The 57,671-nt window shown below is 57.5% G+C and carries 53 protein-coding genes and 1 riboswitch (1 of these 54 running past the window's edge); of the genes, 29 read left to right on the forward strand and 24 right to left on the reverse strand.

Annotation, left to right across the window (positions count from 1 at the left end; all coding sequences use genetic code 11):
- Together CWM58_RS29075 and CWM58_RS23135 are read right to left on the reverse strand one after the other, a co-directional pair.
- Positions 1–256 (reverse strand): hypothetical protein (locus CWM58_RS29075; RefSeq protein WP_133122436.1); only part of this gene is annotated, 256 nt, incomplete at its 3' end.
- 189 nt (positions 257–445) lie between these two features.
- Positions 446–901: an acetyltransferase gene (locus CWM58_RS23135; RefSeq protein ID WP_100681884.1), complete on the reverse strand. Its 456-nt coding sequence runs from the start codon at positions 899–901 to the stop codon at positions 446–448.
- A 156-nt stretch (positions 902–1,057) separates the two neighbouring features.
- Here CWM58_RS23135 and metA point away from each other — a divergent pair, with 156 nt between their 5' ends.
- From metA to aceK, 4 genes are all read left to right on the forward strand, one after another.
- Positions 1,058–1,987, forward strand: a complete 930-nt coding sequence (gene metA / locus CWM58_RS23140) for a homoserine O-acetyltransferase MetA (protein WP_074387372.1) — start codon at positions 1,058–1,060, stop codon at positions 1,985–1,987.
- A gap of 260 nt (positions 1,988–2,247) precedes the next feature.
- The gene (gene aceB / locus CWM58_RS23145) at positions 2,248–3,849 is read left to right on the forward strand and encodes a malate synthase A (RefSeq protein ID WP_100681885.1); all 1,602 of its coding nucleotides are present in this window, start codon (positions 2,248–2,250) and stop codon (positions 3,847–3,849) included.
- 79 nt (positions 3,850–3,928) lie between these two features.
- Entirely contained in the window at positions 3,929–5,233 is a 1,305-nt protein-coding gene (gene aceA / locus CWM58_RS23150) for an isocitrate lyase (RefSeq protein ID WP_032701149.1), read from the forward strand.
- Positions 5,234–5,335: 102 nt separating this feature from the next.
- The gene (aceK, locus tag CWM58_RS23155) at positions 5,336–7,060 is read left to right on the forward strand and encodes a bifunctional isocitrate dehydrogenase kinase/phosphatase (RefSeq protein WP_100681886.1); all 1,725 of its coding nucleotides are present in this window, start codon (positions 5,336–5,338) and stop codon (positions 7,058–7,060) included.
- Between the two features lie 87 nt (positions 7,061–7,147).
- Here aceK and iclR read toward each other — a convergent pair whose 3' ends face one another.
- Positions 7,148–7,978 (reverse strand): glyoxylate bypass operon transcriptional repressor IclR, encoded by an 831-nt coding sequence (gene iclR / locus CWM58_RS23160; protein ID WP_061156434.1) that lies wholly within the window; start codon positions 7,976–7,978, stop codon positions 7,148–7,150.
- Between the two features lie 194 nt (positions 7,979–8,172).
- Here iclR and metH point away from each other — a divergent pair, with 194 nt between their 5' ends.
- Positions 8,173–11,856: a methionine synthase gene (gene metH / locus CWM58_RS23165; protein ID WP_100681887.1), complete on the forward strand. Its 3,684-nt coding sequence runs from the start codon at positions 8,173–8,175 to the stop codon at positions 11,854–11,856.
- Between the two features lie 130 nt (positions 11,857–11,986).
- The gene (locus CWM58_RS23170) at positions 11,987–13,618 is read left to right on the forward strand and encodes a Na/Pi cotransporter family protein (protein ID WP_100681888.1); all 1,632 of its coding nucleotides are present in this window, start codon (positions 11,987–11,989) and stop codon (positions 13,616–13,618) included.
- Between the two features lie 87 nt (positions 13,619–13,705).
- Here CWM58_RS23170 and CWM58_RS23175 read toward each other — a convergent pair whose 3' ends face one another.
- The 8 genes from CWM58_RS23175 to CWM58_RS23210 all read right to left on the reverse strand — a co-directional run bounded on the left by CWM58_RS23175 (position 13,706) and on the right by CWM58_RS23210 (position 20,245).
- Positions 13,706–14,515 (reverse strand): shikimate 5-dehydrogenase, encoded by an 810-nt coding sequence (locus CWM58_RS23175; RefSeq protein WP_061156139.1) that lies wholly within the window; start codon positions 14,513–14,515, stop codon positions 13,706–13,708.
- Positions 14,508–15,740, reverse strand: coding sequence for an L-sorbose 1-phosphate reductase (gene sorE, locus CWM58_RS23180; RefSeq protein ID WP_008807323.1), 1,233 nt, complete (start codon positions 15,738–15,740; stop codon positions 14,508–14,510). Before sorE ends, CWM58_RS23175 begins: the two co-directional genes overlap by 8 nt.
- 72 nt (positions 15,741–15,812) lie before the next feature.
- Entirely contained in the window at positions 15,813–16,637 is an 825-nt protein-coding gene (locus CWM58_RS23185; protein ID WP_002884590.1) for a PTS system mannose/fructose/sorbose family transporter subunit IID, read from the reverse strand.
- A gap of 11 nt (positions 16,638–16,648) precedes the next feature.
- Positions 16,649–17,449: a PTS mannose/fructose/sorbose transporter subunit IIC gene (locus CWM58_RS23190; protein ID WP_025713361.1), complete on the reverse strand. Its 801-nt coding sequence runs from the start codon at positions 17,447–17,449 to the stop codon at positions 16,649–16,651.
- Positions 17,450–17,514: 65 nt separating this feature from the next.
- On the reverse strand, positions 17,515–18,009 hold the full coding sequence (locus CWM58_RS23195; protein ID WP_100681889.1) for a mannose/fructose/sorbose PTS transporter subunit IIB: 495 nt from the start codon (positions 18,007–18,009) through the stop codon (positions 17,515–17,517).
- Positions 18,009–18,416: a mannose/fructose/sorbose PTS transporter subunit IIA gene (locus CWM58_RS23200; protein ID WP_100681890.1), complete on the reverse strand. Its 408-nt coding sequence runs from the start codon at positions 18,414–18,416 to the stop codon at positions 18,009–18,011. Before CWM58_RS23200 ends, CWM58_RS23195 begins: the two co-directional genes overlap by 1 nt.
- A gap of 9 nt (positions 18,417–18,425) precedes the next feature.
- Positions 18,426–19,229: an SDR family oxidoreductase gene (locus CWM58_RS23205; RefSeq protein WP_100681891.1), complete on the reverse strand. Its 804-nt coding sequence runs from the start codon at positions 19,227–19,229 to the stop codon at positions 18,426–18,428.
- Between the two features lie 68 nt (positions 19,230–19,297).
- Positions 19,298–20,245, reverse strand: a complete 948-nt coding sequence (locus CWM58_RS23210) for a sugar-binding transcriptional regulator (protein WP_002884616.1) — start codon at positions 20,243–20,245, stop codon at positions 19,298–19,300.
- A 349-nt stretch (positions 20,246–20,594) separates the two neighbouring features.
- On the opposite strand from CWM58_RS23210, the gene rluF reads away from it, so the two are divergent.
- Positions 20,595–21,470 carry a 23S rRNA pseudouridine(2604) synthase RluF gene (gene rluF / locus CWM58_RS23215; protein ID WP_074387367.1) on the forward strand — a complete coding sequence of 292 codons (876 nt, stop codon included), beginning with the start codon at positions 20,595–20,597 and terminating at the stop codon, positions 21,468–21,470.
- On the opposite strand, the gene CWM58_RS23220 is transcribed toward rluF, so the two are convergent.
- From CWM58_RS23220 to lysC, 3 genes are all read right to left on the reverse strand, one after another.
- A complete protein-coding gene (locus CWM58_RS23220; protein ID WP_012969166.1) occupies positions 21,467–21,739 on the reverse strand; it encodes a DUF3811 domain-containing protein in 273 nt (90 codons plus the stop codon). The genes rluF and CWM58_RS23220 overlap by 4 nt on opposite strands.
- A gap of 116 nt (positions 21,740–21,855) precedes the next feature.
- Complete coding sequence (panS, locus tag CWM58_RS23225) at positions 21,856–22,785, reverse strand: ketopantoate/pantoate/pantothenate transporter PanS (protein ID WP_100676111.1); 930 nt, start codon at positions 22,783–22,785, stop codon at positions 21,856–21,858.
- Positions 22,786–22,924: 139 nt separating this feature from the next.
- Positions 22,925–24,274 (reverse strand): lysine-sensitive aspartokinase 3, encoded by a 1,350-nt coding sequence (gene lysC / locus CWM58_RS23230; RefSeq protein ID WP_061156132.1) that lies wholly within the window; start codon positions 24,272–24,274, stop codon positions 22,925–22,927.
- A gap of 179 nt (positions 24,275–24,453) precedes the next feature.
- Positions 24,454–24,689, reverse strand: a riboswitch (Lysine riboswitch).
- 349 nt (positions 24,690–25,038) lie between these two features.
- Here lysC and pgi point away from each other — a divergent pair.
- Positions 25,039–26,688 (forward strand): glucose-6-phosphate isomerase, encoded by a 1,650-nt coding sequence (gene pgi, locus CWM58_RS23240; protein WP_100681892.1) that lies wholly within the window; start codon positions 25,039–25,041, stop codon positions 26,686–26,688.
- A gap of 46 nt (positions 26,689–26,734) precedes the next feature.
- On the opposite strand, the gene CWM58_RS23245 is transcribed toward pgi, so the two are convergent.
- Both CWM58_RS23245 and CWM58_RS23250 read right to left on the reverse strand, forming a co-directional pair.
- Positions 26,735–27,190: an acyltransferase gene (locus CWM58_RS23245; protein ID WP_100681893.1), complete on the reverse strand. Its 456-nt coding sequence runs from the start codon at positions 27,188–27,190 to the stop codon at positions 26,735–26,737.
- Positions 27,191–27,198: 8 nt separating this feature from the next.
- Entirely contained in the window at positions 27,199–27,708 is a 510-nt protein-coding gene (locus CWM58_RS23250; RefSeq protein WP_100681894.1) for a GNAT family N-acetyltransferase, read from the reverse strand.
- A 144-nt stretch (positions 27,709–27,852) separates the two neighbouring features.
- Between CWM58_RS23250 and psiE the strand changes: the two genes are divergently transcribed.
- Positions 27,853–28,263 (forward strand): phosphate-starvation-inducible protein PsiE, encoded by a 411-nt coding sequence (gene psiE, locus CWM58_RS23255; RefSeq protein ID WP_004206282.1) that lies wholly within the window; start codon positions 27,853–27,855, stop codon positions 28,261–28,263.
- A 192-nt stretch (positions 28,264–28,455) separates the two neighbouring features.
- Here psiE and malG read toward each other — a convergent pair whose 3' ends face one another.
- From malG to malE, 3 genes are all read right to left on the reverse strand, one after another.
- Entirely contained in the window at positions 28,456–29,346 is an 891-nt protein-coding gene (gene malG / locus CWM58_RS23260; RefSeq protein ID WP_002884725.1) for a maltose ABC transporter permease MalG, read from the reverse strand.
- Positions 29,347–29,360: 14 nt separating this feature from the next.
- Entirely contained in the window at positions 29,361–30,905 is a 1,545-nt protein-coding gene (malF, locus tag CWM58_RS23265; protein WP_100681895.1) for a maltose ABC transporter permease MalF, read from the reverse strand.
- A 117-nt stretch (positions 30,906–31,022) separates the two neighbouring features.
- Entirely contained in the window at positions 31,023–32,213 is a 1,191-nt protein-coding gene (malE, locus tag CWM58_RS23270; RefSeq protein ID WP_061156128.1) for a maltose/maltodextrin ABC transporter substrate-binding protein MalE, read from the reverse strand.
- 370 nt (positions 32,214–32,583) lie between these two features.
- On the opposite strand from malE, the gene malK reads away from it, so the two are divergent.
- From malK to ubiA, 5 genes are all read left to right on the forward strand, one after another.
- Positions 32,584–33,693, forward strand: coding sequence for a maltose/maltodextrin ABC transporter ATP-binding protein MalK (gene malK / locus CWM58_RS23280; protein ID WP_061156127.1), 1,110 nt, complete (start codon positions 32,584–32,586; stop codon positions 33,691–33,693).
- Between the two features lie 85 nt (positions 33,694–33,778).
- Positions 33,779–35,068, forward strand: coding sequence for a maltoporin (locus CWM58_RS23285; protein WP_100681897.1), 1,290 nt, complete (start codon positions 33,779–33,781; stop codon positions 35,066–35,068).
- A gap of 114 nt (positions 35,069–35,182) precedes the next feature.
- On the forward strand, positions 35,183–36,112 hold the full coding sequence (gene malM / locus CWM58_RS23290; protein ID WP_008807310.1) for a maltose operon protein MalM: 930 nt from the start codon (positions 35,183–35,185) through the stop codon (positions 36,110–36,112).
- Between the two features lie 187 nt (positions 36,113–36,299).
- Positions 36,300–36,797, forward strand: a complete 498-nt coding sequence (ubiC, locus tag CWM58_RS23295) for a chorismate lyase (RefSeq protein ID WP_008807309.1) — start codon at positions 36,300–36,302, stop codon at positions 36,795–36,797.
- Positions 36,798–36,809: 12 nt separating this feature from the next.
- A complete protein-coding gene (gene ubiA, locus CWM58_RS23300; RefSeq protein WP_002884808.1) occupies positions 36,810–37,676 on the forward strand; it encodes a 4-hydroxybenzoate octaprenyltransferase in 867 nt (288 codons plus the stop codon).
- A 56-nt stretch (positions 37,677–37,732) separates the two neighbouring features.
- Here ubiA and plsB read toward each other — a convergent pair whose 3' ends face one another.
- Positions 37,733–40,156 (reverse strand): glycerol-3-phosphate 1-O-acyltransferase PlsB, encoded by a 2,424-nt coding sequence (gene plsB, locus CWM58_RS23305; RefSeq protein WP_074387358.1) that lies wholly within the window; start codon positions 40,154–40,156, stop codon positions 37,733–37,735.
- Positions 40,157–40,284: 128 nt separating this feature from the next.
- Between plsB and CWM58_RS23310 the strand changes: the two genes are divergently transcribed.
- The 4 genes from CWM58_RS23310 (at position 40,285) to CWM58_RS23325 (ending at position 43,210) form a co-directional block, all read left to right on the forward strand.
- Positions 40,285–40,653, forward strand: coding sequence for a diacylglycerol kinase (locus CWM58_RS23310; protein WP_004206290.1), 369 nt, complete (start codon positions 40,285–40,287; stop codon positions 40,651–40,653).
- 122 nt (positions 40,654–40,775) lie between these two features.
- Positions 40,776–41,384, forward strand: a complete 609-nt coding sequence (gene lexA / locus CWM58_RS23315) for a transcriptional repressor LexA (protein WP_016160103.1) — start codon at positions 40,776–40,778, stop codon at positions 41,382–41,384.
- 69 nt (positions 41,385–41,453) lie between these two features.
- Complete coding sequence (dinF, locus tag CWM58_RS23320; RefSeq protein WP_100681898.1) at positions 41,454–42,770, forward strand: MATE family efflux transporter DinF; 1,317 nt, start codon at positions 41,454–41,456, stop codon at positions 42,768–42,770.
- A 230-nt stretch (positions 42,771–43,000) separates the two neighbouring features.
- On the forward strand, positions 43,001–43,210 hold the full coding sequence (locus CWM58_RS23325) for a CsbD family protein (protein ID WP_004206293.1): 210 nt from the start codon (positions 43,001–43,003) through the stop codon (positions 43,208–43,210).
- A 95-nt stretch (positions 43,211–43,305) separates the two neighbouring features.
- On the opposite strand, the gene zur is transcribed toward CWM58_RS23325, so the two are convergent.
- Positions 43,306–43,821: a zinc uptake transcriptional repressor Zur gene (gene zur, locus CWM58_RS23330; protein ID WP_061156124.1), complete on the reverse strand. Its 516-nt coding sequence runs from the start codon at positions 43,819–43,821 to the stop codon at positions 43,306–43,308.
- Between the two features lie 249 nt (positions 43,822–44,070).
- Between zur and CWM58_RS23335 the strand changes: the two genes are divergently transcribed.
- The 3 genes from CWM58_RS23335 to pspG all read left to right on the forward strand — a co-directional run bounded on the left by CWM58_RS23335 (position 44,071) and on the right by pspG (position 46,040).
- On the forward strand, positions 44,071–44,559 hold the full coding sequence (locus CWM58_RS23335; RefSeq protein ID WP_061156123.1) for a cupin domain-containing protein: 489 nt from the start codon (positions 44,071–44,073) through the stop codon (positions 44,557–44,559).
- A 100-nt stretch (positions 44,560–44,659) separates the two neighbouring features.
- Positions 44,660–45,658, forward strand: coding sequence for a tRNA dihydrouridine(20/20a) synthase DusA (dusA, locus tag CWM58_RS23340; RefSeq protein ID WP_100681899.1), 999 nt, complete (start codon positions 44,660–44,662; stop codon positions 45,656–45,658).
- 139 nt (positions 45,659–45,797) lie between these two features.
- Positions 45,798–46,040 carry an envelope stress response protein PspG gene (pspG, locus tag CWM58_RS23345; protein ID WP_012543188.1) on the forward strand — a complete coding sequence of 81 codons (243 nt, stop codon included), beginning with the start codon at positions 45,798–45,800 and terminating at the stop codon, positions 46,038–46,040.
- Between the two features lie 181 nt (positions 46,041–46,221).
- On the opposite strand, the gene CWM58_RS23350 is transcribed toward pspG, so the two are convergent.
- Positions 46,222–47,205 carry a quinone oxidoreductase gene (locus CWM58_RS23350; protein ID WP_061156122.1) on the reverse strand — a complete coding sequence of 328 codons (984 nt, stop codon included), beginning with the start codon at positions 47,203–47,205 and terminating at the stop codon, positions 46,222–46,224.
- Between the two features lie 141 nt (positions 47,206–47,346).
- Here CWM58_RS23350 and CWM58_RS28865 point away from each other — a divergent pair, with 141 nt between their 5' ends.
- The 7 genes from CWM58_RS28865 to CWM58_RS23380 all read left to right on the forward strand — a co-directional run bounded on the left by CWM58_RS28865 (position 47,347) and on the right by CWM58_RS23380 (position 53,332).
- Complete coding sequence (locus tag CWM58_RS28865; protein ID WP_162678168.1) at positions 47,347–47,523, forward strand: hypothetical protein; 177 nt, start codon at positions 47,347–47,349, stop codon at positions 47,521–47,523.
- Between the two features lie 97 nt (positions 47,524–47,620).
- Positions 47,621–49,036, forward strand: a complete 1,416-nt coding sequence (gene dnaB, locus CWM58_RS23355) for a replicative DNA helicase (protein ID WP_008807299.1) — start codon at positions 47,621–47,623, stop codon at positions 49,034–49,036.
- A gap of 31 nt (positions 49,037–49,067) precedes the next feature.
- The gene (gene alr / locus CWM58_RS23360) at positions 49,068–50,147 is read left to right on the forward strand and encodes an alanine racemase (RefSeq protein ID WP_008807298.1); all 1,080 of its coding nucleotides are present in this window, start codon (positions 49,068–49,070) and stop codon (positions 50,145–50,147) included.
- A gap of 177 nt (positions 50,148–50,324) precedes the next feature.
- Positions 50,325–51,518 (forward strand): aromatic amino acid transaminase, encoded by a 1,194-nt coding sequence (tyrB, locus tag CWM58_RS23365; protein ID WP_061156120.1) that lies wholly within the window; start codon positions 50,325–50,327, stop codon positions 51,516–51,518.
- Between the two features lie 193 nt (positions 51,519–51,711).
- Positions 51,712–52,425 (forward strand): acid phosphatase AphA, encoded by a 714-nt coding sequence (gene aphA / locus CWM58_RS23370; RefSeq protein WP_100681900.1) that lies wholly within the window; start codon positions 51,712–51,714, stop codon positions 52,423–52,425.
- A gap of 130 nt (positions 52,426–52,555) precedes the next feature.
- A complete protein-coding gene (locus CWM58_RS23375; RefSeq protein ID WP_008807295.1) occupies positions 52,556–52,972 on the forward strand; it encodes a secondary thiamine-phosphate synthase enzyme YjbQ in 417 nt (138 codons plus the stop codon).
- A 3-nt stretch (positions 52,973–52,975) separates the two neighbouring features.
- Positions 52,976–53,332 carry an MmcQ/YjbR family DNA-binding protein gene (locus CWM58_RS23380; RefSeq protein ID WP_061156119.1) on the forward strand — a complete coding sequence of 119 codons (357 nt, stop codon included), beginning with the start codon at positions 52,976–52,978 and terminating at the stop codon, positions 53,330–53,332.
- Here CWM58_RS23380 and uvrA read toward each other — a convergent pair whose 3' ends face one another.
- A complete protein-coding gene (gene uvrA, locus CWM58_RS23385; protein ID WP_100681901.1) occupies positions 53,333–56,158 on the reverse strand; it encodes an excinuclease ABC subunit UvrA in 2,826 nt (941 codons plus the stop codon).
- Between the two features lie 251 nt (positions 56,159–56,409).
- Here uvrA and ssb1 point away from each other — a divergent pair, with 251 nt between their 5' ends.
- Positions 56,410–56,937: a single-stranded DNA-binding protein SSB1 gene (ssb1, locus tag CWM58_RS23395; RefSeq protein ID WP_008807292.1), complete on the forward strand. Its 528-nt coding sequence runs from the start codon at positions 56,410–56,412 to the stop codon at positions 56,935–56,937.
- A 145-nt stretch (positions 56,938–57,082) separates the two neighbouring features.
- Here the strand turns inward: ssb1 and CWM58_RS23400 are convergent, their stop codons facing one another.
- A protein-coding gene (locus CWM58_RS23400; protein ID WP_100681902.1) for a lytic transglycosylase F crosses the window boundary here: on the reverse strand, positions 57,083–57,671 show its 3' portion. Its footprint extends 989 nt past the window's final position; the window shows 589 of its 1,578 coding nt (coding positions 990–1,578); its start codon lies beyond the right edge, outside the window — the gene reads right to left on this strand; it ends in the stop codon at positions 57,083–57,085.

The raw sequence follows: 57,671 nt of genomic DNA on the forward strand, positions 1-57,671 counted from the left end.
TGCCGAACTCAGAAGTGAAACGCCGTAGCGCCGATGGTAGTGTGGGGTCTCCCCATGTGAGAGTAGGGAACTGCCAGGCATCAAACAAAGCAGAAAGCTCAGTCGAAAGACTGAGCTTTTTGTTTTGTCTGTTGTCTGTCGGTGAGCGCTCTCCTGAGGAGGACAAATCCGCCGGGAGCGGATTTGAACGTTGCGCAGAAACGGCCCGGAGGGTGGCGGGCAGGACGCCCGCCATAAACTGCCAGGCATCAAACAAGTGAAGAGCCCATCCTGACGGATGGGCTTTTTGCGTTTCAGTGGACCGGGCAGCATGCCGGCATATCTCCCCCGGTGGCGCTGCGCTGACCGGGGCTACAAACCGGGGCTGACTGGTAGCCCGGACAAGGTGCGCAGCACCGCCTCCGGGGGGGCCCCTGTCTAAGAGTCAGCAGTTGCGACGTCAATCTTAGTCTGCTTCAGCCTGCGGCTCATGTATCAAATTCAATAACGGATACGGTTGCCCCAGATCGTCCGTCTCAGAACGCCCTGTCACGTTAAAACCCATCCTCTGATAAAACCCGACCGCTTGTTCATTCTGCTCATTCACATTCGTCGTCAGCTTTGGCGTTAACGACAGCGCATGCTCAATCAGCAATTTCCCCACGCCACAGCCGCGGACATCCGGATCGACGAACAGCGCGTCCATATGCTCTCCGGTAAGCAGCATAAAGGCGATCGGCTCGTCCTGGGCGTTAACCGCCACCCACAGCGGGGCCTCCGGTAAAAATGCGCGTACCATCTCCTCCAGCTCCTTTCGATACGCTTTTGACAAAAAATCGTGCGTAGCGTCGACCGACCGACACCATATCGCAATCAGTTTATCCCCTTCATCAGGCCGGGAACGGCGGATGCTAATAACCATATTTTCTCCTTTTCTTCATTCTTATATTCTAACTCAACGCGCGCCGTGAAATTTTCTCACCGTGAACATGCAGACTCGACATTCACCCGATTCCTGGTTATCTTCAGCTATCTGGATGTCTAAACGTTTATACGTATGCTATGAGGTAATACAGTTATGCCAATTCGGGTGCAGGACGAGCTACCAGCCGTCAATTTCTTGCGCAATGAAAATGTCTTTGTGATGACGGCAACGCGTGCAACGACTCAGGAAATTCGCCCCCTGAAGGTGTTAATCCTCAACCTGATGCCGAAGAAAATCGAGACGGAAAATCAGTTCCTGCGTCTGCTGTCGAACTCTCCGCTGCAGGTGGACATCCAGTTGTTGCGTATTGATGCGCGTGAGTCGCGTAATACGCCGACGGAGCATCTGAATAACTTTTACTGCAATTTCGATGAGATCTGCGATCAGAACTTTGATGGCCTGATTGTCACTGGAGCCCCCTTAGGCCTGGTTGAGTTTAACGATGTTGCTTACTGGCCACAGATCAAACAGGTGCTGGAGTGGGCGAAGGATCACGTCACCTCCACGCTGTTCGTCTGTTGGGCGGTTCAGGCCGCGCTGAATATTCTGTACGGCATTCCCAAGCAGACCCGCGCCGAAAAGATTTCCGGCGTCTATGAACACCATATTCTGCATCCACACGCCTTACTGACCCGCGGCTTCGACGACTCTTTCCTGGCCCCGCACTCACGCTATGCTGATTTTCCGGCGGGGCTTATCCGCGACTACACCGATCTCGAGATCCTCGCGGAGACGGAAGAGGGCGATGCGTATTTGTTTGCCAGCAAAGATAAGCGTATAGCCTTTGTCACCGGCCATCCGGAGTACGATGCCAATACCCTGGCAAGCGAATATTTCCGCGACGTGGAAGCCGGTTTGGATCCAGAGGTGCCTTACAACTATTTTCCGCAAAACGACCCGCAGAACAAACCGCGCGCCACCTGGCGGAGCCACGGCAATCTGCTGTTCGCTAACTGGCTTAACTATTATGTCTACCAGATTACACCATACGATCTGCGACATATGAATCCTACGTTAGAGTAATACTCTACACGAAACGATCCTAAAGCGTTTCAGCACTTTGCCTCTGGCACCTTCGGGTGCCTTTTTTATTTCCGAAATTCACTTCACGGCCAATGATAACTTTAATTCCATTGTTATCAATATGTTAATGTTATTTTAAAATTAAAATGGAAATTGTTTTTGATTTTGAAAATTAATTGAGTAGTCTTAATTGTGCTGAGCGAAAACTACACAACGATCTTTCGCTCGCTTCCAGCGGATCAACCAAGAGGAACAGCACAATGACGCAGCAGGCGACAATCACCGATGAACTGGCCTTTAGTCAGCCCTATGGCGAGCAGGAGAAGCAGATCTTAACGCCTGAGGCGGTAGAATTTCTGACGGAACTGGTGAGCCGCTTTGCGCCGGCGCGTAATAAGCTGCTGGCCGCGCGTCAGCAGCAGCAGCAGGCCATTGATGAAGGTGTACTTCCGGATTTTATTTCGGAAACCGATTCCATTAGAAATGGAAGCTGGACTATTCGCGGTATCCCGGCGGATTTGCAGGATCGCCGCGTTGAAATCACCGGCCCCGTCGAACGCAAAATGGTCATTAACGCGATGAATGCCAACGTCAAAGTCTTTATGGCGGACTTTGAGGATTCGCTGGCGCCTGACTGGCGTAAAGTCATTGATGGCCAAATTAACCTGCGTGATGCCGTGAACGGGACCATCAGCTACACCAACGAGGCCGGCAAAATCTACCAGCTGCAGCCCAATCCCGCCGTGCTGGTATGCCGTGTGCGCGGCCTGCACCTGCCGGAAAAACACGTCACCTGGCGTAATGAGGCTATCCCCGGCAGTCTGTTCGATTTTGCGCTCTATTTCTTTCATAACTACCAGGCGCTGCTGGCGAAAGGAAGCGGTCCCTACTTCTATCTGCCAAAAACCCAGGCCTGGCAGGAGGCGGCATGGTGGAACGATGTCTTCAGCTTTACGGAAGATCGCTTTGACCTGCCGCGCGGCACCATCAAGGCCACGCTGCTGATTGAGACGCTGCCAGCGGTGTTCCAGATGGATGAGATCCTGCATGCGCTGCGCGACCATATTGTTGGCCTGAACTGCGGCCGTTGGGACTACATCTTCAGCTATATCAAAACGCTGAAAAACCATCCGGACCGCGTGTTGCCTGACCGTCAGGTGGTGACGATGGATAAACCCTTCCTCAGCGCCTACTCACGTTTGTTGATTAAGACCTGCCACAAACGCGGTGCGTTTGCGATGGGCGGCATGGCGGCGTTTATTCCGAGCAAAGATGCCGAACGTAACCGCCAGGTGCTGAATAAAGTCACCGCCGATAAAGAGCTGGAGGCGAACAACGGTCACGATGGGACCTGGATCGCTCATCCGGGGCTGGCGGATACCGCTATGGCGGTGTTTAACCGCGTGCTGGGCGATAAGCCGAATCAGCTCTCGGTGACGCGTAACGAGGATGCGCCAATTACCGCCGAACAGCTGCTGGCCCCCTGCGAGGGCGAGCGCACAGAAGCCGGGATGCGCGCCAACATTCGCGTGGCGGTGCAGTACATCGAAGCCTGGATCTCTGGCAACGGTTGCGTCCCGATTTATGGCCTGATGGAAGACGCCGCGACGGCCGAGATCTCGCGCACCTCTATCTGGCAGTGGATCCATCATCAGAAAACCCTGAACGATGGTACCCCGGTTACTAAGGCGCTGTTCCGCCAGTGGCTGGCGGAAGAGCTGATGGTGATTCAGGAGGAGCTGGGAGAGCACCGTTTCAGCCACGGTCGCTTTGACGATGCGGCGCGGCTGATGGAGCAGATCACCACCTCCGACGAGCTAATTGATTTTCTGACATTACCGGGCTACCGCCTGTTGGCCTAACCGCCAGAAGGTGTTGTTCGCCATTTAGTCCTTCACCAATGAGCCTGGGGAGCCAGGAAATTATATGGAGCATCTGCACATGAAAACCCGTACCCAACAAATCGAAGAATTAAACAAAGAGTGGACGAACCCGCGCTGGGAAGGCATTACCCGCCCGTACAGCGCGGAAGAGGTGGTGAAGTTACGCGGCTCGGTGAATCCGGAATGCACGCTGGCGCAGCTTGGCGCGGCGAAAATGTGGCGTCTGCTGCACGGTGAGGCGAAAAAAGGGTACGTCAACAGTCTCGGCGCGCTGACCGGCGGCCAGGCCTTGCAGCAGGCGAAGGCGGGTATCGAAGCCATTTATCTCTCCGGCTGGCAGGTGGCGGCGGATGCTAACCTGGCGTCCAGCATGTATCCGGATCAATCGCTGTATCCGGCCAACTCGGTACCGGCGGTGGTGGATCGGATCAACAACACTTTCCGCCGCGCCGATCAGATCCAGTGGTCGGTCGGGATTGAACCGAACGATCCGCGTTATATCGACTACTTCCTGCCGATCGTGGCGGATGCGGAGGCCGGTTTTGGCGGCGTCCTTAACGCCTTTGAGCTGATGAAATCGATGATTGAAGCCGGTGCAGCGGCGGTTCACTTCGAAGATCAGCTGGCGTCAGTGAAGAAGTGCGGTCATATGGGCGGTAAAGTGCTGGTCCCGACTCAGGAGGCGATTCAGAAGCTGGTTGCGGCACGTCTGGCAGCCGACGTGATGGGGGTCCCGACGCTGGTGATTGCCCGTACCGATGCCGACGCTGCGGATTTAATTACCTCAGACTGCGATCCGTACGATCGTGAGTTTATTACCGGGGATCGCACCAGCGAAGGGTTCTTCCGCACCCACGCCGGGATCGAGCAGGCGATCAGTCGCGGGCTGGCTTATGCGCCGTATGCGGATCTGGTGTGGTGCGAAACGTCGAAACCGGATCTTGAGCAGGCGCGCCGCTTTGCCGAGGCTATTCATGCACGTTTCCCAGGCAAACTGCTGGCCTATAACTGCTCGCCGTCGTTTAACTGGAAGAAAAATCTCGACGATAAAACCATCGCCAGCTTCCAGCAGCAGCTGTCGGACATGGGATACAAATACCAGTTTATTACCCTCGCCGGGATCCACAGCATGTGGTTCAACATGTTCGACCTCGCCCATGCCTACGCTCAGGGTGAGGGGATGCGCCACTATGTTGAGAAAGTGCAGCAGCCGGAATTCGCTGCCGCGCCGGAAGGCTATAGCTTCGTCTCGCACCAGCAGGAGGTGGGCACTGGCTACTTCGACAAAGTCACTACCATTATCCAGGGCGGCGCCTCATCGGTGACGGCGCTGACCGGCTCGACCGAAGAAGATCAGTTTTGAGCCATGCCCGGTGGCGCGACGCTGACCGGGCCTGGGAAGGGATGCAGGCCGGATAAGCGAGCGCGCCATCCGGCATGACGTGGTGCCGGATGGGGGAAAGCGATGACGCGTGGCCTGGAACTACTGATTGCCCAAACCATTTTACAGGGATTCGACGCCCAGTACGGGCGTTTCCTGGAGGTGACCTCCGGCGCGCAGCAGCGCTTTGAACAGGCTGACTGGCACGCCGTACAGCAGGCGATGAAGCAGCGTATCCATCTCTACGATCACCACGTTGGCCTGGTGGTAGAGCAGCTGCGCTGCATTACCGAAGGGAAAAGTACCGACGTCGATTTTCTTTTGCGGGTGAAACAGCAGTACACCCAACTGTTGCCGGATTACCCTCGCTTTGAAATTGCCGAGAGCTTTTTCAATTCGGTCTACTGCCGACTGTTTGACCACCGCTCGCTGACCCCCGAGCGGCTCTTTATTTTCAGTTCGCAGCCCGAGCGTCCCTTTCGCACCCTCCCGCGACCGCTGGCGAAAGATTTTTTTCCGGAACGCGGCTGGTCGCACCTGCTGGGCAAAGTACTGTCCGATTTGCCGCTGCGGTTGCCGTGGCAGAACAAAGCGCGGGATATCGGCTATATCATTGCCAGTCTGCAGGAGGCGCTGGGGGAGGAACTGCTCGCCACCTGTCATCTGCAGGTCGCCAACGAGCTGTTCTATCGAAATAAAGCCGCCTGGCTGGTGGGCAAACTGGTGATGCCGATGGCGACGCTGCCTTTTTTGCTACCGATCCACCGCAGCGATGAGGGCGAGCTGTTTGTCGATACCTGCCTGACAACCCATGCCGAAGCGAGCATCGTTTTTGGCTTCGCGCGTTCCTATTTTATGGTTTATGCGCCGTTGCCCGGCGCTCTGGTGGAATGGCTGCGTGAGATCCTGCCGGGTAAAACGACGGCCGAGCTGTACATGGCGATTGGCTGTCAGAAGCACGCCAAAACCGAAAGCTATCGCGAATATCTGCACTACATTACGCGCTGCGATGAGCAGTTTATTGAAGCGCCGGGCATTCGCGGGATGGTGATGCTGGTGTTTACCTTGCCGGGGTTTGACCGGGTGTTTAAGGTGATCAAAGACCGCTTCGCGCCGCAGAAAGAGATGACCGCCGCCCACGTGCGCGCCTGCTATCAGTTGGTAAAGGAGCATGACCGCGTCGGGCGGATGGCGGATACCCAGGAGTTTGAAAATTTCGTGCTGGATAAACGGCAAATCGCGCCGGCGCTGATGGCGCTGTTGCAGGCGGAAGCGGGGAACAAACTCACCGATCTCGGCGACCGCATCGTCATCAGCCATCTCTATATTGAGCGGCGAATGGTGCCGCTCAACCTGTGGCTGGAGCAGGTTAATGGCCAGGCATTGCGTGATGCGGTAGAAGAGTATGGCAATGCTATCCGCCAGCTGGCTGCCGCCAACATCTTTCCCGGCGATATGCTGTTTAAAAACTTCGGCGTCACCCGCCACGGCCGGGTGGTGTTCTACGACTATGATGAAATCTGCTATATGACGGAGGTGAATTTCCGCCAGATCCCGCCGCCGCGCTATCCGGAGGATGAGCTGGCCAGCGAGCCGTGGTATAGCGTCTCGCCGGGGGATGTGTTTCCGGAGGAGTTCCGCCACTGGCTGTGCGCCGACCCGCGCATTGGGCCGCTGTTTGAGGAGATGCATGCCGACCTGCTGCGCGCGGACTACTGGCGCGAACTGCAGACGCGGATTAAAAACGGCCATGTGGAAGATGTCTACGCCTACCGGCGTAAGCAGCGTTTTAGCGTGCGCTATGGCTGATGTAGCCCGGCCGAGCGAAGCGACGCCGGGGTTTTGTGCCGTGCTTCCCCGGCGTCGCTTCGCTCGGCCGGGCTACTTAATCTTTCTTTATTTAACCCCGCCGTATGCCAGCGTGACCTCTTTCGCGGCCTTAATGACCAGCGCGCCAAGCTCGGTTACCCGATCATCGGTCATACGCGAGATGGGGCCGGAGATAGAAATCGCCGCGAACGGTTCGCGATGTTCATCGTAAATGCAGGCGGCGACGCAGCGCAGGCCGAGCGCGTGCTCCTCGTCATCGAAAGAGTAACCCCGCTTGCGGATCTGGGCTAAATCTTCCTTCAGATGTAGCGGGGAGACCAGCGTGGCATGCGTATAGGCATGAAGCCCTTTACGGTGCAGCAGGCTGGTGACCTGCTCTTCGCTCAATTGCGAGAGAAACGCCTTCCCGGCGCCAGAGGCGTGCATCGGCAGCTTACCGCCGATCGGCGCCGACATACGCATCAGCTGGGTGCACTGCACCTGATCGATAATGATCGCCTGGTGGTCGCTCTGGTCGAGCACCGCCAGGTTCACCGTTTCACCGGAATCTTCCATCAGCTGGCGCAGGATCGGGTGGACAATGGCCAGCAGATTACGGCTTTGCAGAAAGCTGCTGCCGACCACGAAGGCATGCGCCCCGACGGCCCAGTGTCCCAGCTCACCGACCTGGCGGACGAAGCCCAGCTGCTGCATGGTGGTCAGCAGACGGTGTGTGGTGGAGTTGGGCAGACCCGCCTGTTGCGCCAGCTCGGTCAGCGCGACGCTGCTGTGGGACTCAGCAATCCATTCGAGTAATTTCAGGCCGCGGGTCAGCGACTGAACCTGACCGCCAGCCTGCTGGGCGGTGGCAGCCGCGGGTTTTCTGCCGCGTTTCGCGGGAACGGGGGTAGTGGCCATCGCGGACTCCTTTTTCTGTATCGTGGAAATGATTTTCGTTTTATTTGGCGATAATGCAATCACAACCGGACTCATCGGATGAGTGAAGCTGAACATGTCTCATATTGCCTGTTGTTGTCTTTTCCGCTCCGGTGGTTTATGCCAGTATGGTTTGTTGGCTATTTGGCCTGAGTTGAGCGTTGTCGGGAGCAAGTGTGAGCAGCAAAGTTGAGCAACTGCATCAGCAGTTAAAAGAACGTATTCTGGTTCTGGATGGGGGCATGGGCACCATGATCCAGGGCTATCGTCTGAGTGAGCAGGACTTTCGCGGTGAGCGCTTTGCTGACTGGCCGTGCGACCTGAAAGGCAACAACGACCTGCTGGTGCTCAGCAAGCCCGAGGTGATCCGCGAGATCCACGACGCCTACTTCGAGGCTGGCGCGGATATCATTGAGACCAACACCTTTAACTCGACGACCATCGCGATGGCGGATTACCAGATGGAATCCCTGTCGGCAGAGATCAACTTTGCCGCGGCGAAGCTGGCTCGCGCCAGCGCCGACGCCTGGACGGCCCGCACGCCGGAAAAACCGCGCTACGTCGCGGGCGTGCTTGGCCCGACCAACCGTACCGCCTCTATTTCACCTGATGTGAACGATCCGGCGTTCCGTAATATTACCTTTGACCAGCTGGTGGCCGCTTATCGCGAATCCACCCGGGCGCTGGTGGAAGGTGGTGTGGATCTGATCCTGATTGAAACGGTATTTGATACTCTGAACGCCAAAGCGGCCATCTATGCGGTGAAAGAGGAGCTGGAGGCGCTGGGTGTTGACCTGCCGCTGATGATTTCCGGCACCATCACCGATGCTTCCGGCCGCACGCTTTCCGGGCAGACCACCGAAGCCTTTTATAACTCGCTGCGCCACGCCGAAGCCTTATCGTTTGGTCTGAACTGCGCCCTCGGGCCGGACGAACTGCGGCAGTATGTCCAGGAGCTGTCGCGCATCGCCGAATGCTACGTCACCGCGCACCCGAACGCCGGTCTGCCCAACGCCTTCGGTGAATACGATCTGGATGCCGACACCATGGCGACGCAAATTCGCGAATGGGCGGAAGCCGGTTTCCTCAATATCGTCGGCGGTTGCTGCGGTACGACTCCGGAGCATATTGCCGCCATGAGCCGGGCGGTGGCCGGTTTACCGCCGCGCCAATTGCCGGAACTGCCGGTGGCCTGCCGCCTCGCCGGTCTGGAGCCGCTGAACATCGGCGATAACAGCCTGTTTGTTAACGTCGGCGAACGTACCAACGTCACCGGTTCTGCTAAATTTAAGCGCTTGATCAAAGAAGAGAAGTACAGCGAAGCGCTGGACGTTGCCCGTCAGCAGGTCGAAAGCGGCGCGCAGATTATTGATATCAACATGGATGAGGGGATGCTCGACGCGGAAGCGGCGATGGTGCGCTTCCTCAACCTGATTGCCGGCGAGCCGGATATTGCCCGCGTGCCGATCATGATCGACTCCTCCAAGTGGGAAGTCATTGAAAAGGGTCTGAAATGCATTCAGGGCAAAGGCATTGTTAACTCGATTTCGATGAAAGAGGGTGTCGAACCCTTTATCCACCATGCGAAGCTGGTTCGCCGCTATGGCGCCGCGGTAGTGGTGATGGCCTTTGACGAAGTCGGCCAGGCCGACACTCGCGAACGCAAAATTGAGATTTGTCGTCGCGCTTACAAAATCCTCACCGAAGAGGTCGGCTTCCCACCAGAAGATATCATTTTTGACCCCAATATCTTCGCGGTTGCGACCGGTATCGAAGAGCATAACAACTATGCGCAGGACTTTATCGGCGCCTGTGAAGACATTAAGCGCGAGCTGCCGCATGCGCTGATCTCCGGCGGCGTCTCCAACGTGTCGTTCTCCTTCCGCGGTAATGACCCGGTACGTGAGGCGATCCACGCCGTATTCCTCTACTACGCGATCCGTAACGGCATGGATATGGGGATCGTTAACGCTGGCCAGCTGGCGATTTACGACGATCTGCCGGGCGAGCTGCGCGACGCGGTCGAAGACGTGATCCTCAACCGCCGCGATGACAGCACCGAAAGACTGCTTGAACTGGCGGAAAAATATCGCGGCAGCAAAGCGGACGATGGCGCGAATGCCCAGCAGGCGGAATGGCGCAGCTGGGACGTGAAAAAGCGTCTCGAATACTCGCTGGTAAAAGGGATCACCGAGTTTATCGAGCAGGATACTGAAGAGGCGCGCCAGCTGGCCGCCCGCCCAATCGAGGTGATTGAAGGGCCGCTGATGGACGGCATGAACGTGGTCGGCGACCTGTTCGGCGAAGGCAAAATGTTCCTGCCGCAGGTGGTGAAATCCGCACGCGTGATGAAACAAGCTGTGGCCTACCTCGAACCTTATATCGAAGCCAGTAAAGAAAAAGGCTCCAGCAACGGTAAGATGGTGATCGCCACCGTGAAGGGCGATGTGCACGACATCGGCAAAAACATCGTCGGCGTGGTGCTGCAGTGCAACAACTATGAAATTATCGATCTGGGCGTGATGGTACCAGCGGACAAAATCCTTAAAACCGCCAAAGAGGTGAATGCGGATCTGATCGGCCTTTCCGGGCTGATTACCCCATCGCTGGACGAGATGGTTAACGTGGCGAAAGAGATGGAGCGCCAGGGCTTCACCATCCCGCTGCTGATCGGGGGGGCGACCACCTCGAAAGCGCACACGGCGGTGAAAATCGAGCAGAACTACAGCGGCCCGACGGTCTACGTGCAGAACGCTTCGCGCACCGTCGGCGTGGTGGCCTCGCTGCTCTCCGATACGCAGCGCGATGATTTTGTCGCCCGCACGCGCAAAGAGTATGAAACCGTGCGTATCCAGCACGGGCGTAAAAAACCGCGTACGCCGCCAGTGACCCTGGCCGCCGCGCGAGAGAACGATCTGGCCTTTGACTGGGAGAACTATACCCCGCCGGTGGCCCATCGGCTGGGCATCCACGAGGTCGAAGCGAGCATCGAGACGCTGCGCAACTACATCGACTGGACGCCGTTCTTCATGACCTGGTCACTGGCGGGCAAATACCCGCGGATTCTGGAAGATGAAGTGGTGGGGGAAGAGGCGCAGCGCCTGTTCAAAGACGCCAACGAGCTGCTGGATAAACTCAGCGCGGAGAAAACCCTGAACCCGCGCGGCGTGGTGGGGCTGTTCCCGGCCAACCGCGTCGGCGACGACGTGGAAATCTATCGTGATGAAACCCGCACCCACGTGCTGACGGTGAGCCATCATCTGCGTCAGCAGACGGAAAAAGTCGGCTTCGCCAACTACTGTCTCGCCGACTTTGTTGCGCCGAAGCTGAGCGGCAAGGCGGACTACATCGGCGCCTTTGCCGTGACCGGCGGCCTGGAAGAGGATGCGCTGGCGGACGCCTATGAAGCGCAGCATGACGACTACAACAAGATCATGATCAAGGCCATCGCCGATCGTCTGGCGGAAGCCTTCGCCGAGTATCTGCACGAGAAAGTGCGCAAGGTGTACTGGGGGTATGCAGCCAATGAAAACCTCAGCAATGAGGAGCTTATCCGCGAGAACTACCAGGGGATCCGTCCGGCGCCGGGGTATCCGGCCTGTCCGGAGCACACCGAAAAAGGCACCATCTGGCAGCTGCTGGACGTCGAAGCCCATACCGGTATGAAGCTCACCGAATCGTTCGCCATGTGGCCGGGCGCCTCGGTTTCCGGCTGGTATTTCAGCCATCCGGACAGCAAGTACTTCGCCGTGGCGCAGATCCAGCGCGACCAGGTCGAAGACTACGCGCTGCGTAAAGGGATGACGCCGGCGGAAGTCGAACGCTGGTTAGCGCCTAATCTGGGCTATGATGCTGACTAAGCCGTCATCTTTCCTTACAACAAACAAGGCGCTCTGTGAGCGCCTTGTCTCTTTATTGAGGTTAACCCCTTATACTGAGAGAAGTTCCAGAACGTCGGAACACCTGTAACGATAAGGAGAAGCTGATTCCGTGTTAACTCTGCTACACCTGTTGTCCGCGGTTGCTCTGCTGGTGTGGGGCACGCATATTGTGCGTACCGGGGTGATGCGCGTCTATGGCGCTCGCCTGCGTACCGTTCTCAGTAGCAGCGTAGAGAAAAAGCCGCTCGCCTTCTGCGCGGGTCTTGGCGTCACTGCGCTGGTACAAAGCAGCAATGCCACTACCATGCTGGTGACCTCGTTTGTCGCCCAGGATTTGGTGGGCCTGACGCCAGCGCTGGTGATGGTGCTGGGGGCCGATGTCGGGACGGCGCTGATGGCGAGGGTGCTGACCTTCGACCTGTCGTGGTTGTCGCCGCTACTCATTTTTATCGGGGTGATCTTCTTCCTTGGCCGCAAGCAAACCCGCGCCGGGCAGCTGGGGCGGGTGGGGATTGGTCTGGGGCTGATCCTGCTGGCCCTGGAGCTGATTGTGCAGGCCGTGAACCCCATCACCCAGGCCAACGGCGTGCAGGTGATTTTCGCCTCGCTGACCGGCGATATCATGCTGGATGCCTTAATTGGCGCGGTATTCGCGATCATCAGCTACTCCAGCCTGGCGGCGGTGCTGCTGACGGCGACGCTGACCGCGGCGGGAGCGATCTCCTTCCCGGTGGCCCTGTGCCTGGTGATTGGCGCCAACCTGGGATCCGGGCTGTTGGCGATGCTTAACAACAGCGCGGCAAACGCGGCGGCGCGCCGGGTAGCGCTGGGTAGCCTGCTGTTTAAGCTGGTGGGTAGCCTGATTATTCTGCCGTTCGTGCATCCGCTGGCTGCGGCGATGCACAAGCTGCCATTGGCGGAGTCCGAGCTGGTTATCTACTTTCACGTCTTTTACAACCTGCTGCGCTGCGTCGCGATGGTCCCCTTTGCCGGACCGATGGCAAAGCTGTGCCAGCGTATGATCCGCGATGAGCCCGAGCTGGATAACCAGCTGAAACCCAAGCATCTCGACCCGTCGGCGCTGGATACGCCGGCGCTGGCGCTGGCCAATGCTGCGCGCGAGACCCTGCGCATTGGTGATGCGATGGAGCAGATGCTGGAGAGCCTGCGCAAGGTAATGCATGGCGAACCGCGTCAGGAAAAAGAACTACGTCGTATGGCGGACGATATCAACGTGCTGTACACCGCCATTAAGCTCTATCTGGCGCGAATGCCAAAGGATGAGCTGGCGGAGGAGGAGTCCCGGCGTTGGGCGGAAATTATTGAGATGTCGTTAAACCTCGAACAGGCCTCCGATATCGTCGAGCGGATGGGCAGCGAAATTGCTGATAAATCGCTGGCGGCGCGGCGCGCCTTCTCGGTGGAAGGATTAAAGGAGCTGGATGCGCTGTACGATCTGCTGCTCAGCAATCTGCAGCTGGCGATGTCGGTCTTCTTCTCCAGCGATGTACCCAGCGCCCGCCGTCTGCGGCGCAGCAAACACCGGTTCCGCATTCTTAACCGCCGTTACTCGCATGCGCACGTTGACCGTCTGCATCAGCAGAACGTACAGAGTATCGAAACCAGTACGTTGCATCTGGCGCTGCTGGGGGATATGAAGCGCCTGAACAGCCTGTTCTGCTCGGTGGCCTACAGCGTGATGGAGCAGCCGGATGAAGACGACGAACGGGATGACTACTGAGACGGATTATTTTCCGTTTATGTCGCCTCTTTTCTGGCGAGATAGCCCTCCCGGGACGTGGCTGACGCCTTTCCCGGGAGGGGCATCCTAGCTTCTGGCAAACGCCGAGGCCTCTGCCACCAGCGCGCTATCCGGCCGTACGCCGGTATAAAGGACGAACTGCTCGACGGCTTGCAGGGCAATGACTTCCGCGCCGCTGATGGTTTGCTTACCCCGTTGCTGCGCCAGGCGGATCAGCGGGGTTTCCGCCGGCAACGCGACCACGTCAAACACGACGCTGGCCTGGGCCACCATGGCCTCGCTGAACGCCAGCGTGGTGCTTTCCGCTCCCCCCGCCATGCCCAGCGGTGTGACATTGACCAGAATCTCGGCTGCGATCCCTTCCGGTAGGGGCTGCCACTGAAAGCCATACTGTTTTGCCAGCGCCAGGCCGCGCTGGCGATTGCGGGCCGCAATGATCACGTCGCGGAAACCGGCATCACGGAAGGCGGCAATGACGGCTTTCCCCATGCCGCCGCTACCCTGAATCATCACTCTGGCGTTGGTATCGAGCCGATGGCTGGCGATCAGGCTTTTGACCGCGATGTAATCGGTGTTTAGCCCGGTTAACTTCCCGTCGTCATTGACGATGGTGTTGACGGAGTCGATGACTTTTGCTGACGGATCGATAGCGTCAAGAAACGGTATGCAGCTCTCTTTAAACGGCATGGAGACCGCACAGCCGCGGATACCCAATGCGCGAACCCCTTTTACCGCCGCCTCAATATCCTTAGTCGTAAAGGCTTTGTAGAGGTAGTTCAATCCCAGCTTGTCATACAGATAGTTATGAAAGCGGGTGCCGAAGTTGCCGGGGCGACCCGCCAGGGAGATGCACAGCAGCGTATCGCGGTTAATCATGCGTAATATCCTCCGCGTGGGCCAGCAGATACGCTTCAGCCTCCTGGGACCAGATCCCATGGTGACGTGCCACAATCGCTGCCAGTTCGGGATCGGCGATCTCGCCCAGCGGCGTGAGCGGGAAGGCTTTTCCGGTATACACCAGCTTTTTTCCCCCGCCGACGGCAGGCAGATCGAGGGTGGTTTCGCCCGCGGCGTTCAGGCCGAGAATATGGGTGACCACTTTCGCCGTCTGGACCTTTTTCGCCTGCATCAGCGCCACCGCGGCGCGCATATCGTCAGTATTACCGCCGGAGGTGCCGACGTAGTGGGTGAAGGCGTAGTGCACGTCGTAGAAGTTGATCGGGGCGCTGAATTGCTTATCCTGGGGGCCAGCAAAGAAATTCAGGCAGCCGTCCGGGGCCAGCAACGAGGAGGCCAGGGTGATCAGCTGTTCGTTTGGCACAAACACGAAGATATCGTCGAAGCCATGGCCGCCGCTGAGCGCCAGCAGCGTATCGCGACTGGCCTCATGGCCGTCGAGGTAGTGGATCAGCGTCTGCGGCTCAGAGGGGTAATGACGGCGGGCGTAGCTGAGCTTCGGCTTATTGGTATCGGTCACTACCAGTAGTGAAGGATTGATGGGGCCGTGCAGCGCATAGTCGATGGCCAGCAGCCCCATCGGCCCCGTCCCGCCCAGGATCAGGGTGCGTCCCTGAGGACGGATCCCCATCACGTGGTTGTAACTCCCCTCCTGCAGATGATAGTTGGCGTTGAAGGCGCCAATGACGCAGGAGAGCGGCTCCACCAGCGATCCTTCAAACCAGGTATCCCCCTCCCAGGTGAGCAGGCAATCCTGCGCCATCACCTCATTGGGGATCACCACATGGGTGGCTTCGCCACCGATCCATGGGAATGAGTAGCCGGGGCAGTCGGGTCGGTCGGGCAACTGCAGGTTGGCCTGGATCACGTAGCGCTGCCCCGGCTGAAACTTATGCTGCCACTTTTTACCGACGGCGAGGATTTCGCCGCAGAATTCATGACCGATAATAATGGGCCTGGTGGCCACATCATCTGGCACCTTTTTATGATCGGCACCCTGATTGGCCTCTTTCCATGAGGAAAGACACAGGCTGTCCGTGACCACCCGGGCGAGGATCTCATCGTCCTGCATCGCCGGGAGGGTAAAGGTTTCCAGGCGCAGGTCTCGTTTGCCATACAGGCGCAGGGCCGTTGTTGTTTGCATAAACCACCTCATCCCCTTCATCTTTCGGGGCTATGTTGTTGACGTCACCCCGGCATCGCCGGGGCGGAATAATCAGGACAGAAAGCCGAGGGCGTTGCCGATAATGCCTAAGCCGAAAAGGGCGAAAATCAGCCAGACCGGATTCACTTTCTTGTTCAGCAGACGCACCATCAGTAGCGTCAGGCCCAGCGCCAGCAGGCCGGGGCAGAGCTGATCGAGAATGTTCTGGACGGTCATCGTGACGGTGGCGCCGTCTGCACCGGGCGTTTGGGACACCACCAGCGGCACATTGATGGTGGTCCATTTGGTCACCAGCACCCCCATGACAAACAGGCCGAGAATGGAGGCGCCTTCGGTCAGCTTCTGCAGCAGGTTACCGCCCATATCGCTGACGATATTGACCCCTTTACGGAAGCCCAGTTGCAGGCCATACCACTTCATTGCCAGCCGCACTGCATTGAAAATAAAGAAAAATAACAAAGGTCCCAGAATATTGCCGGAGAGGGCCAGCGAGGCGCCAAGGGCCGCGGTAATCGGCCGCAGCGTGCCCCAGACCAGCGGGTCGCCGACGCCGGCCAGCGGGCCCATCAGACCCACTTTGATGCCGTTGATAGCGCCATCGTCAATGGCCGCGCCGTTGGCCCGGGCCTCTTCCATGGCGGCGGTGACGCCGATCACCGGGCCGCATACCGCCGGCGTGGTATTAAAGAACACCAGATGACGCTTCAGCGCCGCGACCTGATCGGCTTTGAGCGGATACAGGCGTTTGATCGCCGGGATCATGTCGTAGCAAAATCCCAGGCCATGAATACGTTCGAAGTTAAAGGAGGCCTGCTGGAGGTTGGAGCGGAGAAACATGCTCACCAGGTCGCCTTGCGTGATTTTTTTCTGTTCCATTTTCGGCTCCGTTAGTCGTCAAGCTGGTCAAGGGCGGGTGCAGAGGGGGCGGTGGAGGCGGCGGGTTCAGCCTTACGCCACTGTGGATTGAGCTGGAGGTAGATCAGCGCGATGATGACGCCCACGCCGCCGAAAGCCAGCAGGCTGAGGTCGAGATAACCGCCAGCGAGAAAACCGAGGAAAAAGAAGGGCATCAGGTACTTCACGCCCATCATTCGCAGCACCATCGCGTAGCCCACGACGACAATGAAACCACCGGCAATCTGCAGGCCGCGGGTGACGAATTCCGGGATCGCGCTGAGCATACTGCTGACCATGTCCGCACTAACGAACAGTGAGACCACCAGCGCCGGGATTGCCACGCGCAGTGCCTGCACCCCCAGCGCGGAGACATGCAGCAGGTCGATGGTGCGAAAGCGCGCCTCCTCGGCCGCTTTGTCCGCGGCGTGCTGGAACACCACGGTAATGGTACGGGCGAAAACGGTCAGCACCTGCCCGGCAGCGGCCACCGGCAGGGCAATGGCAATGCCGGTGGCAATGCTCTGGTGGCCCACAATCACCAGAATGGCGGAGATAATGCTGGCCAGCGCCGAATCTGGTGACTGTGCTGCCCCCACGTTCATCCAGCCGAGGGCGATCAGCTCCAGCGTACCGCCGAGCATAACCCCGGTTTTTAAATCACCCAGGATGAGGCCAATCACGGTACAGGCGATAAGGGGCCGATGGGTCTGAAATTCATCCAGCACGCTGCCCATTCCGGCAATACAGGAAAAAATAAATATGGCTATTATCTGTAGGGTACTAATTTCCATAATTTATGACCTTTAAGGTGTGAGTCATCCTGCCTGCTACGGCATATCACAACAGGCGCTATTTTTTATTCGCAGAAAGCTGTTTCGTTAATTTTGTCGAGAATATTGACTGACGGATCTGATGCGACCACGCGTAAATCGAGTTTTACGCCCAGTTTATCGAGTTCACGGAATGCCTGAATATCCTGCGGATCCAAAGAAACGGCTTTGGTTAGCTGTTTTTTTCCGGGGCGCCAGGCCATGCCACCAATATTTAACGTGGCGATCTTCACCCCCTGGCGCACCATCGTTAAAACATCATGTGGATTGGTAAATAAATAAAAGACGGTCTCATCCTGATATTGCGGGTTATGATAGACCGCAACCGCTTTTTCCAGACTGACAACGTTTACCTTCATGCCTGGCGGGGCCGCCTGACGCAACAGGGTCCGGCGAACCTCATCGTTAGATACATCGTCATTGCAGATAATTATCCGCTGGGCGTTGGCGACTTTTGACCACACGGTGGTGACCTGGCCATGAATCAGTCGGTCATCAATACGGGCGAGGGTAATTTGCATCAGAACTCCTCCTCAACGGTTTCTGGCTGCTGCCAGACCACACAGCACTGACTGGCGATGGCCTGCAGATGCTGGCATAAGTCATCGGCGCTCAGGGTATGCTGGTTATCCACCAGCTCGAGCGCCAGCGGCAACGACAGGCCGCTAATCACCCGGATCTGCGGGTGACGCATTGCCAGCCCGGCTGCGGCATTCCATGGGCTTCCGCACTGCAAATCTACCGCGATTACCCACTCCTCATCGGTGTGGGCGCTTACTAACTTTTCCAGGTTAATGGCGATATCCGCCGCGTTTTCACCGGGAACAAACGCGACGGCGCTGACGTAAACCTCGCCGTAGACCATGCGTACCGAATCAAGCATGGCCCCGGCCAGCTGGCCGTGGGCGCAGAAGATAGCGTGAACCATACTTCCTCCTTAACCGCGCGTTTTTCCGCCGGCAATGTTAGTGGTGACTCCGGTGATGTAGCTGGCGCGCGCTGACAAGAGATAGCAAACAAAATCAGCGACTTCCGAGAGCTTTCCTGCCCGCCCGATGGGAATGGCGTTTTTGGTATATCCCTCGCGAAGTTGCTCGACGGTGATATTGCGCGTCCAGGCCAGCGCCTCTTCATATTCCGGCGTCCGCAGGCCGGTTTTTTCGAGGATCCCCGGCGCAACGCCGACTACACGGATCCCATATTTACCCAATTCTTTGGACCAGGAGCGGGTAAAGCTGTTGAGCGCGGCCTTGGTCGCGGCGTAGCAGCTTTGACCTTCAGAGCCTTCCAGGCCGCTCTCCGAAGAGACATTGACAATCACACCGGCGCGCTGTTTGACCATTTGACGCGCCACCGCCTGCGACATGAAAAACACCCCTTTCTGGTTGATATTGACCATTTTTTCAAAAGCGGCTTCGTTTAATTCATAGCGGCCGGCCGGTGCTTTTTCATCGACTAATAAACGCGGGAAATTCACGCCGGCGTTATTGACCAGGCCATCAATACGCGACCAGCGCTGAATAATGGCATCGATAGTCTGTTGCACCTCTGTTGCGCTGGAAATATCCGTCGGCCAGAAGTGATAATTATCGTCATTGTGATGGCGATCGCCGCCATGAATATCAATCATCTGGACATGAGCACCTTGTGATAATAATTCATCGACAATGGCCAGCCCAATTCCCGAGGCGCCGCCGGTCACGATAATGACGTTATCTTTTAAATTTAACCATGTATTCATTATTCACTCCCATTTCTTTAGATAAAGGGATCCCCCGCAGCGCGTGCTGCGTGAAATCATATCCTGTGTTATTTAAGTAATAATTCAGCCGTTTCTCTGTTTGTCACCAGACAGTTAATATAGCGTCCGTGCAATGCGCCAAGAATGCCAGAGTATTTCTCTTCCCCCATGGCGATGCCGATGGAATAGCGAGCCTGGCGCAGCTTCGCCATTTCGATCGACAGGGTTTTTTCGCTCATATTGGTATCGACTAACCCACCGTTAATATCGTAGAAACGCGAACAGATATCCCCGGCGACGTGGCGGGCGTTCAGATCGTCGCTCTCTTCGCTGCCGTAGAAGGCGTGCCAGTTTGCGCCGTCGCGAATGGCCGGTGAACCAATACCCACCAGCGCCACATCCAGGCTGTCCCAGTAGGATGAGATGGTTTTAAAGTGCTGGGACTGCATGATGCCGTTGCGGATCAGCGGGTTATCCAGCAGGGCTGGAAAATCGGCAAGGTGGGATTCCGCTTTCAGTCTGGCTGCCGCGCCGTAGGTTAGCGTATTCACATGGTAGCGGCTCTCCAGTTTACCGGAAGGCCCGCCGATGATGGGGACGCAGATCACCTGGCGTGACTGGCTGGCCTGCGGCAGGTTCTCCACCAGCGAACGCACGGCGCGGCCCCATGAAAAACCGATGATATCGCCTGGCTCCAGCAACCGGTCGACAAGCAGGGCGCCATGCTGGCCCATCGCACTCAGCTGTTCTTCTTCCAGCAGCCCATCGCTGCTGGCAACCACCGCCTCTTTCAGACCAAATTTTTGCTTGAGCTGTTGCTCGAGCCACAGGTTCTCGTTGTAGTCATAGTTGATGGCGATGGTGACAATGCCCTGCTCGCGGCCGCGCTTCAGCAGGCGACTGATGGTGGTGCGATAGATCCCCAGCTCACGAGCGATTTGCGCCTGAGTCATATCCTGCTCGTAATAGAGCTGGGCGATTTTGACAATCAGCCGGATATCGTCACTGTTTTCCATGGTCATCTGCAGGCTCCTGCACATTTGTGCAAATCGCGGGTTTGTGCTGTTGATCTGATATAACCCTATTAGAGCCACCGTTTAAAGCGATTTTCTTTTATTTCATCACCCTAATCTGGCGAATAATCTTGCACATTTGCGTTATCAATAGCGGGTTGTTGGCACCTTTGTGCATTGCACGCTAAATCGCTGATTCTGTGATATTTCATCATGCAAAGTTGCCAGGCGTTGAGCGGGACACTTTTGTGAAAAAAGGCGTAGTCGATCACACCTTGCGCCGGAGGGCGCAAAGGCACATCTTTTTTCTCGCCCACAAGGTAGGGTATATTTCGCTTTTACAGGAGAATCTATGCTGCCCGACTCATCAACCCGATTAAATAAATACATCAGCGAAAGCGGCATCTGCTCGCGTCGCGAAGCGGACCGCTTTATTGAACAAGGCAACGTCTTTATCAATGGCAAGCGCGCCACCATTGGCGATCAGGTGAAGCCTGGCGATTTAGTCAAAGTGAACGGACAGTTGATTGAGCCGCGTGAAGCGGATGATCTGGTGCTGATTGCGCTGAATAAGCCGGTCGGCATTGTGAGCACCACGGAAGACGGCGAGCGCGACAACATTGTCGATTTCGTCAACCACAGCAAGCGAATCTTCCCTATCGGCCGTCTGGATAAAGACTCTCAGGGGCTGATCTTCCTCACCAACCACGGCGATCTGGTGAACAAGATCCTGCGCGCCGGCAACGACCATGAAAAAGAGTATCTGGTGACGGTCGATAAGCCGGTGACCGATGAGTTCATTCGCGGCATGGGCGCGGGTGTACCGATTCTCGGGACTGTGACGAAAAAATGTAAGGTAAAGAAAGAAGCGCCGTTCGTTTTCCGCATCACTCTGGTGCAGGGGCTGAATCGCCAGATCCGTCGTATGTGCGAGCACTTTGGCTATGAAGTGACGAAGCTTGAGCGTACGCGGATTATGAACGTGAGCCTGACGGGGATCCCCTTGGGTGAATGGCGTGATCTAACCGATGACGAGTTGATCGACCTGTTCAAGCTGATTGAAAACTCCTCTTCCGAAGCGAAGCCGAAAGCCAGGCCGAAGGCCAAAGCGGCGACCCCCGGGATCAAGCGCCCGGTGGTGAAGATGGAAAATAGCAACGATAAAGGCCGCCCGGCTGCTAACGGGAAACGTTTCACCCAGCCGGGACGTAAAAAGAAAGGTCGTTAACGCCTGCCGCGGGTCGGCGTATTCGCCGACCAGGAAAAGGTCGCTTCTTTATCCGTTTTATAAGCCTGCTGTTTTTTCACCTGGCGGGCTTTCTTCGCATCCGCTTCACGCTGCGCCATCAGCTTATCGATATATTCCTTTTTCACGCTGTTCGTTTCCGCATTGCTCAGCGGGCGGCCATGCGCAATGCGCGCGCGGTCAAGCAGCGTTTTCAATTCGCGCTGTTCGCGCTCGGTCATCTCTTTTTGTGTAATACGGGGGAGTGCCATGGTGGTGCCCTCAGTCAGACCAGAGCACCCAGTGTACGGCAATGAATATTTTACTGATAGCCTGTATGGCAACTAAAGCAGGCACACGCCCGGGCCTGCGCCCGGACGTATCACGCTCAGCGCTTGTCGGCTTTTTTGGCGATGGGCTTTCCTGACCAGTACCCGGCCAGCAGCGAACCGGACAGGTTATGCCAGACGGAGAACAGCGCGCCTGGCAGCGCCGCCAGCGGGCCGAAGTAAATTTTACCCAGCGCGGCCGCCAGGCCGGAGTTCTGCATCCCCACCTCGATCGCCAGCGTACGGCAGGTGGATTCATCAAAACCAAACAGACGTCCGCCCCAGTAGCCGCCAAGCAGGCCAATGGTGTTATGCAGGATCACCGCGATAATCACCACCAGGCCGACGGAGGCGATATGGGCGGCGGAACCCGCCACCACCGCGCTGATGATCGCCAGAATGCACACCATCGAGAAGGCAGGTAAGAACGGCTCTACCGCTTTCACCACCTTCGGCAGCAGATGATGGACAATCAACCCCAGCGTGATGGGAATGACCACGATCTGCAGAATGCTGAGCAACATCCCCATGATGTCGACCTGAATGTGCGCGTCGACGTACAGACGGGTGAGCAGCGGTGTCGCCACGACGCCGACGAGAGTGGAGACCGAGGAGATGGTTACCGACAGTGCAACATCCCCCTTGGCAAGAAAGATCATCACGTTGGAGGCGGTTCCGCTGGCGACGCTACCGACCAGTACCATCCCGGCGGAGAGCTCGGGCGGCATATGAAACAGCAGCGCCAGCAGCCAGGCGGCGAGCGGCATCACCAGATAATGGAGAAAGATCCCCGCAGCGACCGGCGCCGGGCGCGACAGGACGCGCTTAAAATCTTCCAGCTTCAGATGCACGCCCATACCGAACATGATCAGCATCAGCAGAGTGGTGACCCACGGGCCAATCGGGGTGAAGGTGGTGGGAGTGTAATAGGCCAGAACGGAGAGCAGCAGTGCCCATAACGGGAACAGCCGCGTCAGAGTTGCGAGCATGTTGTGTTCCTTGCGATACGCGAACCGGGCCGCGCCATCCCGATGGGGCAGCGAGCAGGTCAGCTGGTTGTGTTGATGTTGTTATAAAAAAGCCGGGTTCGAGCCCGGCTATAGGTATTGTTTATCGTGCTAAGGAGTTTTATTCAAACAAATTATGATGCAGCTTCTGCACCACCTTCTCCGCATCGGGGCCAGGCACCAGGAAGCAGAGGTTATGACTGGAGGCGCCATAGCAAATCATGCGGATGTTAAACGGCTCGAGGACGCCAAAGACCTCTTTGCCGACGCCGCAGGCTTTCGACAGCTCATTGCCAATCAGGGCCACCAGCGCAAGGTCTTCCTCCACTTCCACGCGGCACAGCGAGGAGAGTTCAGTCAGCAGCGCCTGGGTCAGCAGGGTATCGCCTGCAGAGGTTGAGCCGGTGGTATCCATGGTCAGGGCCACACTCACTTCGGAGGTGGTGATCAAATCGACGGAGATGTTATGGCGCGCCAGAATGCCGAACACTTCGGCGAGGAAGCCGCGGGAGTGCAGCATATTCAGGCTATGCAGTGTCAGCAGCGTCTGACGGCGACGCAGGGCCAGGGCGCGGAACAGCGGTGGGTTCTCGGTGGTTTTACACACCAGCGTACCGCCCGCTTTAGGCTCTTTACTCGAGCCGACAAACACCGGAATATCGCTGCGCACGGCAGGCAGCAGGGTCGCCGGGTGCAGCACTTTGGCGCCAAAGGTGGCCATTTCTGCCGCCTCTTCAAAGGCGATGACGTCGATGCGTTTCGCCGCCGGCGCCACGCGAGGATCGGTAGTATAAATCCCCGGGACATCGGTCCAGATATCGACGCGGGTGGCATTCAGCGCTTCGCCGAGCAGAGCGGCGGTATAATCGCTGCCGCCGCGGCCGAGGGTGGTGGTGCGGCCTTTCGCTTCGCTGCCGATAAAGCCCTGGGTCACCACCAGGCCTTCCGCCAGACGCGGCGCCAGCTGCAGCTGTGTCAGTTCGGCGACAGCGGCGATGTCCGGTTCGGCGCGGCCAAAGCGATCGTTAGTGCGCAGCACTTTACGGGCGTCAAACCACTGCGCCTGAATGCCGCGCTCACGCAGGATTTCCACAAACAGCAGGGTGGACATCAGTTCGCCATGGCTGACCAGTTCGTCGGTCAGGGCGGTCGAGGAGGCGAGCGCGGCGGCTTCCGCCAGCGTCGTGATGTTTTCCAGCAGGCGCTCAATCTCTTCGCGGATCACATTGGGATAGCGCAAACGCTCCAGAATATTGGACTGGATCTGGCGCAGAGCGTCCAACTGGGTAAAACGTTCGGTGGGTTCCAGCCCTCCCGCTAAGGCCACCAGAATGTTGGTCACGCCAGCAGAGGCGGAGAGCACAACAATACGGGTGTTAGCATCGAGCAACGCCACATCGATGCTGCGGTTCATGGCGTCAAAATCGGCAACGCTGGTGCCGCCAAATTTGGCGACGACTAGATCTGTCATAACAACCTCGTGTCAGGGGGCCTGACTTATTAAAACGATTCCTGAACACCGATCGTGGCAGGGGCTGGACGCCGCCGGATCGCAACAAAATGTCTTAATAAGCCAGGCCAAATTATTCAGCCATGGCACAAGGGAAGAGCGATAAACAGGGTGGCGCAGAGTGATAAACAACTACGATGTCACCCAGAAGTGCTCCACCTTGTAGACCCGACTCACCGCTCTGGGCGCTGAGGTGTTCGGGTATGAAACGCCCGACTGCGAACGTTTCTGGTGACAACCCAGGGGATTCAGCCCCTGTGGCCGGTGAGGAGCGTGACCAGACGCTCTTTCACCTCGGCGTTGCTCCCCCTCACGTATTTTCCCCGGACTGGTTCCTCCAATACGGTTACCTGGGCAACGCACCTCTTCTGGCAATTACCGACGTCTTTCACCAGGCCGGGGGATTTGAGACATTATATCCCCCGCGAATACCCTTTCGCTGTAGCGTGAAATGCGCGAGCAATAGATACCTACCAATACGTAAGCACTGCGGATATATAAAGGCTTAACACTAGCTATGTCAACGCTGCGGTTATGCGGATTTTTCATGCCCCTGCGGCTAACAGAAAAAAGCCTTATGATAGCTATACTAATGGGGCTTTTTACTCCGTTTTGACCCGATTCCTGACCGGCGTCAGGGACAAGTCACAAAAATCATCACAATTTTCCGTCACCGGCGCTACAATCGACCGAAGTCACAATCTCAAATCAGAAGAGTATTGCTAATGAAAAACATCAACCCAACGCAGACCTCTGCCTGGCAGGCATTACAGAAACACTTCGACGAAATGAAAGATGTCACTATCAGCGAGCTGTTCGCCAAAGATAGCGACCGTTTTTCTAAGTTTTCCGCGACGTTCGACGATCTGATGCTGGTGGACTTCTCCAAAAACCGTATCACCGAAGAGACGCTGGCTAAACTGCAGGATCTGGCGAAAGAGACCGATCTGGCAGGCGCCATTAAGTCGATGTTCTCCGGCGAAAAGATCAACCGTACCGAAGACCGCGCGGTTCTGCACGTCGCGCTGCGCAACCGCAGCAATACGCCGATTGTGGTTGATGGCAAAGATGTGATGCCGGAAGTAAACGCCGTGCTGGAGAAGATGAAAACCTTCTCCGAAGCGATTATCTTCGGTAGCTGGAAAGGCTATACCGGCAAACCGATCACCGACGTGGTGAATATCGGTATCGGCGGCTCCGACCTCGGTCCGTTCATGGTGACCGAAGCGCTGCGTCCGTACAAAAACCACCTCAACATGCACTTTGTCTCCAACGTCGATGGCACCCACATTGCTGAAGTGCTGAAGAACGTCAATCCGGAAACGACCCTGTTCCTGGTGGCGTCCAAGACCTTCACCACTCAGGAAACCATGACCAACGCCCATAGCGCGCGCGACTGGTTCCTGGCGACCGCGGGCGACGACAAGCACGTGGCCAAACACTTCGCCGCGCTCTCTACCAATGGTAAAGCGGTTGGCGAATTTGGTATCGACACCGCTAACATGTTCGAATTCTGGGATTGGGTTGGCGGCCGTTACTCTCTGTGGTCAGCGATTGGCCTGTCCATCATTCTCTCCGTGGGCTTCGACAACTTCGTTGAGCTGCTGTCCGGCGCGCATGCGATGGATAAGCACTTCTCCACCACCCCGGCGGAGAAAAACCTGCCAGTGCTGCTGGCGCTGATCGGTATCTGGTACAACAACTTCTTCGGTGCAGAAACCGAAGCGATTCTGCCGTACGACCAGTATATGCACCGTTTTGCCGCTTACTTCCAGCAGGGCAACATGGAGTCCAACGGTAAGTATGTTGACCGTAACGGCCACGCGGTAGACTACCAGACTGGCCCGATCATCTGGGGTGAGCCGGGCACTAACGGTCAGCATGCGTTCTACCAGCTGATCCACCAGGGCACCAAAATGGTACCGTGCGATTTCATCGCCCCGGCTATCACTCACAACCCGCTGTCCGACCATCATCCGAAGCTGCTGTCCAACTTCTTCGCCCAGACCGAGGCCCTGGCCTTCGGTAAATCCCGTGAAGTGGTCGAGCAGGAATATCGCGATCAGGGTAAAGATCCGGCAACTCTGGAGCACGTGGTGCCGTTCAAAGTGTTTGAAGGCAACCGCCCGACGAACTCCATCCTGCTGCGTGAAATCACCCCGTTCAGCCTTGGGGCGCTGATTGCCCTGTACGAGCACAAAATCTTCACCCAGGGCGCGATCCTCAACATCTTCACCTTCGACCAGTGGGGCGTTGAACTGGGCAAACAGCTGGCTAACCGCATCCTGCCGGAGCTGAAAGACGGCAGCGAAGTTAGCAGCCACGACAGCTCAACTAACGGCCTGATTAACCGTTATAAAGCCTGGCGCGCATAATCTTGCGCAGCTAAGACGCAATGCCGACCCTTAGGTCGGCATTTTTTTACAGCCGCCGCAGCAGGCGGGCTGGATTTCCCGCCCACACTCCTTTCTCGGTAATGGACTTCGTCACCACGCTGCCCGCGCCAATTACCACGCCGTCGCAGATGCTGACGGCCAGAATTGTGGCGCCGCTGCCGATCGACACGTCATCGCCAATCTCAATCCGCCCCCAGCTGGTGCGGTCGGCATTCGGTTTGCCGTCGCGAAACAGGTCGTTGGCAAACATCACGCCGTGACCGATAAAGCAGCGCTGGCCAATGGTGACGTACTCGCAGATAAAAGTATGGGACTGAATTTTACTGTTCGCGCCAATGCGGGTATTGCCCTGGATCTCAACGAACGGCCCGACGAAGACGTTATCGCCAAGGACACAGTCGTACAGGTTGGCGGGCTGGTAGATCACCACGTTCTCACCGCTGGTGACGTTGCGGATCGCCGTTTCCCGAAGGGTATGCATAGTGCCTCTCAGATCGGTTTGGCCAGAATATGTAAGGTGCTTTGCTGGCTGGCGGAATGAAATGCGACATCTTTCACGTGCTGCATCCCCTGACGTTCGTAAAAACGGCGCGCAGCGGGGTTATCGGCGAGCACTTCCAGCCACAGCCAGCTTTCACCGGCCGCTTTTGCTCTCGCCTCGACGGCGCGAAATATCTGCTCACCGTAGCGGTGGCCCGTTGTGTCAGGCAGCAGATAGAGCTTATGCAACAGCGTACCGGACGGACCTTCAGGACTTATCGCCTGACGACAGGCGTATTTCGCAAAGCCGACAGGGTGGGGGGCTTCAGCAATCAACCAACAGCACCGGGAATCGGTCAGGCTGCGTTGCAGCGAGGCCAGGGAATACTCTTGTTGCAGGTAGCACGCCAGCTCGTCGGCGTTATGCCAGAGGTGAGCAAAGTGATGGCGATAGCTGGCATTGCCCATTTCATTGAGTAAAGCCGCATCCTCTGCGCGTGCGGTACGAATCTTTAGCATGGTTGTTTCCTTTTTAACCCGTCCGTCTGGGCTGTGATTGTTACATCTTCGCCGGTGGTGGCAAAAAGTTAGCGAATAATGTCGATCTGGATCACATTTTTGCGTTATACAGGTCTCAAAGAAGCATAATGATGAGGTGTATTTATGTCGTCGGTTTATCGTCCGCTGGTGAATTTTATCGCCACCGCGATGCAAACGGTTTTGAATCTTGGGCTGCTGTGCCTGGGGATTATTTTGATCGTCTTCCTCGGGAAAGAGACGCTGCATCTGGCCGATGTCCTCTTTACCCCGGAGCCGACCAGTAAGTACCGGCTGGTGGAAGGTCTGGTGGTCTACTTCCTCTACTTCGAGTTTATCGCGCTGATCGTCAAGTATTTTCAGTCGGGGTTCCACTTCCCGCTGCGCTATTTCGTCTATATCGGCATCACCGCGATTGTGCGCCTGATTATCATCGACCATGAGTCGCCGATGGCAGTGCTGATTTACTCCGCCGCGATCCTGATCCTGGTGATTACGCTCTGGCTGTGTAACTCCAATCGCCTGAAACGCGAATAAAAAAAAGCGGCCTCCAGGGCCGCTGACCAACAGTCACAAATAGAATTTATGTAGGGTCCAGTTGAGGATAGCAGTGGCATTGGCCTTACTTTTTCAGCTGAGGGCGACGGCGACAATACCCGGTTGGGGTCGTGTATTGCGGCTAGACCGTCGGCCCTCATCTGAAATTTGGGGCCGGTGTTACAAAAAAACTTAACCTTTCACCCCACCCGCCGTCAGGCCGTTAACCAGCCAGCGCTGCGCCAGCAGGAAGACGACCGTGATCGGGATGGCGGAGAGCACCGCCGCGGCGGCGAAGTCGCCCCACAGATAGTTCTGCGGGTTGAGATACTGTTGCATACCTACCGCCAGGGTATAGCTGTTCACATCGCGCAGCAGCAGCGAGGCGACGGGCACTTCGGTGATGGCCGCGATGAACGACAGAATAAACACCACCGCCAGAATCGGCACCGACAGCGGCAGCAGCACGAGGCGGAAAGCCTGCCATGGGGTCGCGCCATCCAGCGCCGCCGCTTCTTCCAGCGAACCATCGATGGTTTCGAAGTAGCCTTTAATCGTCCAGACGTGCAGCGCGATACCGCCCATATAAGCGAAGATCACGCCGCCGTGGGTGTTGAGGCCGACGAACGGGATGTACTGGCCCAGGCGGTCAAACAATGCATACAGGGCCACCAGCGACAGCACCGCCGGGAACATCTGGAAAATCAGCATCCCTTTCAGCAGCGTCGCTTTCCCCGGGAAGCGCATACGGGCAAAAGCGTAGGCGCAGGTGGTGGAAAGGGCGACGATACCGATCGCGGTAATGCCGGCGACCTTAATCGAGTTCCACAGCCACAGCAGTACCGGGAATGGCGGCGGCGTGACGCGGCCATCCGCGTGCTCAACGCTGAAGCCTAATGCCAGACGCCAGTGTTCCCAGGAGATGGTATCCGGGATCAGGCTGCCGGTGGCGAAGTTGCCTTCGCGCAGCGAGATAGCGATAACCATCAGCAGCGGGAACATAATCGCGGCGATAAAAATCAGTAACAGAAGATGCGTAGTGAAGAGACGCAGCTTTTGAGATTTGGGTTGGACCATAGCCATTATCGTTATCTCCCTTAATCAAACTTCATGCGTGTGGCTTTCAGATTCACAATCGCTAACGCGCCAACCAGCAGGAAGATAAGCGTTGCGATAGCCGCCGCCAGGCCGAAGTCCTGACCGCCGCCGCCTTCAAAGGCGATGCGATAGGTGTAGCTCACCAGCAGGTCGGTATAACCGGCCGGGGTGGTGGTGCCGAGACGGTCCGGACCACCGTTGGTCAACAGCTGAATCAGCACGAAGTTGTTAAAGTTAAAGGCGAAGCTGGCGATCATCAGCGGCGTCAGCGGCTTGATCAGCAGCGGCAGCGTAATTTTAAAGAAGTTCTGGAACGGACCGGCGCCATCCATCGCCGACGCTTCGTACAGATCGTCCGGAATCGCCTTCAGCAACCCCATGCACAGGATCATCATGTACGGGTAGCCCAGCCAGGTGTTGACGATGATGATCATGGTGCGCGCGGTGGTCGGGTCGCTAAACCAGGCCGGCTTAATGCCGAACAGCGCGCTGAGCATCATGTTGATTTCACCAAAGCTCTGGTTGAACAGCCCTTTGAAAATCAGAATCGAAATAAACGACGGTACGGCATACGGCAGAATCAACAAGACGCGGTAAATTGCTTTGCCTTTCAGTGCTTCCCACTGCACCAGACAAGCCAGCACCATTCCCACGGCCACGGTCAAAATCACCGTCAGCACCGAGAACACCACGGTCCAGACGAAAATAGCGAAGAACGGTTTCTGGATCCCTTCGTCCTGGAAGACGCGGGTGAAGTTATCCCAGCCGATCGTCACGGTGTAGCCCGGGCTCAGCTTTTCAGTGCCCCAGCTGCCGTCGGCGTTAATCGCCTGGTAGAAGCCTACGTCATTGTTCGGGCGATATTTGACGTGGGTCTGATTGTTGGTCAGCACCCCATCTTCGCTAAGCGTATACAGCGGTTGAGTGCCGGAGAACTGACGCAGCGAGCTCATGATCACTTTGCTGTCATCCGGCAGCACGGCGGTCAGCTGGTTCAGCGCGGTGCGGTTCTGAGTAATGACGCGCAGGCCGACGCGCTCGCCTTCCGGCAGGGCGTCGGTTTCTTTTAACGCCAGCTTCTGCTCACCGCCGAATTTAAAAGCATCGGAAAGGTAGTTTTTACCGCTCTCGCCATCGGTCAGGGCCAGTTTCCACTCGTCCCCCGCCGGGATCAGCGTGAAGTTATAGGCTTTGCCAGCCTGGAAAGAGCGATCCATCAGCACCTGCTGCGCACGTTCAAAGGTCAGCTGGTTGGTGCTGCTGTAGTTCGTGAAGGCGATGGCAATGGTACAGATCAGCGGAAACAGGACGAACAGGCCCATGCCGGCGAGGCCGGGATAGACATAGCGCCAGGCATAAGCCTTGCGATTAGCGAAAATATACAGGCCAACTGAGCTTAAAATCAGCGTCATGATGGCGAACAGGTACTCCCCCTGGGCGTACATCAAAACAACAAGGTAACCCACCAGCAGGCACAGTAAGCCAATCACAGACCATGTGAGTTGCGGACTTTGCCACCAGTGTTTCTTTTTAACGGCATCCATGGGGATCATCCTCTACAGCGGTGAAAACTTATTTGTCAGGTGGCGCTTCGCTTACCTGACCTACGGTCCGAGCCGCAGTGGTAGGGCGGGTAAGCGCAAGCGCTACCCGCCGTTTTCTTACTTAGTGATACGACTCTGTGCATCCTTCAGTGCAGCATCGACAGTCTGGCGACCGCTGGCGGCGTTGATAACCGCGGTACGAACGGCATACCAGAAGGCAGACATCTGCGGGATGTTAGGCATGATTTCGCCATTCTGGGCGTTCGCCATGGTGGCGGCGATGCGCGGATCTTTTTCCAGTTTCTCCTGGAAGGATTTCAGCGCGACAGCACCCAGCGGTTTGTCGTTGTTAACCGATTCCAGACCCTGATCGGTCATCAGGTAGTTTTCGAGGAACTCTTTCGCCAGCTCTTTGTTCGGGCTGGCGGCGTTGATACCCGCGCTCAGTACGCCAACGAACGGTTTCGATGGTTTGCCTTTAAAGGTCGGCAGCAGGGTGACGCCGTAGTTAACTTTGCTCTTATCAATGTTAGACCACGCCCACGGACCGTTGATGGTCATGGCGGTTTCGCCTTTGTTGAAGGCGGCTTCCGCGATGGAGTAATCCGTGTCGGCATTCATGTGCTTGTTCTTGATCAGGTCAACCAGGAAGGTGAGACCCGCTTTCGCGCCTGCGCTGTCTACGCCGACGTTTTTCACGTCATATTTGCCGTTTTCAAACTTGAAGGCGTACCCGCCGTCGGCAGCGATCAGCGGCCAGGTGAAGTACGGTTCCTGCAGGTTGAACATCAGCGCGCTCTTACCTTTCGCTTTCAGTGCTTTATCCAGCGCCGGGATCTCTTCCCAGGTTTTCGGCGGGTTCGGTACCAGGTCCTTGTTATAAATCAGGGACAGGGCTTCAACCGCCACCGGATAGGCGATCAGTTTGCCGTTAAAGCGCACGGCATCCCAGGTGAATGGGTAGAGTTTGTCCTGGAACGCTTTGTCCGGGGTGATTTCAGCCAGCAGGCCGGACTGTGCGTAGCCGCCGAAACGGTCATGCGCCCAGAAGATGATGTCCGGGCCATCGCCAGTCGCCGCAACCTGCGGGAACTTCTCTTCCAGCTTGTCCGGATGTTCTACGGAAACTTTAATGCCGGTGTCTTTTTCAAACTTTTTACCCACTTCAGCGAGGCCGTTATAGCCTTTGTCGCCATTAATCCAGATAACCAGCTTACCTTCTTCAATTTTCGCGAGGGCAGAGGCGGAAAACATCATCGTGGTCAGTGCTGACAGCGCGAGGATGCGAGCGCCAGTTTTGATTTTCATATACCCGTCCTATTTGGTGATGTACTCGTGGATACACTTCGGTGGCTTAACGATGATGAGTTTCCTTTTTTAACAACCCCTTTCCATCCTCCCCTGGTCTACGCCCCACCCGCTGGTTGTGTGATCTCCATTGCAAAAACGGCCGTATTGCGTCCTGGAGCACAGAAAAAAGTGCCCAATTTTGTCGTCCCCATCACGAAATCACGCTTCGTCCGCCATCCCCCGTGGCGAGAGGCAATCTCTCATCCTCCCATCTCCTCCCCCATAAAAAAGCCGGGGGGTGGAGGATTTGCCAGCCTAAGGAATGCCGCATAGTCGACCCATCTTGAATGTGTCTTTAAGTGACAGGTTGTAACGAAGGGAGAAGGGCATGGCGAGCGTACAGCTACGAAATGTAACGAAAGCCTGGGGCGACGTGGTGGTATCTAAAGATATCAATCTCGAGATCCAGGATGGGGAGTTCGTCGTGTTTGTTGGACCGTCGGGCTGCGGCAAATCCACTCTGCTGCGTATGATTGCCGGACTGGAAACCGTCACCAGCGGCGATCTGTTCATTGGCGATACCCGGATGAACGACGTGCCGCCCGCTGAGCGCGGCATCGGCATGGTATTCCAGTCATATGCGCTTTATCCCCATCTTTCCGTTGCCGAAAATATGTCTTTCGGCCTGAAGCTGGCCGGCGCGAAAAAAGAGGTCATTAACCAGCGAGTGACTCAGGTGGCTGAGGTCTTACAGCTGGCGCATCTTCTGGAGCGTAAACCGAAAGCGCTTTCCGGTGGTCAGCGCCAGCGTGTAGCGATCGGCCGTACGCTGGTGGCAGAGCCAAGCGTCTTCCTGCTGGATGAACCGCTCTCTAACCTGGATGCCGCCCTGCGTGTCCAGATGCGTATCGAGATCTCCCGTCTGCATAAGCGGCTGGCCCGTACCATGATTTATGTTACCCACGATCAGGTGGAAGCGATGACCCTCGCGGACAAGATTGTGGTTCTGGACGCCGGCCGTGTGGCACAGGTCGGGAAACCGCTGGAGCTCTATCATTATCCGGCTGACCGCTTCGTTGCCGGCTTTATCGGTTCACCGAAGATGAACTTCCTGCCGGTGAAAGTCACCGCGACGGCTATCGATCAGGTGCAAGTAGAACTGCCGAACCGCCAGCAAATCTGGCTGCCGGTAGACAGCGCCAACGTTCAGGTTGGCGCCAACATGTCATTAGGTATCCGCCCCGAGCATTTACTGCCCAGCGATATCGCCGATGTGACCCTCGAAGGTGAGGTTCAGGTCGTCGAACAGCTCGGTCACGAGACGCAAATTCATATCCAGATCCCCGCCATCCGTCAGAACCTGGTTTACCGCCAGAATGACGTGGTGTTGGTAGAAGAGGGAGCCACATTCGCCATCGGTTTGCCGCCAGAACGTTGCCACTTATTCCGTGAGGATGGCACCGCTTGTCGTCGGCTGCATAAAGAGCCGGGCGTGTAAGGCTTCCCATTAAAAAAAAGCGCGAACCCGGCTGGCGGTACACCGGCGAAGCGTTCAAAGAAAAGCAATGATCTCAGGAGATAGAATGATGATTACTCTGCGCAAACTTCCTCTGGCGGTCGCCGTCGCAGCAGGCGTTATGTCTGCTCAGGCGCTGGCTGTCGATTTCCATGGTTACGCGCGTTCCGGCATTGGCTGGACCGGCAGCGGCGGCGAGCAACAGTGTTTCAAAGCGACAGGCGCACAAAGTAAGTACCGTCTTGGTAACGAATGTGAAACCTATGCGGAACTGAAGCTGGGCCAGGAACTGTGGAAAGAAGGGGATAAGAGTTTTTATTTCGATACTAACGTTGCCTATTCCGTGAATCAGGAAGATGACTGGGAAAGCACCTCTCCGGCGTTCCGTGAAGCCAACATCCAGGGTAAAAACCTGATCGACTGGCTGCCGGGCTCCACGCTGTGGGCAGGTAAACGCTTCTATCAGCGTCATGACGTTCACATGATCGACTTCTACTACTGGGATATCTCCGGCCCGGGTGCAGGTCTGGAAAACGTTGACCTTGGCTTTGGCAAGCTCTCTCTGGCCGCTACCCGCAACTCAGAAAGCGGCGGCTCTTACACTTTCTCCAGCGATGACACCAAAAAATACGCAGCGAAAACCGCAAACGACGTCTTTGACGTCCGTCTGGCGGGCCTGGAAACTAACCCGGGCGGCGTGCTGGAGTTAGGTGTCGATTACGGTCGTGCGAACCCGCAGGATGATTATCGTCTGGAAGACGGCGCGTCGAAAGACGGCTGGTTGTGGACTGGTGAACATACCCAGTCTATCTGGGGCGGCTTCAACAAGTTCGTGGTTCAGTACGCGACCGACGCGATGACCTCCTGGAACAGCGGCCACTCTCAAGGGACCAGCATCGATAACAACGGCAGCATGATCCGCGTTCTGGATCACGGCGCGATGGACTTCAACGATGATTGGGGCCTGATGTACGTGGCGATGTACCAGGACGTGGACCTGGACAGCAAAAACGGTTCTACCTGGTACACCGTGGGTGTCCGTCCGATGTACAAATGGACGCCGATCATGAGCACCCAGCTGGAAATCGGTTACGACAACGTGAAATCCCAGCGTACCAGCGAAAACAACAACCAGTACAAAATTACTCTGGCTCAACAGTGGCAGGCAGGCAACAGCGTCTGGTCTCGTCCGGCTATCCGTATCTTCGCAACCTACGCGAAGTGGGATGAAAACTGGGGTTACAGCAACGCCTCCGGTCTGCAGACTAAAGACAGCAGCGGAAGCGGCATGTACACCTCCAGCCGCGGTGACGACAGCGAAGTTACCTTCGGTGCCCAGATGGAAGTGTGGTGGTAATACCGTCCGCAGGACGGGTGTAACCTGGGAGGGGCGTCAGCCCCTCCTGACAATTCAGGGTTAGCGCGCTATTGCCTGGCTACCGCTAAACCGATGCTATCCAAGGTGAGAACAATGAAAATGAAGAAAACTCTCGTCGCTCTGTGTTTATCCGCAGGGATGTTGGCATGCGTGCCGGGAATGAGCCTTGCCGATGTTAACTTTGTCCCGCAGAACACCAGCGCCGCGCCGTCTATTCCAGCCAGCGCGCTGCAACAGCTGATCTGGACGCCTGCCGATCAATCAAAGACGCAGAGCGTTGATTTAACCACCGGCGGTCAACGCCTGGATGTCCCGGGGATCGTCGGACCGGTCGCCGCCTGGAGCGTACCGGCCAATATCGGCGAGCTGACCCTGACGCTCGACAGCGAACTGAACAAACATAAGCAGATTTTTGCGCCGAACGTGCTGATTCTGGATCAGAACATGACGCCAGCGGCGTTCTTCCCCAGCAACTACTTTACCTATCAGCAGCCGGGCGTGATGACCGCCGATCGCCTGGGCGGCGTGATGCGCCTGACTCCGGCGTTGGGCCAGCAGAAGCTCTATGTGCTGGTATTTACCACTGAAAAAGATCTCCAGCAGACCACGACCCTGCTGGATCCGGCGAAAGCCTATGCCAAAGGCGCCGGAAATGCGGCCCCGGATATCCCGGATCCGATCGCTAAACATACCACCGATGGCGTGCTGAAGCTGAAAGTGAAAACCAATAGCACCTCCAGCGTGCTGGTGGGCCCGCTGTTCGGCTCTTCCGGCCCGGGACCGGTGACCGTCGGCAATACCGCCGCGCCGGTAGCCGCGCCAGCCGCCGCAGCCGCTGCGGCGCCGGCAGCCAAAAGTGAACCGATGCTCAGCGATACCGAAACCTACTTCAACAACGGTATTAAGCAGGCGGTGAAACAAGGTGACATCGACAAAGCCCTGAAATTGATGAACGAAGCTGAGCGCCTCGGCTCGAAATCCGCTCGTTCCACCTTTATCAGCAGTGTAAAAGGCAAGGGGTAATCGTCTCCCCACAATGCTGATGTTTAGGCACAGCCTTTAGGTGCATCCTCCGGGATGCACCTTTTTTTGCACGCGCGGCAGCCTGTTGCATGGCTGTTGCGTGAATGATCGTATATTGACGTTTGCCCGCCACCAACCGCCTATTCTGCGATACAATGCTCTCACGTTATGTACCGGAGAATCAGGCATGTCCCATCCTGCGCTTACGCGACTGCGCGCGCTGCGCTATTTTGCCGTTATGCCATCCCTGGCGCCGCCCCTGAGTGACTGGCTGCTGCTGGAGGACTCAATGACCCAGCGCTTTGAGCAACAAGGAAAGCAGGTCACCGTGACCCTGATTAACGAAGGGTATATTGAGCGTGAGGCGCTGACTGACGAAGCGGCGCTGCTACCTGACGAGCCGCGCTACTGGCTGCGGGAGATTATACTCAACGCCGATGGCGAGCCCTGGCTGGCCGGGCGCACGGTGGTGCCGGAGTCGACGCTGTGTGGTCCGGAGCTGGCGCTACAGCAGCTCGGGCAGATCCCGCTGGGCCGATACCTGTTCACGTCGTCGACATTAACCCGCGATTTTATTGAAATTGGTCGCGATGCAGCGCTGTGGGGGCGTCGTTCCCGTCTGCGGCTGAGCGGCAAACCCCTGCTGCTGACCGAGCTGTTTTTGCCTGCGTCGCCGTTGTACTAAGAGGAAGAAAAAATGGAGTGGAGTCTGTCGCAGAATAAGCTGTTGGCGTTTCATCGCCTGATGCGCACTGACAAACCGATCGGCGCCTTGCTGCTGCTGTGGCCGACGCTGTGGGCGCTGTGGGTAGCCTCGCCGGGCGTACCGCCGCTGTGGATCCTGGCGGTATTCGTCGCCGGCGTCTGGCTGATGCGCGCCGCCGGCTGCGTGGTGAATGACTATGCCGATCGAAAATTTGATGGTCACGTTAAGCGTACCGCCCGTCGTCCGCTACCGAGCGGCGATGTTACCGAGAAAGAGGCGCGAACGCTGTTTATCGTACTGGTGCTGCTCTCCTTCCTGCTGGTGCTCACCCTCAACACCATGACCATCCTGCTGTCGGTCGCGGCGCTGGCCCTGGCATGGGTCTATCCGTTTATGAAGCGCTACACTCATCTGCCGCAGGTGGTGCTGGGGGCCGCCTTTGGCTGGTCGATCCCGATGGCCTTCTCGGCCGTTAGCGAATCGCTGCCGCTGAGCTGCTGGCTGATGTTCCTCGCCAACATTCTGTGGGCGGTGGCCTACGATACGCAGTATGCGATGGTGGATCGAGATGACGATGTGAAGATCGGCATCAAGTCGACGGCGATCCTGTTCGGCGAAAACGATCGTCTGATTATCGGTATTCTGCAGGTGGCCGTGCTGGCGCTGATGGGCGCGGTGGGCTGGCTGAATGGGCTGGGCTGGGAATACTACTGGTCGTTATTTGTCGCGGCGGGTCTGTTTGGCTGGCAGCAGAAGCTTATCTTCAATCGCGACCGCGATAACTGCTTCAAAGCGTTTATGAACAATAACTACGTCGGGCTGGTGCTGTTCCTGGGCCTGGCGATGAGCTACCTGTAACCCCTGTCCGCTTCCCCCCGGCATACCGGGGGGAAGCGAGGGCAGAAAACTCCGCGTTACGCGTCGTCCTGCGTGACGCTTTCAATCGTCAGCCGCACATCCGACGTAATCAATTCCGCCAGCATCCGATAAACCTTCAGCGTCTCTTCCGGCTCGGCATCGCCGGTGTCGCTAATGTAGCCTTCGTCGCGCAGGGTCAGCACCAGAGTACTGAACACCGCTTTGTCGAAGAATTCCGGCGCGTTAATGCCATGCAGCACCGACAGACGCTGGGCCACGGTACGACTCTCTTTTTCCAGCGAACTGCGGTTGATCGACGGGTTGGCGCTCAGCAGCCAGAAGGTAATGGCATAGCGCTGCAGCGTCTCGCGCGCGCCAGCGGCCAGCAGTTGCAGGGAGCGAGAGTGCGACGGATTGAGGCTCATCACATCGCCATCGACGACGATCAGCTCCTGACGCAGCATCTCGGCAATCAACGCATCCACCACCCCGGCCAGCTCTGCTTTCTCCCAGCGCAGGAACAGCTCGGCCTTGAGGAACGGATACAGCGTTTCGACATGGCGCAGCACTTCGGTGCGGCTGAGTTGACGATGCTGAGTCACCAGGGCGGCTAACAGCGACGGAATCACCAGCATATGGGCGATGTTGTTGCGATAGTAGGTCATCAGCACCGCCTGCTCGCGCGGCAGGATGATGATATCGCCGATGGTGTCCTTCTCCACTTCGAACTTGTTCATCTGCAGCGCATGGTCGATAAGCTCGCTGGCCGAAGCGGAAGGGGCGGTCGCATCTGGCGAATAGGGCACATTGCGCAGCAGTGCGAGGTAGCACTCCAGCTGTTGGGTCAGTTGCTCACGGGTGAGCGAACGCTGGCGCGAGGCCAGCAGCGCCGTGCAGCACAGGTTCATGGCGTTGGCCGCGCCGGCGTTGTTGATGCGCACCATCAGGTCTGCGGCGATGTTATTCACCGTTGGCGTCAGCCAGGAAGGGCGGATGGCTTCGATTGGGTCGATGGCTTCCCGCCACTCCGGCACATGGTGGTTGAGGTAGGTCATCAGCGGCAACGGTTCGCCGAAGTTGACATAGCCCTGGCCAAGATTGCGCAGCTTACTCAAGCCGCGCACCATCTGCGGCAGGCTCTCTTTCTCTTTAGTGGCGCCGCGCAGCTCTTTGGCGTAGGTTCCTACTTCCATCACGTGCTCATAGCCGATGTAGATAGGCACCAGAGTGATAGGCCGGGTACCGCCACGCAGCATCGCCTGGATGGTCATCGACAGCGTACCGGTCTTCGGATCGAGCAGACGGCCGGTACGGGAGCGGCCGCCTTCGACGAAATACTCGACGGAATAGCCGCGGCTGAACAGTTCGCCAAGATATTCGCGGAACACCGTGGAATAGAGCTTGTTGCCCTTAAAGGTGCGGCGAATAAAGAACGCGCCCAGGCGGCGGAAGATTGGCCCGGCTGGCCAGAAGTTGAGGTTGATGCCCGCCGCGATATGCGGTGGCACCAGGCCCTGATGATACAGAACGTAGGAGAGCAGCAGATAGTCCATGTGGCTGCGGTGGCAGGGGACATAGACAATCTCATGGCCGTCGTGAGCCAGCTGACGCACGCGCTCGGCGTTATGCACGTTGATCCCCTGGTACAGGCGGTTCCAGGTGAAGCCGAGAATGCGGTCGGTCAGGCGGATCATCTCGTACGAGAAGTTCGCGGCAATCTCTTCCATCAGCGCGATAGCGTTCTGCTGAGCCTTCTCGTGAGAAATTTTCTTGCTGCGCGCTTCGTCTTCCACCGCGCGGGCAATCGCTTTCGAGGCCAGCAGTTTATTAAACAGATCCTGGCGGGCCGGCAGACGCGGGCCGACGGCGGCCAGGCGCTGGCGGGCAAAGTGCATCCGGGCGACGCGAGCCAGCTTCTGGGCGATGATCTTATCGGTGCCGTGTTCATCCGCCATGCGGCGCAGCGACACGGAAGGCGAAAAGCGCACAAAGCTGTCGCGGCCAAGCCAGGAGACGGCGAAAAATTTCTGGATACCGTTAAGCATCCGCAGCGGTGGATTGACTTCTCCTTTCTCACGACCCGGCGAGCGGCCGAACATCACCGAGACCGGCACCATTTGCACATCGAGGTCCGGATGGTTGCGGTGCAGATCGAGGTAGTCGTGGAACAGCTTGATGGACTCTTCTTTTGGCGTGTAATAGGTAAATACGCGCGGCCCACCGTGGATGAATACGTAACGCGGCAGCAGCGCGCCGTCGATCTCCAGCGGTTCAAGCGGATCGGGTAAATCATGCGCCAGGCATTGGGCGCGCAGCGTCAGCAGGTCCGCCTTGGAATTATAGGGCAGGACGTACATGACCGGACGCGAGGTATCGAGTCCTAATTCCTGAGCAGGCTCTGCCGGAATAGACTTGCTTTTTACCAGCACCCGTAATGGTAAATTCAGTAATTTATAGTAAATTCGTTGCCAGCCGGACATAAACGATGTGAAGCCTCTGGTTAATCATGCAAATGCGCGGCAAGAATAACAGAAAGTGGGCAAAATTTCCGTTACCACGCGGCAAACGCGTACACTCATCGACGTCATTTACGTAAAAAGGTTTTGTGATGGCCAATAATACCACCGGGTTAACCCGAATCATTAAGGCGGCAGGTTACTCCTGGAAAGGATTTCGCGCGGCGTGGATCAACGAGGCCGCGTTTCGTCAGGAAGGCGTCGCCGCCATCGTGGCCGTCGCGATAGCCTGCTGGCTGGACGTCGACGCCATCACCCGCGTATTGCTGATTGGGTCGGTCCTGCTAGTGATGATAGTCGAAATTCTCAACAGCGCGATTGAGGCGGTCGTGGACCGTATAGGCTCGGATTATCATGAGCTTTCAGGGCGCGCCAAAGACATGGGGTCGGCGGCGGTCCTGCTGGCGATTATCATCGCGCTGATCACCTGGGGAACGCTGCTGTGGAGCCATTACCACTAACGTTCTTCGCTAAGCCTCGCAAAATATAAACAATCTACCGATTTTTGTGTGCCATGTGGTTCCAAAATCACCGTTAGCTGTATATACTCACAGCATAACTGTATATACACCCAGGGGGCGGAATGAAAGCGTTAACGACCAGGCAGCAAGAGGTGTTTGATCTCATTCGGGATCATATCAGCCAGACGGGCATGCCGCCGACGCGTGCGGAAATTGCTCAGCGCTTGGGGTTCCGTTCCCCAAACGCGGCGGAAGAACACCTGAAAGCGCTGGCGCGTAAAGGCGCGATCGAGATCGTCTCCGGCGCATCTCGCGGTATCCGCCTGCTGACGGAAGAAGAACACGGCCTGCCGCTGATCGGCCGCGTCGCCGCTGGCGAGCCGCTGCTGGCGCAGCAGCACATTGAGGGCCACTATCAGGTCGACCCGTCGATGTTTAAACCCAACGCGGATTTCCTGCTGCGCGTCAGCGGCATGTCGATGAAAGACATCGGTATCCTTGATGGCGATCTGCTGGCGGTACACAAAACCCAGGACGTGCGTAACGGCCAGGTGGTCGTGGCGCGCATTGACGACGAAGTGACGGTGAAGCGCCTGAAAAAGCAGGGCAACGTCGTCGAGCTGTTGCCGGAAAACAGCGAGTTTTCCCCTATCGTTGTCGATCTGCGCCAGCAGAGTTTTACCATTGAGGGTCTGGCCGTTGGCGTGATCCGTAACGGAGAATGGCTGTAGCGCCTGCCCCTGCGCAGCGTCATCTGATGCATGACGCTGCGACGTTTTTCCTCAATCAGGTCCCCCATCATGCTGCTCAACGCTGCCGATAAAGCGCTGTGGCGCCTTGCTATCCCGATGATCTTCTCCAACATCACCGTCCCGCTGCTGGGGCTGGTAGATACGGCGGTGATCGGCCACCTTGACAGCCCGGTATACCTCGGCGGCGTCGCGGTCGGGGCGACGGCCACCAGTTTTCTCTTCATGTTGCTGCTGTTTTTGCGCATGAGCACCACCGGGCTCACCGCTCAGGCCTGGGGTGCCAAAGATCCGCTGCGTCTTGCGCGCGCGCTGGTGCAGCCGCTGGCCCTGGCGCTGGGCGCTGGGGCTCTCATCATCCTGTTTCGCCTGCCGCTGATTAATCTCGCTCTGCATATTGTCGGCGGCAGTGAGGCGGTGCTTGAGCAGGCGAGGCGGTTCCTTGAAATTCGCTGGCTCAGCGCCCCCGCTTCGCTGGCCAACCTGGTGCTGCTCGGCTGGCTGCTGGGCGTCCAGTATGCCAGGGCGCCGGTGATTCTGCTGGTGGTCGGCAATCTGTTGAATATTGTACTCGACCTGTGGCTGGTGATGGGCCTGCGGATGAACGTCCAGGGGGCGGCGCTGGCCACGGTTACCGCGGAGTACGCGACCTTGATTATCGGCCTGATGATGGCGAAGCGGGTGCTGACGCTGCGCGGCGTGTCGCTGAGCATGTTGAAAAACGCCTGGCGCGGGGATCTGCGCCGTTTGCTGGCGTTGAATCGGGACATCATGCTGCGTTCCCTGCTGCTGCAGCTGTGCTTTGGCGCGCTGACCGTGTACGGCGCGCGTCTGGGCAGCGACATTGTGGCGGTCAATGCGGTACTGATGACCATGCTGACCTTTACCGCCTATGCGCTGGATGGCTTTGCCTATGCCGTGGAGGCCCACTCCGGCCAGGCCTACGGCGCGCGCGACGGCAGCCAGCTTCTTGAAGTCTGGCGGGCGGCCTGCCGCCAGTCTGGCATGGTGGCGCTGGCGTTTGCCCTGATTTACAGCCTGGCGGGGGAGTACATCATCGCGTTGTTAACCTCGCTGCCTTCCCTGCAGCAGCTGGCCGATCGCTATCTGATCTGGCAGACCATCCTGCCGGTGGTGGGCGTCTGGTGCTACCTGCTGGACGGCATGTTCATCGGCGCGACGCGCGGCGCGGAGATGCGGAACAGCATGGCGGTCGCCGCGGTGGGGTTTGCCGTGACGCTGCTTTCGGTCCCGGTACTTGGCAACCACGGACTGTGGCTGGCGCTGGCGGTGTTCCTCGCCCTGCGCGGCCTGTCGCTGGCGCTGATCTGGCGTCGCCACTGGCGACACGGCACCTGGTTTAGCTAGTCAGTGCCGTTCATCACGGCCATCCATGAATTTCCACGGTTGCGCACCGCTTACCGGGGCAACTCAGTAGCCCGGCGCAGCGCAAGCCGGGAAAATCTCTTCAGCCTTATCCATCGGTATGATGGTTAAAAATTCCGAATAACGAATCGGTACCAGCATTCTCATCTATAGTTAATACCATGTCCGGTACAAAACGGGCTGTAAACCCACCGAATGATGAGGACGTTATCATGAATAAAGACGAAATCGGCGGTAACTGGAAACAGTTGAAAGGTAAAGCCAAGGAACAGTGGGGCAAACTTACCGATGATGATATGACCGTGATCGAAGGTAAGCGCGATCAACTGGTCGGTAAAATTCAGGAACGGTACGGCTATGCGAAGGATCAGGCTGAGAAAGAAGTCTCAGACTGGGAGCATAAGAACGACTACCGCTGGTAGCGTTCCGTGGCTCAAAGAATAAAGCATTTGTGTTAGTGCCTGTCTGAATGGCGTAAGGACGCGCCGTTAACCCTGTTTCCCGCTGCGGCTGACGCTCAGCGGGCTTTCTTTTTCAGCTGAATGGTATGGTCGTGCTGGCAGTGTCCCGGTGTGCTGCAGGCTTCGACTTCCACGCAGTCTGCACAAAGGCCGTGGGCTTCAATCACGTTATGGCGCAGGGCAAAGCCCATTCTGGCCGCTAACGTATGCATGATATCTTCCACCCCTTCCGCCGCTTCTTCCTTCACCACGCCACAGCGGTCACAGATAAACATGGCTGAGCTATGGGTCGGCTGGTCAAAGAGATGGCACAGCACATAGCTGTTGGTTGACTCCACCTTATGAACAAAACCCTGCTCGAGTAAAAACTCCAGCGCGCGGTAAACCGTCGGTGGTTTAGCCTGCGGCTCTTTGTCACGCAGGAGATCCAGCAGGTCGTAGGCGCTGATCGCCCCTTGTTGCAGGCTCATCAGGCGCAACACCTCCAGACGCTGTGGGGTCAGGCGTACGCCGCGCTGCGCACATAGCTTTTCAGCATGCGCTAACATCTCTTGCGAAGGGGTCTTATCCATGAGCATCCTCGGGTTGCGTGAATTTGAATCTGTTACTTTATCACGTTCCTCAGAAAACACCGAGAGCCGGCGGGTGATACGGGTCATACTTCAGATTGTCGGTACCTGCGCCAGCTCCGGGTGCTGGCCGCTGACTTTCGTACAGACCACGCCTTAGTCGATCGCTAAAACCGTCCTGCCCGATTTAATCGCAACACGCCTGACCCAGGGTATGCTATATCTGAAGTGTCTCATTTTCGGGAGAAAACGATGAAACGACCTGATTGCATTCGCCACTGGCGCGAACTGGAAGGGCCCGACGATGCCACTTATCCCGACAGCCCGGAGCGTTTTTCGATTGGCGCGCCGCTGGGGCGCGGTTTACGGCTCAACCGGCTGGGGATACATCACGAGCGACTGCCTCCGGGACGGCGCACCTCTTACCCGCACGCCGAGAGCGATGAGGAAGAGTTCATCTATGTGCTGGAGGGCTATCCGGAGGTATGGATAAACGGCTATCTCTGGAAGCTGGAGCCGGGCGACAGCGTGGGTTTTCCCGCGGGTACCGGCATCTGCCACACTTTTCTCAATAACACCGAGCAGGAGGTTCGTCTGCTGGTGGTGGGTGAGTCCAACAAAAAATACAATCGCATCTATTACCCGCTTAATCCCGGCTATGCCGCGACGCGCCAGGATCGCTGGGTTGACCATCCGCCGCAGTTCTTTGGTCCACACGACGGCAAACCGCGGAAAAAGTAATCGACCTGGGGGAGGGGTGACGCTCGCCGCACTATGCGCCAGTGGTTTATCTTTATGCTATAGTAGCGCCCCTTTTTACCCGGATGCTTATTTATTCGCCATGATGCCTGAATCAACGTCACCTGCTTTCCCTGCTCACCGCTTCTCCATCGCGCCGATGCTCGACTGGACTGACCGACACTGCCGCTATTTCCTGCGGCTGCTGTCGCGGCATACGCTGCTGTATACCGAAATGGTGACCACCGGGGCGATTATTCACGGCAAAGGTGACTATCTGGCCTATAGCGAAGAAGAGCACCCGGTTGCTCTGCAGCTCGGCGGCAGCGATCCGCAGGCCCTGGCGCAGTGCGCGAAGCTGGCCGAAGCGCGCGGCTACGATGAGATCAATCTCAACGTCGGTTGCCCCTCCGATCGCGTGCAGAACGGGATGTTTGGCGCCTGCCTGATGGGCAATGCGCCACTGGTGGCCGACTGTATTAAGGCGATGCGCGATGTGGTGTCGATTCCGGTCACGGTGAAAACCCGTATCGGGATCGACGATCAGGATAGCTATGAGTTTCTGTGCGATTTCATTGAGACGGTCTCCGGCAAGGGCGAGTGTGAGATGTTTATTATTCACGCCCGCAAAGCCTGGCTCTCCGGCCTGAGCCCAAAAGAGAACCGCGAGATCCCGCCGCTGGATTACCCCCGCGTCTGGCAGCTGAAGCGCGACTTCCCCCACCTGACGATGGCGATCAACGGCGGGATCAAATCGCTGGACGAAGCCAGACTGCAGCTTGAACATATGGATGGGGTAATGGTCGGGCGTGAGGCCTATCAGAACCCGGGCATTCTGGCCTCGGTCGACCGCGAAATTTTCGGCATCGCAGGCGCGGATGCCGATCCGGTGGCGGTGGTGCGAGCCATGTACCCGTATATTGAGCGTGAGCTCAGCAATGGCACCTATCTGGGCCATATCACCCGCCATATGCTGGGGCTGTTTCAGGGGATCCCCGGCGCTCGCCAGTGGCGTCGCTACCTGAGCGAGAACGCGCATAAAGCCGGCGCCGATATTGCGGTGCTGGAGCATGCTCTGAAGCTGGTGGCCGATAAACGTTAATTTCTGACGAAAACCTGGTGAAATTGACCACGCCCCGCGCACTGACGCGGGGCATTTTCTTTTAAAGTCAAAGGCTTATGTTTGGCATGCTTTTTGTAATACCTGCAGAGTGAAGTATTCATTCGTTGGGGAGAGAACCATGCTGGAACTGCTATTTGTCATTGGATTTTTTGTCATGCTGTTGGTGACCGGCGTATCGCTGCTGGGGATTATCGCGGCTATCGTGGTCGCTACCGCGCTGATGTTCGTCGGCGGCTTGTTTGCCTTGATGATCAAATTACTGCCGTGGTTGCTGCTGGCCGTGGTGGTGGTGTGGATTATTCGGGCGCTGAAATCCCCGAACGGAAACGCTTTTCGCGACAATAACCGCTGGCGTTACTAAGGTATTGAGGGGTCTGTCACAACCTGAACAATTTTGCAGACAACCGCGTAGGCATTACTGAGCAAATCTGTCACTATTAGCGCGTTAACGAATTCATCGCGCTGTACCCTACATACAGCCGAACTAAAAAAAAGTAAGGGCTTCCCAGGTGGAAGCCCTAAACTTTTGTCCCTCTGTCCGCTTACGGCAGCAGCAGACTCGACCCCTGAGTTACCCGGCTTTCCAGAACTTCATGCGCCCGACGGGCCTCGGTCAGCGGATAGGTCTGACTCTCGGGCACGTCCACTTTAATTACCCCACTGGCGATCAGCGAAAACAGTTCACTGCAGGCTTCCGCCAGCTCTTCCCGGTTGGTGATATAGCCCTGCAGAGATGGTCGGGTGACATACAGAGAACCTTTCTGATTCAGGATCCCCAGATTGACGCCGGTCACCGGGCCGGAGGAGTTGCCAAAGCTGACCATCAGGCCGCGTCGCTGCAGGCAGTCCAGAGAGGCTTCCCAGGTATCTTTCCCCACCGAGTCGTAGACCACGGCCACTTTCTTACCGTCGGTAAGCGCCTTGAGCCGCTCCACGATTTGCTCTTCGCGATAGTTAATCACCTGCCAGGCGCCAGCCTCTTTGGCACGCTGTGCTTTCTGCGCGCTGCCGACGGTGCCGATAAGTTTCGCGCCCAGCGCTTTCGCCCACTGACAGGCAATCAGCCCCACGCCGCCGGCGGCCGCGTGAAACAGGAACACTTCATTAGGCTTAATTTCATAGGTTTTGCGCAGCAGATACCACACCGTCAATCCTTTCAGGAACGATGCCGCGGCCTGTTCGAAAGAGATGGCATTCGGCAGAACCGCGGCTTTGTCGGCCAGCACATTGTGTACCGTGCTGTAGGCGCCGAGCGACGACTGGGCGTACACCACCCGATCGCCTACCTTAATGTGCGTCACCCCGTGGCCGACTTTACTGACGATGCCGGCCGCTTCGGTGCCCAGACCGCTCGGCAGCGACGGCGGTGGATAGAGGCCGCTACGAACATAGGTGTCGATATAGTTGATGCCGATGGCTTTGTTTTCGACCTGAATTTCATGCTCTGCGGGATCGCGGGGCGTGAACTCAACCGCCTGAAGCACCTCCGGCCCGCCGTGTTTTGAAAATTCGATGCGTGTTGCCATGTTCGCTCCTGTGTTGTTCTGAGATTATCCAGTAAGCTTAACAGCCTGCGGCGGCGGTGACGGATTTTCTTACCCGCCATAAGGTCAGGTCGCGCAGAAGGAAAAAGGAGAGAGCCGCCATCGGGCGGACAGGGAGAGTAAATGACGAATTTTCATTACGATGGCCTGGTCATTCTGGCCATTGCGGTAGGCCTGGCACTGGCAGGCCTGATTTGTCTGTTATTTTTTTCGTTAAAAGCAGGGGCAGGCAGAAAATTTTTTATATTTATCTGCATGATAATGCTTATGTTCCTGGTGCTGGCCGTCGTCGGTGGATGAGGCGAGGCTGAACGTATTGCCTGGTCCGGTTCTTTAGCGGCAATGGGTTTCTCGCTATACTGTCACGCTCTTTTCCGTATCGGTGAAATGTTAGGCTATGGCAGGAAATAAACCCTTCAACAAACCACAGACAGAAACCCGCGAACGCGATCCGCAGCTCGCCGGGCTGAAAGTCCCGCCGCACTCGATTGAAGCGGAGCAGTCGGTGTTGGGCGGTTTAATGCTGGATAATGAGCGCTGGGACGACGTCGCCGAACGCGTGGTGTCGGAAGATTTCTATACTCGTCCGCATCGTCATATCTTTACCGAGATGGCGCGTCTGCAGGAGTCAGGTAGCCCGATTGATCTGATTACCCTTGCGGAGTCGCTGGAGCGTCAGGGGCAGCTGGACAGCGTGGGTGGCTTCGCCTACCTGGCCGAACTGTCCAAAAACACGCCCAGCGCGGCGAACATCAGCGCCTATGCTGACATCGTGCGCGAACGCGCGGTGGTGCGCGAGATGATTTCGGTGGCCAACGAGATCGCCGAAGCCGGCTTCGACCCGCAGGGGCGAACCAGCGAAGATCTGCTCGATCTCGCCGAATCCCGGGTTTTCAAAATCGCCGAAAGCCGGGCCAATAAAGACGAAGGGCCGAAAAACATCGCCGATGTGCTCGATGCCACCGTCGCCCGTATCGAACAGCTGTTCCAGCAGCCGCATGACGGTGTCACCGGGGTGAATACCGGCTACGACGACCTCAACAAAAAGACCGCTGGCCTGCAGCCGTCGGATCTGATTATCGTCGCCGCCCGTCCGTCGATGGGTAAAACGACCTTCGCGATGAACCTCGTGGAAAACGCGGCAATGCTGCAGGATAAGCCGGTATTAATCTTCAGTCTCGAGATGCCCTCAGAACAGATCATGATGCGTTCTCTGGCCTCGCTGTCGCGCGTCGATCAGACCCGCATTCGTACCGGTCAACTGGACGATGAAGACTGGGCGCGGATCTCCGGCACCATGGGGATCCTGCTGGAAAAACGTAACATCTACATCGATGACTCCTCCGGCCTGACGCCGACGGAAGTGCGTTCCCGCGCCCGGCGTATCGCCCGCGAGCACGGCGGCATCGGACTGATTATGATCGACTACCTGCAACTGATGCGCGTGCCGTCGCTCTCCGACAACCGTACGCTTGAGATCGCCGAAATCTCCCGCTCGCTGAAGGCGCTGGCGAAAGAGCTGCAGGTGCCGGTGGTGGCGCTGTCGCAGCTGAACCGCTCCCTGGAACAGCGCGCCGATAAACGCCCGGTCAACTCCGACCTGCGTGAGTCCGGCTCTATCGAACAGGATGCCGACTTAATCATGTTCATTTACCGTGATGAGGTTTATCACGAGAACAGCGATCTTAAAGGCATCGCGGAAATTATCATTGGTAAACAACGTAACGGCCCGATCGGCACCGTGCGACTGACCTTTAACGGCCAGTGGTCGCGTTTCGATAATTATGCCGGCCCTCAGTATGACGATGAGTAAACCTCCGTCAGTCTTTTTTTAAGGAATTCAAATGCAAGCGGCAACTGTAGTCATCAACCGCCGCGCTCTGCGACACAACCTGCAACGTCTACGTGACCTGGCGCCTGCCAGCAAACTGGTTGCGGTGGTGAAAGCGAACGCCTACGGACACGGTCTTCTCGAGACCGCGCGAACGCTGACCGACGCCGACGCCTTTGGCGTCGCCCGCCTGGAAGAGGCGCTGCGCCTGCGAGCGGGGGGCATCGCCCAGCCGATCCTCCTGCTGGAAGGCTTTTTTGCTGCGGAAGACCTGGCGGTGATCGCCGCCCAGCGCCTGCATACGGCGGTGCATAGCCCCGAACAGCTGGCGGCGCTGGAGCAAGCCGATCTCCCCGAGCCGGTAACCGTGTGGATGAAGCTGGATACCGGCATGCATCGCTTAGGGGTGCGCCCGGAAGAGGCCGAGGCGTTTTATCAGCGTCTGAGCCAGTGTAAAAACGTCCGCCAGCCGGTGAACGTGGTGAGCCATTTCGCCCGCGCCGATGAGCCGACCTGCGGCGCCACCGAACGCCAGCTGGATATCTTCACCACCTTTACCGAAGGCAAGCCGGGGCTGCGCTCTATCGCCGCCTCGGGCGGCATTCTTCTGTGGCCGCAATCGCATTACGACTGGGTGCGTCCCGGGATTATCCTGTATGGCGTGTCGCCGCTGGACGATCGCTCCACCGGGAAAGATTTTGGCTGCCAGCCGGTGATGACCCTGACGTCCAGCCTGATTGCGGTGCGCGAGCATAAAGCAGGGGAGCCCGTCGGCTACGGCGGCACCTGGATCAGCGAACGCGATACCCGTCTCGGCGTGGTGGCGATGGGCTATGGCGACGGTTATCCGCGCGCCGCGCCGTCGGGCACGCCGGTGCTGGTCAATGGCCGCGAAGTGCCGATTGTCGGCCGGGTGGCGATGGATATGATCTGCGTTGACCTCGGACCGCAGGCCCAGGATAAAGCCGGCGACGCGGTGGTGCTGTGGGGAGAGGGGCTCCCGGTAGAGCGCATCGCCGAGATAACGAAAGTGAGTGCTTACGAACTTATTACGCGACTGACCTCCCGCGTCGCCATGAAATACCTCGACTAAGCACCAGCCGTACCGGATAACCCTGATGGTTATCCGGTACGCAATGGGCATAGCCGCGAGCGAAAAAGCGGTTTATGCCACTTCGCGGTCATTTTCCCCTCAACATCCTCTCGACCTGCCGTCATATCCGGTTTATTGTGTAAGAACCTGCCCTATGTAAACCTGGAGATACATCGCGTGTTTCAAAAAGTTGACGCCTACGCCGGCGACCCTATTCTTTCTCTGATGGAACGCTTCAAAGAAGATCCGCGAAGCGACAAAGTCAACCTGAGTATCGGGCTGTACTACAACGATGACGGTATTATTCCGCAGCTGCAGGCGGTGGCGGAAGCGGAAGCGCGCCTGAACGCCGAGCCGCATGGCGCCTCGCTGTATCTGCCGATGGAAGGGTTGAGCGGCTACCGTCAGGCGATTGCGCCGCTGCTGTTTGGCGCAGAGCATACCGCGCTTAAGCAAAATCGCATTGCCTCCATTCAGACGGTCGGCGGTTCGGGCGCGCTGAAGGTCGGGGCCGACTTCCTCAAACGCTATTTTCCAGAGTCTCATGTCTGGGTCAGCGATCCGACCTGGGAAAACCACATCGCCATTTTTGAAGGGGCTGGCTTCGAAGTAAGTACTTACCCCTGGTTTGATAAAGCCACCAACGGCGTGCGCTTTGAGGACCTGCTGGCCACGCTGCAAACGCTGCCGGCGCGCGATATTGTGCTGCTGCACCCTTGCTGCCACAACCCGACCGGCGCCGACCTGACGCCAGCCCAGTGGGACCGCGTGGTTGAGGTGTTACAAGCGCGTCAGCTGATCCCCTTCCTCGACATCGCCTACCAGGGCTTTGGCGGGGGGCTGGAAGAGGATGCTTACGCCATTCGCGCCATCGCCAGCGCCGGGATGCCAATGCTGGTCAGCAACTCGTTCTCCAAGATTTTCTCCCTGTACGGGGAGCGCGTCGGCGGCCTGTCAGTGGTCTGTGACGACAGCGAAACCGCAGGCCGCGTGCTGGGTCAGCTGAAGGCCACCGTGCGCCGCAACTACTCCAGCCCGCCAAGCTTTGGCGCGCAGGTGGTGGCGACGGTGCTGAATGATGCAGCTCTGAAAGCCACCTGGCAGGCGGAAGTGGACGCCATGCGCGCGCATATCCTGACCATGCGTCAGGCGCTGGTCGACGCGCTGCAGCAGGTTGCCCCGGGCAGCAAGGTGGATTACCTGCTTAAGCAGCGCGGGATGTTCAGCTACACCGGCTTCAGCGCGGCGCAGGTTGATCGTCTGCGCGACGAGTTTGGCGTCTACCTGATTGCCAGCGGTCGTATGTGCGTGGCAGGGTTAAACTCACGTAATGTTCAGCAGGTGGCGAAAGCCTTTGCTGCGGTGATGTAAGCCGCTCCCCGGTGGGTTGCCGCTGCCGGTCAACGGGCAGGGGCAACCTCCTCTCTGATTGTGATCATCCTCTTTTTCTATGACATCTACGCGAAAAAGGCTTTTCATCCACGCGATCGGCGGGTAAGGTCGGGGCGTTGCTAAGCATGCACATTATTAAAAATAATAATGATTGATAGATTTAGGGATAAATATGCGCAAACTTACTCTCGCCTTTGCGGCGGCTTCTCTCTTGTTCACGCTGAACAGCGCCGTTGTGGCGCGCGCCTCTACGCCACAGCCGCTGTGGGTGGGCACCAATGTGGCCCAGCTGGCCGAGCAGGCGCCGATCCACTGGGTTTCGGTGGCGCAAATCGAGAACAGCCTGCTGGGGCGGCCGCCGATGGCCGTCGGCTTTGATATCGATGACACCGTCCTCTTCTCCAGTCCGGGCTTCTGGCGCGGGCAAAAAACCTTCTCTCCCGGCAGTGAGGATTACCTGAAAAACCCGCAGTTCTGGGAAAAAATGAACAACGGCTGGGATGAATTCAGCATGCCGAAAGAGGTGGCGCGCCAGCTGATCGCGATGCATGTGAAGCGTGGGGACAGCATCTGGTTCGTCACCGGCCGCAGCCAGACCAAAACAGAAACCGTTTCTAAAACCCTGCAGGATGATTTTCTCATTCCGGCCGCCAATATGAATCCGGTGATTTTCGCCGGCGATAAGCCTGGCCAGAACACCAAGACCCAGTGGCTGCAGGCGAAGCAGATGAAGGTTTTCTACGGCGATTCGGATAACGATATCACCGCCGCCCGTGAGGCCGGCGCCCGTGGGATCCGCGTGCTACGGGCCGCCAACTCCTCCTATAAGCCGCTGCCGATGGCAGGGGCGCTGGGCGAAGAAGTGATCGTCAATTCCGAATACTGATGATCGCCTGAACGCGATAAACGGCAGCGGCAGCGCGGCCGTTTTTTTATGCAAAATCAGGGGTGGAAGGTTTTACCTTTTCACGTATTGCTGCACACTTAGAAGGATTCATTCGCAAAAGGAGTCGATGATGTGGTATCAGCAAACCCTGACGCTTGGGCCAAAATCCCGCGGTTTTCATCTGGTCACCGATGAGGTCCTCGGCCAGATCCGCGGGCTGTCCGGGGTGAAGGTTGGCCTGCTGCACCTCCTGCTCCAGCATACTTCCGCTTCCCTGACGCTCAACGAAAACTGCGATCCCACCGTCCGCTATGACATGGAGCAGTATTTTCTCAACGCCGTGCCGGACAATGCGCCGTACGAACATGATTATGAAGGTCCTGACGATATGCCTTCGCACATCAAATCATCGATGCTTGGCGTGTCGCTGATGCTGCCGGTCGAGGACGGGCGCGTCAGGCTGGGAACCTGGCAGGGCATCTGGCTGGGGGAGCATCGGATACACGGCGGTTCGCGGCACATCGTTGCGACGCTCATGGGGGAATAAAAGATGACAATTTCGGAGTTATTGCAGTACTGCATGGCGAAACCGGGAGCGGAGCAGAGCGTCCATAGCGACTGGAAAGCCACGCAGATCAAGGTCTCGGACGTGCTGTTTGCCATGGTGAAGGAAGTTGAGGACCAGCGGCCGGCGGTCGCGCTGAAAGCGAGTCCGGAACTGGCGGAGCTGCTGCGAGAGCAGCATCGCGATGTCCGGCCCAGCAAGCATCTTAATAAAGCGCACTGGAGCACCGTCTTTCTGGATGGCTCGCTGCCGGATTCGCAAATCTACTACCTGGTCGATGCATCTTACCAGCAGGCGGTGAAAATGCTGCCGGAGCCAGTCCGGCAGCAGCTATCCCGCTAATTATTTCAGCATCGGTTTCAGGAAGCGCGCGGTGTGCGAGGCTTCGCACTCGGCGACGGTCTCAGGCGTTCCGGAGACCAGTATTTCGCCGCCGCCGCTACCGCCTTCCGGACCCAGATCGACAATCCAGTCGGCAGTTTTAATCACATCGAGGTTATGCTCAATCACCACGATGGTATTGCCCTGATCGCGCAGCTGATGCAGCACTTCCAGCAACTGCTGAATATCGGCGAAGTGCAGACCCGTGGTCGGCTCATCGAGGATATACAGCGTCTGGCCGGTACCGCGTTTGGATAGTTCGCGCGCCAGCTTCACGCGCTGCGCCTCGCCGCCGGACAGCGTCGTCGCCGACTGGCCGAGACGGATATAGGTCAGGCCGACGTCCATCAGGGTTTGCAGCTTGCGCGCCAGCGCCGGTACGGCATCAAAGAATTCACGCGCCTCTTCAATGGTCATATCCAGCACTTCGTGGATGGTCTTACCCTTGTACTTAATCTCCAGCGTTTCGCGGTTATAGCGTTTGCCTTTGCACTGGTCGCACGGTACGTAGATATCCGGCAGGAAGTGCATTTCGACCTTGATCACCCCGTCGCCCTGGCAGGCTTCACAACGGCCGCCGCGGACGTTAAAACTAAAGCGCCCCGGCGTATAGCCGCGTGAACGTGATTCCGGCACCCCGGCGAACAGCTCGCGCACCGGCGTAAACACCCCGGTATAGGTCGCCGGGTTGGAGCGCGGCGTACGGCCGATCGGGCTCTGGTCGATATCGATCACTTTATCGAAGTGCTCCAGCCCCTGGATATCGCGATACGGCGCCGGTTCGGCAATGGTCGCGCCGTTAAGCTGGCGCTGAGCAATCGGGAACAGGGTGTCGTTAATCAGCGTCGATTTACCCGAGCCGGAAACGCCGGTAATGCAGGTAAACAGACCGACCGGCAGGGTCAGCGTCACATCCTTCAGGTTGTTGCCGCGCGCGCCGGTCAGCTTCAGCACTTTTTCCGGATTGGCGGGCACGCGCTGTTTCGGCACTTCGATTTTGCGCTTACCGCTCATGAACTGCCCGGTGAGGGATTCTGGTACCGCCATAATGGCGTCCAGTGGCCCTTCGGCCACCACCTGGCCGCCGTGAACCCCGGCGCCAGGGCCGATATCGATCACATGGTCGGCGGCGCGAATCGCGTCTTCGTCATGCTCAACGACGATCACCGTGTTGCCTAAATTACGCAGATGGATCAGGGTACCCAGCAGGCGTTCGTTATCGCGCTGGTGCAGGCCAATGGAGGGCTCATCCAGCACGTACATCACGCCAACCAGCCCGGCGCCAATCTGGCTCGCCAGACGGATACGCTGGGCTTCACCGCCGGAGAGGGTTTCTGCCGAGCGGGAAAGCGTCAGATAGTTCAGACCGACGTTGACAAGGAACTTCAGGCGATCGCCGATCTCTTTCAGCACTTTCTCAGCGATTTGCGCACGCTGGCCGGAGAGCTTCAGGTTGTTGAAGAAGTCCATCGCGTGGCCGATGCTCATATCGGAAATGGTCGGCAGCGGGGTGTTCTCTACAAACACGTGGCGCGCTTCACGACGCAGCCGCGTGCCGTCACAGCTGGCGCATGGGCGGTTGCTGATGAATTTCGCCAGCTCTTCGCGCACGGCGCTGGATTCCGTCTCTTTGTAACGGCGCTCCATATTGTGCAGCACGCCTTCGAACGGGTGACGACGTACCGAGGTGTCGCCGCGATCGTTCATGTATTTGAATTCAATATTCTCTTTACCGGAACCGTACAGGACCACTTTCTGCACGCTGGCGCTGAGGGTGCCCCACGGCGCTTCGACGTCGAATTTATAGTGCTCCGCCAGCGACTTCAGCATCTGGAAGTAGTAGAAGTTGCGCCGATCCCAGCCGCGGATAGCACCGCCCGCCAGCGATAGCTCCGGATTCTGCACCACGCGGTCGGGATCGAAATATTGCTGAACGCCGAGACCGTCGCAGGTCGGGCAGGCGCCCGCCGGGTTGTTGAAGGAGAACAGGCGCGGCTCCAGCTCGCGCATGCTATAGCCGCAGATCGGGCAGGCGAAGTTAGCGGAAAACAGCAGTTCTTCCGCTTTTTCATCATCCATATTGGCCACGACGGCGGTACCGCCGGAGAGCTCCAGCGCGGTTTCGAACGACTCGGCCAGGCGCTGCGCCAGATCGTCGCGCACCTTAAAGCGGTCGATCACTACCTCGATGGTGTGCTTCTTCTGCAGCTCCAGCTTCGGCGGATCCGAGAGATCGCAGACTTCGCCGTCGATCCGTGCGCGGATGTAGCCCTGGCTGGCGAGGTTTTCCAGGGTTTTGGTGTGCTCACCTTTGCGCTCTTTAATAATGGGCGCCAGCAGCATCAGGCGCAGGCCTTCCGGCTGGGCGAGGACGTTATCGACCATCTGGCTGACGGTTTGCGCCGCCAGCGGCACATCATGATCCGGACAGCGCGGTTCACCGACGCGGGCGTACAGCAGACGCAGGTAGTCGTGAATTTCGGTAATGGTACCCACCGTCGAGCGGGGGTTGTGAGAGGTTGATTTCTGTTCGATGGAAATCGCCGGCGACAGTCCTTCGATATGGTCGACGTCCGGCTTCTCCATCAGCGACAGGAACTGTCGCGCATAGGCGGAGAGCGATTCGACGTAGCGACGCTGGCCTTCGGCATACAGGGTGTCGAAAGCGAGTGAAGATTTGCCAGACCCGGAAAGCCCGGTGACGACAATGAGTTTGTCGCGCGGGATAACGAGGTTGATGTTTTTGAGATTATGGGTGCGGGCGCCCCGAACTTCGATCTTATCCATTCACCTTTCCCGGTAGGTAGATACACGGATTGCCTAGTTTGCTTGAAGGACAAACGGCAGAAACGGCTAATTATGACACAATTTAACCTGAATGAATATACAGTATCGGAATGCAAATTCAGGGGGAGTGTGCAACAATGTCTTGTACGAGTGCTATCTCTGGAATCAGCCTCGCAGCTATCAAAATGCTACGTGGAAATGGTACACTCGCGCGTTTACACTATTAAGAAACGTATTCAGGAGACACGAACATGGCCAGCAGAGGCGTAAACAAGGTGATTCTCGTCGGTAATCTGGGGCAGGACCCGGAAGTACGCTACATGCCAAGTGGCGGCGCTGTCGCCAACTTCACGCTGGCAACTTCCGAATCCTGGCGTGACAAGCAGACCGGCGAAATGAAAGAGCAGACCGAGTGGCACCGCGTTGTGCTGTTCGGCAAACTGGCGGAAGTCGCTGGCGAGTATCTGCGCAAAGGTTCGCAGGTGTATATCGAAGGCCAGCTGCGTACCCGCAAGTGGACCGATCAATCCGGTCAGGAGAAATACACCACCGAAGTCGTGGTTAACGTTGGCGGCACCATGCAGATGCTGGGTGGCCGTCAGGGTGGCGGCGCACCGGCAGGCGGCGGCCAGCAGCAGGGCGGTTGGGGTCAGCCTCAGCAGCCGCAGGGCGGCAACCAGTTCAGCGGCGGCGCTCAGTCCCGTCCGCAGCAGCAGGCCCCGGCAGCGCCTTCTTCTAACGAACCGCCGATGGACTTCGACGACGACATCCCGTTCTAAGGCTTGCCTTAAACGCGTTGCCTGCGCAGTAAAAAAACAGAAAGCCCCGGTTTCGCCGGGGCTTTTTCTTTATCCTTTCAGCACTTTCAGCAACATTTCTGCACCACCGTCTCAGAACAGGTTTTAACCTGTGGCGACGAGCGTTTCAGGCAGAGGGCGCCTGAGCGGTCTCCGGCGTCGCCACGCTGGGCTGCGGTTTCACTGGCTCTGCTGGCTCCTGTCGCGGCGCGGCCGTCGCTTTCTGTTTGCGGGCCATATCATCGACGATCAGCCGATAGGCGATGTAATACTTATAGATATTACTGACGTAGGTGACCGTCTCGGCGCCAATTTTTTCTGCTGCCAGATTTTCGACGTTACCGAACCAGACGTTTGGGTCAAACCCGCGCTGTTTGGTCATGGTGCGCAGGCGGGCGATACGCGCCGGACCCGCGTTATAGGAGGCAAAGGCAAACAGCGCCTTATCGAGCCGGGTCATGGGCTCATCAGCATAGTAGCGATCTATCATCCAGCGCATGTATTTCACGCCAGCATGGATGTTGGGATCCAGCTGTTTAATATCGCCCACTTTCAGCTCTTTTCCGGTGCTGGGCATCACCTGCATCACCCCGACGGCGCCGACGTGGCTTCGCACCGACTGGTTCAGTCGCGATTCCTGGTACCCCTGGGCCGCCATCAGCAGCCAGTCGACATCGTAGCGATCGCCATATTTGCGGAAGACTTCCACCATGGCG

The organism is Klebsiella sp. H-Nf2, from assembly GCF_002806645.1.
GTDB lineage: Bacteria > Pseudomonadota > Gammaproteobacteria > Enterobacterales > Enterobacteriaceae > Klebsiella > Klebsiella variicola.

Bases quoted from the DNA above. Each gene is read 5' to 3' on its own strand.
- CWM58_RS23135 (WP_100681884.1), bottom strand. From the start codon at position 901: ATGGTTATTAGCATCCGCCGTTCCCGGCCTGATGAAGGGGATAAACTG.
- metA (WP_074387372.1), top strand. From the start codon at position 1,058: ATGCCAATTCGGGTGCAGGACGAGCTACCAGCCGTCAATTTCTTGCGC.
- aceB (WP_100681885.1), top strand. From the start codon at position 2,248: ATGACGCAGCAGGCGACAATCACCGATGAACTGGCCTTTAGTCAGCCC.
- aceA (WP_032701149.1), top strand. From the start codon at position 3,929: ATGAAAACCCGTACCCAACAAATCGAAGAATTAAACAAAGAGTGGACG.
- aceK (WP_100681886.1), top strand. From the start codon at position 5,336: ATGACGCGTGGCCTGGAACTACTGATTGCCCAAACCATTTTACAGGGA.
- iclR (WP_061156434.1), bottom strand. From the start codon at position 7,978: ATGGCCACTACCCCCGTTCCCGCGAAACGCGGCAGAAAACCCGCGGCT.
- CWM58_RS23175 (WP_061156139.1), bottom strand. From the start codon at position 14,515: ATGATTAACCGCGATACGCTGCTGTGCATCTCCCTGGCGGGTCGCCCC.
- sorE (WP_008807323.1), bottom strand. From the start codon at position 15,740: ATGCAAACAACAACGGCCCTGCGCCTGTATGGCAAACGAGACCTGCGC.
- CWM58_RS23185 (WP_002884590.1), bottom strand. From the start codon at position 16,637: ATGGAACAGAAAAAAATCACGCAAGGCGACCTGGTGAGCATGTTTCTC.
- CWM58_RS23190 (WP_025713361.1), bottom strand. From the start codon at position 17,449: ATGGAAATTAGTACCCTACAGATAATAGCCATATTTATTTTTTCCTGT.
- CWM58_RS23195 (WP_100681889.1), bottom strand. From the start codon at position 18,009: ATGCAAATTACCCTCGCCCGTATTGATGACCGACTGATTCATGGCCAG.
- CWM58_RS23200 (WP_100681890.1), bottom strand. From the start codon at position 18,416: ATGGTTCACGCTATCTTCTGCGCCCACGGCCAGCTGGCCGGGGCCATG.
- CWM58_RS23205 (WP_100681891.1), bottom strand. From the start codon at position 19,229: ATGAATACATGGTTAAATTTAAAAGATAACGTCATTATCGTGACCGGC.
- CWM58_RS23210 (WP_002884616.1), bottom strand. From the start codon at position 20,245: ATGGAAAACAGTGACGATATCCGGCTGATTGTCAAAATCGCCCAGCTC.
- rluF (WP_074387367.1), top strand. From the start codon at position 20,595: ATGCTGCCCGACTCATCAACCCGATTAAATAAATACATCAGCGAAAGC.
- CWM58_RS23220 (WP_012969166.1), bottom strand. From the start codon at position 21,739: ATGGCACTCCCCCGTATTACACAAAAAGAGATGACCGAGCGCGAACAG.
- panS (WP_100676111.1), bottom strand. From the start codon at position 22,785: ATGCTCGCAACTCTGACGCGGCTGTTCCCGTTATGGGCACTGCTGCTC.
- lysC (WP_061156132.1), bottom strand. From the start codon at position 24,274: ATGACAGATCTAGTCGTCGCCAAATTTGGCGGCACCAGCGTTGCCGAT.
- pgi (WP_100681892.1), top strand. From the start codon at position 25,039: ATGAAAAACATCAACCCAACGCAGACCTCTGCCTGGCAGGCATTACAG.
- CWM58_RS23245 (WP_100681893.1), bottom strand. From the start codon at position 27,190: ATGCATACCCTTCGGGAAACGGCGATCCGCAACGTCACCAGCGGTGAG.
- CWM58_RS23250 (WP_100681894.1), bottom strand. From the start codon at position 27,708: ATGCTAAAGATTCGTACCGCACGCGCAGAGGATGCGGCTTTACTCAAT.
- psiE (WP_004206282.1), top strand. From the start codon at position 27,853: ATGTCGTCGGTTTATCGTCCGCTGGTGAATTTTATCGCCACCGCGATG.
- malG (WP_002884725.1), bottom strand. From the start codon at position 29,346: ATGGCTATGGTCCAACCCAAATCTCAAAAGCTGCGTCTCTTCACTACG.
- malF (WP_100681895.1), bottom strand. From the start codon at position 30,905: ATGGATGCCGTTAAAAAGAAACACTGGTGGCAAAGTCCGCAACTCACA.
- malE (WP_061156128.1), bottom strand. From the start codon at position 32,213: ATGAAAATCAAAACTGGCGCTCGCATCCTCGCGCTGTCAGCACTGACC.
- malK (WP_061156127.1), top strand. From the start codon at position 32,584: ATGGCGAGCGTACAGCTACGAAATGTAACGAAAGCCTGGGGCGACGTG.
- CWM58_RS23285 (WP_100681897.1), top strand. From the start codon at position 33,779: ATGATGATTACTCTGCGCAAACTTCCTCTGGCGGTCGCCGTCGCAGCA.
- malM (WP_008807310.1), top strand. From the start codon at position 35,183: ATGAAAATGAAGAAAACTCTCGTCGCTCTGTGTTTATCCGCAGGGATG.
- ubiC (WP_008807309.1), top strand. From the start codon at position 36,300: ATGTCCCATCCTGCGCTTACGCGACTGCGCGCGCTGCGCTATTTTGCC.
- ubiA (WP_002884808.1), top strand. From the start codon at position 36,810: ATGGAGTGGAGTCTGTCGCAGAATAAGCTGTTGGCGTTTCATCGCCTG.
- plsB (WP_074387358.1), bottom strand. From the start codon at position 40,156: ATGTCCGGCTGGCAACGAATTTACTATAAATTACTGAATTTACCATTA.
- CWM58_RS23310 (WP_004206290.1), top strand. From the start codon at position 40,285: ATGGCCAATAATACCACCGGGTTAACCCGAATCATTAAGGCGGCAGGT.
- lexA (WP_016160103.1), top strand. From the start codon at position 40,776: ATGAAAGCGTTAACGACCAGGCAGCAAGAGGTGTTTGATCTCATTCGG.
- dinF (WP_100681898.1), top strand. From the start codon at position 41,454: ATGCTGCTCAACGCTGCCGATAAAGCGCTGTGGCGCCTTGCTATCCCG.
- CWM58_RS23325 (WP_004206293.1), top strand. From the start codon at position 43,001: ATGAATAAAGACGAAATCGGCGGTAACTGGAAACAGTTGAAAGGTAAA.
- zur (WP_061156124.1), bottom strand. From the start codon at position 43,821: ATGGATAAGACCCCTTCGCAAGAGATGTTAGCGCATGCTGAAAAGCTA.
- CWM58_RS23335 (WP_061156123.1), top strand. From the start codon at position 44,071: ATGAAACGACCTGATTGCATTCGCCACTGGCGCGAACTGGAAGGGCCC.
- dusA (WP_100681899.1), top strand. From the start codon at position 44,660: ATGATGCCTGAATCAACGTCACCTGCTTTCCCTGCTCACCGCTTCTCC.
- pspG (WP_012543188.1), top strand. From the start codon at position 45,798: ATGCTGGAACTGCTATTTGTCATTGGATTTTTTGTCATGCTGTTGGTG.
- CWM58_RS23350 (WP_061156122.1), bottom strand. From the start codon at position 47,205: ATGGCAACACGCATCGAATTTTCAAAACACGGCGGGCCGGAGGTGCTT.
- CWM58_RS28865 (WP_162678168.1), top strand. From the start codon at position 47,347: ATGACGAATTTTCATTACGATGGCCTGGTCATTCTGGCCATTGCGGTA.
- dnaB (WP_008807299.1), top strand. From the start codon at position 47,621: ATGGCAGGAAATAAACCCTTCAACAAACCACAGACAGAAACCCGCGAA.
- alr (WP_008807298.1), top strand. From the start codon at position 49,068: ATGCAAGCGGCAACTGTAGTCATCAACCGCCGCGCTCTGCGACACAAC.
- aphA (WP_100681900.1), top strand. From the start codon at position 51,712: ATGCGCAAACTTACTCTCGCCTTTGCGGCGGCTTCTCTCTTGTTCACG.
- CWM58_RS23375 (WP_008807295.1), top strand. From the start codon at position 52,556: ATGTGGTATCAGCAAACCCTGACGCTTGGGCCAAAATCCCGCGGTTTT.
- CWM58_RS23380 (WP_061156119.1), top strand. From the start codon at position 52,976: ATGACAATTTCGGAGTTATTGCAGTACTGCATGGCGAAACCGGGAGCG.
- uvrA (WP_100681901.1), bottom strand. From the start codon at position 56,158: ATGGATAAGATCGAAGTTCGGGGCGCCCGCACCCATAATCTCAAAAAC.
- ssb1 (WP_008807292.1), top strand. From the start codon at position 56,410: ATGGCCAGCAGAGGCGTAAACAAGGTGATTCTCGTCGGTAATCTGGGG.